General features: G+C 55.4%; 50 protein-coding genes and 1 tRNA gene (1 of these 51 running past the window's edge). 22 read left to right on the forward strand and 29 right to left on the reverse strand.

The genetic code is table 11. From position 1 onward, the window contains the following. Positions 1–218 (forward strand): hypothetical protein (locus BQ7486_RS12105; RefSeq protein WP_204206997.1); only part of this gene is annotated, 218 nt, incomplete at its 5' end. A 55-nt stretch (positions 219–273) separates the two neighbouring features. Here BQ7486_RS12105 and BQ7486_RS05580 read toward each other — a convergent pair. Beyond that, entirely contained in the window at positions 274–582 is a 309-nt protein-coding gene (locus BQ7486_RS05580) for a site-specific integrase (RefSeq protein WP_074009284.1), read from the reverse strand. Between the two features lie 92 nt (positions 583–674). On the opposite strand from BQ7486_RS05580, the gene BQ7486_RS05585 reads away from it, so the two are divergent. Then, a complete protein-coding gene (locus BQ7486_RS05585; RefSeq protein ID WP_074009285.1) occupies positions 675–1,124 on the forward strand; it encodes a hypothetical protein in 450 nt (149 codons plus the stop codon). Between the two features lie 32 nt (positions 1,125–1,156). Here the strand turns inward: BQ7486_RS05585 and BQ7486_RS05590 are convergent, their stop codons facing one another. Next, complete coding sequence (locus BQ7486_RS05590; protein ID WP_235836740.1) at positions 1,157–2,593, reverse strand: tyrosine-type recombinase/integrase; 1,437 nt, start codon at positions 2,591–2,593, stop codon at positions 1,157–1,159. A 142-nt stretch (positions 2,594–2,735) separates the two neighbouring features. After that, a tRNA-Ile gene (locus tag BQ7486_RS05595) sits at positions 2,736–2,812 on the reverse strand. 210 nt (positions 2,813–3,022) lie between these two features. Between BQ7486_RS05595 and BQ7486_RS12110 the strand changes: the two genes are divergently transcribed. After that, the gene (locus BQ7486_RS12110) at positions 3,023–4,066 is read left to right on the forward strand and encodes a hypothetical protein (protein ID WP_204206998.1); all 1,044 of its coding nucleotides are present in this window, start codon (positions 3,023–3,025) and stop codon (positions 4,064–4,066) included. A gap of 85 nt (positions 4,067–4,151) precedes the next feature. Here the strand turns inward: BQ7486_RS12110 and BQ7486_RS05605 are convergent, their stop codons facing one another. The 3 genes from BQ7486_RS05605 to BQ7486_RS05615 form a co-directional block, all read right to left on the reverse strand. Beyond that, on the reverse strand, positions 4,152–4,424 hold the full coding sequence (locus BQ7486_RS05605; RefSeq protein WP_074009287.1) for a heavy-metal-associated domain-containing protein: 273 nt from the start codon (positions 4,422–4,424) through the stop codon (positions 4,152–4,154). 88 nt (positions 4,425–4,512) lie between these two features. After that, entirely contained in the window at positions 4,513–5,118 is a 606-nt protein-coding gene (locus tag BQ7486_RS05610; RefSeq protein ID WP_074009288.1) for a hypothetical protein, read from the reverse strand. A gap of 26 nt (positions 5,119–5,144) precedes the next feature. Next, positions 5,145–5,645 carry a Cd(II)/Pb(II)-responsive transcriptional regulator gene (locus tag BQ7486_RS05615; RefSeq protein WP_022373761.1) on the reverse strand — a complete coding sequence of 167 codons (501 nt, stop codon included), beginning with the start codon at positions 5,643–5,645 and terminating at the stop codon, positions 5,145–5,147. Between the two features lie 134 nt (positions 5,646–5,779). On the opposite strand from BQ7486_RS05615, the gene BQ7486_RS05620 reads away from it, so the two are divergent. Next, on the forward strand, positions 5,780–8,836 hold the full coding sequence (locus tag BQ7486_RS05620; RefSeq protein ID WP_084765712.1) for a heavy metal translocating P-type ATPase: 3,057 nt from the start codon (positions 5,780–5,782) through the stop codon (positions 8,834–8,836). A gap of 71 nt (positions 8,837–8,907) precedes the next feature. Here the strand turns inward: BQ7486_RS05620 and BQ7486_RS05625 are convergent, their stop codons facing one another. Continuing rightward, positions 8,908–9,714, reverse strand: a complete 807-nt coding sequence (locus tag BQ7486_RS05625; protein ID WP_074009289.1) for an aldo/keto reductase — start codon at positions 9,712–9,714, stop codon at positions 8,908–8,910. A 352-nt stretch (positions 9,715–10,066) separates the two neighbouring features. Between BQ7486_RS05625 and BQ7486_RS05630 the strand changes: the two genes are divergently transcribed. Next, entirely contained in the window at positions 10,067–11,446 is a 1,380-nt protein-coding gene (locus BQ7486_RS05630) for a hypothetical protein (protein ID WP_074009290.1), read from the forward strand. 244 nt (positions 11,447–11,690) lie between these two features. Continuing rightward, positions 11,691–12,818 carry an IS630 family transposase gene (locus tag BQ7486_RS05635; protein WP_204206999.1) on the forward strand — a complete coding sequence of 376 codons (1,128 nt, stop codon included), beginning with the start codon at positions 11,691–11,693 and terminating at the stop codon, positions 12,816–12,818. A 108-nt stretch (positions 12,819–12,926) separates the two neighbouring features. Here the strand turns inward: BQ7486_RS05635 and BQ7486_RS05640 are convergent, their stop codons facing one another. After that, on the reverse strand, positions 12,927–13,985 hold the full coding sequence (locus tag BQ7486_RS05640; protein ID WP_074009292.1) for an IS3 family transposase: 1,059 nt from the start codon (positions 13,983–13,985) through the stop codon (positions 12,927–12,929). Continuing rightward, complete coding sequence (locus tag BQ7486_RS12115) at positions 13,982–14,509, reverse strand: hypothetical protein (protein WP_204207000.1); 528 nt, start codon at positions 14,507–14,509, stop codon at positions 13,982–13,984. Before BQ7486_RS12115 ends, BQ7486_RS05640 begins: the two co-directional genes overlap by 4 nt. A gap of 42 nt (positions 14,510–14,551) precedes the next feature. On the opposite strand from BQ7486_RS12115, the gene BQ7486_RS05650 reads away from it, so the two are divergent. Both BQ7486_RS05650 and BQ7486_RS11910 read left to right on the forward strand, forming a co-directional pair. Next, positions 14,552–14,992 carry a 4Fe-4S dicluster domain-containing protein gene (locus tag BQ7486_RS05650; protein WP_235836741.1) on the forward strand — a complete coding sequence of 147 codons (441 nt, stop codon included), beginning with the start codon at positions 14,552–14,554 and terminating at the stop codon, positions 14,990–14,992. Positions 14,993–15,154: 162 nt separating this feature from the next. After that, positions 15,155–15,307: a hypothetical protein gene (locus BQ7486_RS11910; RefSeq protein ID WP_154666310.1), complete on the forward strand. Its 153-nt coding sequence runs from the start codon at positions 15,155–15,157 to the stop codon at positions 15,305–15,307. On the opposite strand, the gene BQ7486_RS05660 is transcribed toward BQ7486_RS11910, so the two are convergent. From BQ7486_RS05660 to BQ7486_RS05685, 6 genes are all read right to left on the reverse strand, one after another. Beyond that, the gene (locus tag BQ7486_RS05660; protein ID WP_074009294.1) at positions 15,308–20,575 is read right to left on the reverse strand and encodes an AAA domain-containing protein; all 5,268 of its coding nucleotides are present in this window, start codon (positions 20,573–20,575) and stop codon (positions 15,308–15,310) included. A 517-nt stretch (positions 20,576–21,092) separates the two neighbouring features. Then, positions 21,093–22,232, reverse strand: a complete 1,140-nt coding sequence (locus BQ7486_RS05665; RefSeq protein ID WP_084765716.1) for an IS3 family transposase — start codon at positions 22,230–22,232, stop codon at positions 21,093–21,095. Between the two features lie 128 nt (positions 22,233–22,360). Further along, on the reverse strand, positions 22,361–22,681 hold the full coding sequence (locus tag BQ7486_RS05670) for a transposase (protein WP_074009296.1): 321 nt from the start codon (positions 22,679–22,681) through the stop codon (positions 22,361–22,363). Continuing rightward, positions 22,645–23,622, reverse strand: a complete 978-nt coding sequence (locus tag BQ7486_RS05675) for a hypothetical protein (RefSeq protein WP_143183069.1) — start codon at positions 23,620–23,622, stop codon at positions 22,645–22,647. Before BQ7486_RS05675 ends, BQ7486_RS05670 begins: the two co-directional genes overlap by 37 nt. Continuing rightward, positions 23,549–24,307, reverse strand: coding sequence for a transposase (locus tag BQ7486_RS05680; RefSeq protein ID WP_074009298.1), 759 nt, complete (start codon positions 24,305–24,307; stop codon positions 23,549–23,551). The genes BQ7486_RS05675 and BQ7486_RS05680 overlap by 74 nt, the downstream gene beginning before the upstream one ends. A gap of 112 nt (positions 24,308–24,419) precedes the next feature. Continuing rightward, a complete protein-coding gene (locus BQ7486_RS05685; protein WP_074009299.1) occupies positions 24,420–25,592 on the reverse strand; it encodes an ATP-binding protein in 1,173 nt (390 codons plus the stop codon). Positions 25,593–26,083: 491 nt separating this feature from the next. On the opposite strand from BQ7486_RS05685, the gene BQ7486_RS05690 reads away from it, so the two are divergent. Beyond that, the gene (locus BQ7486_RS05690; protein ID WP_084765719.1) at positions 26,084–27,409 is read left to right on the forward strand and encodes an ATP-binding protein; all 1,326 of its coding nucleotides are present in this window, start codon (positions 26,084–26,086) and stop codon (positions 27,407–27,409) included. Positions 27,410–27,711: 302 nt separating this feature from the next. Here the strand turns inward: BQ7486_RS05690 and BQ7486_RS05695 are convergent, their stop codons facing one another. Further along, a complete protein-coding gene (locus tag BQ7486_RS05695; RefSeq protein WP_074009300.1) occupies positions 27,712–28,020 on the reverse strand; it encodes a hypothetical protein in 309 nt (102 codons plus the stop codon). Between the two features lie 90 nt (positions 28,021–28,110). Beyond that, the gene (locus BQ7486_RS05700) at positions 28,111–28,500 is read right to left on the reverse strand and encodes a hypothetical protein (protein ID WP_074009301.1); all 390 of its coding nucleotides are present in this window, start codon (positions 28,498–28,500) and stop codon (positions 28,111–28,113) included. A gap of 147 nt (positions 28,501–28,647) precedes the next feature. Here BQ7486_RS05700 and BQ7486_RS05705 point away from each other — a divergent pair, with 147 nt between their 5' ends. Together BQ7486_RS05705 and BQ7486_RS05710 are read left to right on the forward strand one after the other, a co-directional pair. Further along, positions 28,648–29,856: a hypothetical protein gene (locus tag BQ7486_RS05705; protein WP_074009302.1), complete on the forward strand. Its 1,209-nt coding sequence runs from the start codon at positions 28,648–28,650 to the stop codon at positions 29,854–29,856. Positions 29,857–29,884: 28 nt separating this feature from the next. Further along, positions 29,885–30,250: a hypothetical protein gene (locus BQ7486_RS05710; protein WP_074009303.1), complete on the forward strand. Its 366-nt coding sequence runs from the start codon at positions 29,885–29,887 to the stop codon at positions 30,248–30,250. A 57-nt stretch (positions 30,251–30,307) separates the two neighbouring features. Here BQ7486_RS05710 and BQ7486_RS05715 read toward each other — a convergent pair whose 3' ends face one another. After that, the gene (locus BQ7486_RS05715) at positions 30,308–31,807 is read right to left on the reverse strand and encodes a bifunctional ADP-dependent NAD(P)H-hydrate dehydratase/NAD(P)H-hydrate epimerase (RefSeq protein ID WP_022373496.1); all 1,500 of its coding nucleotides are present in this window, start codon (positions 31,805–31,807) and stop codon (positions 30,308–30,310) included. Positions 31,808–32,549: 742 nt separating this feature from the next. On the opposite strand from BQ7486_RS05715, the gene purL reads away from it, so the two are divergent. The 6 genes from purL to BQ7486_RS11650 all read left to right on the forward strand — a co-directional run bounded on the left by purL (position 32,550) and on the right by BQ7486_RS11650 (position 38,135). Beyond that, positions 32,550–36,494: a phosphoribosylformylglycinamidine synthase gene (gene purL, locus BQ7486_RS05725; RefSeq protein ID WP_074009305.1), complete on the forward strand. Its 3,945-nt coding sequence runs from the start codon at positions 32,550–32,552 to the stop codon at positions 36,492–36,494. Positions 36,495–36,570: 76 nt separating this feature from the next. Beyond that, positions 36,571–36,834 carry a LysE family transporter gene (locus BQ7486_RS12225; protein ID WP_074009306.1) on the forward strand — a complete coding sequence of 88 codons (264 nt, stop codon included), beginning with the start codon at positions 36,571–36,573 and terminating at the stop codon, positions 36,832–36,834. A 273-nt stretch (positions 36,835–37,107) separates the two neighbouring features. Next, on the forward strand, positions 37,108–37,272 hold the full coding sequence (locus BQ7486_RS11915) for a hypothetical protein (protein WP_154666311.1): 165 nt from the start codon (positions 37,108–37,110) through the stop codon (positions 37,270–37,272). Positions 37,273–37,287: 15 nt separating this feature from the next. Next, on the forward strand, positions 37,288–37,410 hold the full coding sequence (locus BQ7486_RS12370; RefSeq protein ID WP_268874079.1) for a hypothetical protein: 123 nt from the start codon (positions 37,288–37,290) through the stop codon (positions 37,408–37,410). A gap of 4 nt (positions 37,411–37,414) precedes the next feature. Then, positions 37,415–37,630: a hypothetical protein gene (locus tag BQ7486_RS11645; protein WP_143183070.1), complete on the forward strand. Its 216-nt coding sequence runs from the start codon at positions 37,415–37,417 to the stop codon at positions 37,628–37,630. A gap of 28 nt (positions 37,631–37,658) precedes the next feature. Then, complete coding sequence (locus BQ7486_RS11650; RefSeq protein WP_143183071.1) at positions 37,659–38,135, forward strand: hypothetical protein; 477 nt, start codon at positions 37,659–37,661, stop codon at positions 38,133–38,135. Between the two features lie 237 nt (positions 38,136–38,372). On the opposite strand, the gene iscB is transcribed toward BQ7486_RS11650, so the two are convergent. After that, positions 38,373–39,431, reverse strand: a complete 1,059-nt coding sequence (gene iscB / locus BQ7486_RS05735) for an RNA-guided endonuclease IscB (protein WP_074009307.1) — start codon at positions 39,429–39,431, stop codon at positions 38,373–38,375. A gap of 278 nt (positions 39,432–39,709) precedes the next feature. On the opposite strand from iscB, the gene BQ7486_RS11920 reads away from it, so the two are divergent. Continuing rightward, on the forward strand, positions 39,710–39,865 hold the full coding sequence (locus tag BQ7486_RS11920) for a hypothetical protein (RefSeq protein ID WP_154666312.1): 156 nt from the start codon (positions 39,710–39,712) through the stop codon (positions 39,863–39,865). Between the two features lie 192 nt (positions 39,866–40,057). Here BQ7486_RS11920 and BQ7486_RS05740 read toward each other — a convergent pair whose 3' ends face one another. After that, positions 40,058–41,197: a porin gene (locus BQ7486_RS05740; RefSeq protein ID WP_022372416.1), complete on the reverse strand. Its 1,140-nt coding sequence runs from the start codon at positions 41,195–41,197 to the stop codon at positions 40,058–40,060. 144 nt (positions 41,198–41,341) lie between these two features. Continuing rightward, complete coding sequence (locus BQ7486_RS05745) at positions 41,342–42,859, reverse strand: flavocytochrome c (protein WP_022372417.1); 1,518 nt, start codon at positions 42,857–42,859, stop codon at positions 41,342–41,344. A gap of 344 nt (positions 42,860–43,203) precedes the next feature. Between BQ7486_RS05745 and BQ7486_RS05750 the strand changes: the two genes are divergently transcribed. Beyond that, positions 43,204–43,719, forward strand: coding sequence for a hypothetical protein (locus BQ7486_RS05750; RefSeq protein ID WP_074009308.1), 516 nt, complete (start codon positions 43,204–43,206; stop codon positions 43,717–43,719). 239 nt (positions 43,720–43,958) lie between these two features. After that, a complete protein-coding gene (locus tag BQ7486_RS05755; RefSeq protein WP_074009309.1) occupies positions 43,959–44,648 on the forward strand; it encodes a phosphoribosylanthranilate isomerase in 690 nt (229 codons plus the stop codon). 612 nt (positions 44,649–45,260) lie between these two features. Here the strand turns inward: BQ7486_RS05755 and BQ7486_RS05760 are convergent. From BQ7486_RS05760 to BQ7486_RS05790, 7 genes are all read right to left on the reverse strand, one after another. Then, a complete protein-coding gene (locus BQ7486_RS05760; RefSeq protein ID WP_022373952.1) occupies positions 45,261–46,484 on the reverse strand; it encodes a DUF401 family protein in 1,224 nt (407 codons plus the stop codon). A gap of 127 nt (positions 46,485–46,611) precedes the next feature. Further along, complete coding sequence (locus BQ7486_RS05765; protein ID WP_074009311.1) at positions 46,612–47,556, reverse strand: hypothetical protein; 945 nt, start codon at positions 47,554–47,556, stop codon at positions 46,612–46,614. Beyond that, positions 47,553–48,992, reverse strand: a complete 1,440-nt coding sequence (locus BQ7486_RS05770; protein ID WP_074009312.1) for a hypothetical protein — start codon at positions 48,990–48,992, stop codon at positions 47,553–47,555. Before BQ7486_RS05770 ends, BQ7486_RS05765 begins: the two co-directional genes overlap by 4 nt. Positions 48,993–48,996: 4 nt before the next feature. Beyond that, on the reverse strand, positions 48,997–49,893 hold the full coding sequence (serB, locus tag BQ7486_RS05775) for a phosphoserine phosphatase SerB (RefSeq protein WP_074009313.1): 897 nt from the start codon (positions 49,891–49,893) through the stop codon (positions 48,997–48,999). A gap of 25 nt (positions 49,894–49,918) precedes the next feature. Then, positions 49,919–50,449, reverse strand: a complete 531-nt coding sequence (locus BQ7486_RS05780) for a pyridoxamine 5'-phosphate oxidase family protein (RefSeq protein ID WP_074009314.1) — start codon at positions 50,447–50,449, stop codon at positions 49,919–49,921. Then, positions 50,450–53,947, reverse strand: coding sequence for a transcription-repair coupling factor (mfd, locus tag BQ7486_RS05785; RefSeq protein WP_074009315.1), 3,498 nt, complete (start codon positions 53,945–53,947; stop codon positions 50,450–50,452). Positions 53,948–54,045: 98 nt separating this feature from the next. After that, the gene (locus tag BQ7486_RS05790) at positions 54,046–54,621 is read right to left on the reverse strand and encodes a chalcone isomerase family protein (protein WP_074009316.1); all 576 of its coding nucleotides are present in this window, start codon (positions 54,619–54,621) and stop codon (positions 54,046–54,048) included. A 201-nt stretch (positions 54,622–54,822) separates the two neighbouring features. Here BQ7486_RS05790 and dba point away from each other — a divergent pair, with 201 nt between their 5' ends. Then, positions 54,823–54,990, forward strand: a complete 168-nt coding sequence (gene dba, locus BQ7486_RS05795; RefSeq protein WP_074009317.1) for a disulfide bond formation protein Dba — start codon at positions 54,823–54,825, stop codon at positions 54,988–54,990. Between the two features lie 12 nt (positions 54,991–55,002). Further along, positions 55,003–56,541 carry a disulfide bond formation protein DsbI gene (gene dsbI / locus BQ7486_RS05800; protein WP_074009318.1) on the forward strand — a complete coding sequence of 513 codons (1,539 nt, stop codon included), beginning with the start codon at positions 55,003–55,005 and terminating at the stop codon, positions 56,539–56,541. 271 nt (positions 56,542–56,812) lie between these two features. On the opposite strand, the gene BQ7486_RS05805 is transcribed toward dsbI, so the two are convergent. Continuing rightward, on the reverse strand, positions 56,813–57,671 hold the 3' portion of the coding sequence (locus BQ7486_RS05805; protein WP_022373961.1) for a Fic family protein. The gene runs 614 nt beyond the window's last position; the window shows 859 of its 1,473 coding nt (coding positions 615–1,473); its start codon lies beyond the right edge, outside the window — the gene reads right to left on this strand; its stop codon occupies positions 56,813–56,815.

Raw genomic sequence — 57,671 nt, forward strand, 5'->3', positions numbered from 1 at the left:
TGCGCTTGACTCTCAGCTTGCTGGTATGCGGCGGGATGTTGAGCGCCTGCGCGGCGCGGCCGCCGGCGGTGGTCGAGTGCCCGCCGGCACCTGCGATTCCGGAAAGCTTTGTGAGCGACGAATCGCAGAATGTAGACGCCTTCTTGTTGAGAGTGCGGAATCTCTTGAAGAGGGCAGCCGATTGGTCATCCGGTTATCATCAGATCGATCAGCAGTAAAGGAAATACTTCATCGTCCATGACGTCATGGGGCTGCGCCCCTATGGCGCCTTTTTTAGTTGAAGTCATCCATTTCCTGTGTCAGGAATTGTCCCCAGGCCTCAAAGACATCGCGCATTTCTCCAGTGGCTTGGTCGCGGTCATAGGCACACTGGTAAGACTCATTTCTGTGGTCGAGGCAGCTCTCCCGGATATCCTTTGGAAAGAAGGGATGTCCAAATCGTTTCCCGTCCTTGGCCCAGGTATTGAAGCTTGCTCTGGCGCAGCCATGCAGCGTCACAATGCGGGGTGTCTGCGTTGCTCCGTGGATTTGTTCCGGATCAACCCAGCCGATACCGTCAATTTTGCGCTGGCGGTCGTGCATTCTNCGCGCCGCAAGTGCCGTCTCTTCTGGGCGCCTGTCTGTGTCGGCTTCGGCATGATCTGCTTCTTTGCCGGCGGTTGGCTGATTTAAAGATGGCCAAGTGGCTCTACCTCGCTGCGGCCGTGGTCGTCTTCAGCGCCGGATACGCCTTTGCGGACGCCCTGCGCACTGCAGACATCGCGCGCCTTAAAGCCGGCTACGCGGCCGCGGCTCAGAAGTACCAGGCCGAACTCACGAAAAGGGAGACAGACAATGCGAAGAAGCTCGCCGACGCGGTTGACAAGAAGCAGGCTGAAATCAATGCGCTTGACTCTCAGCTTGCTGGTATGCGGCGGGATGTTGAGCGCCTGCGCGGCGCGGCCGCCGGCGGTGGTCGAGTGCCCGCCGGCACCTGCGATTCCGGAAAGCTTTGTGAGCGACGAATCGCAGAATGTAGACGCCTTCTTGTTGAGAGTGCGGAATCTCCTGAAGAGGGCAGCCGATTGGTCATCCGGTTATCATCAGATCGATCAGCAGTAAAGGAAATACTTCATCGTCCATGACGTCATGGGGCTGCGCCCCTATGGCGCCTTTTTTAGTTGAAGTCATCCATTTCCTGTGTCAGGAATTGTCCCCAGGCCTCAAAGACATCGCGCATTTCTCCAGTGGCTTGGTCGCGGTCATAGGCACACTGGTAAGACTCATTTCTGTGGTCGAGGCAGCTCTCCCGGATATCCTTTGGAAAGAAGGGATGTCCAAATCGTTTCCCGTCCTTGGCCCAGGTATTGAAGCTTGCTCTGGCGCAGCCATGCAGCGTCACAATGCGGGGTGTCTGCGTTGCTCCGTGGATTTGTTCCGGATCAACCCAGCCGATACCGTCAATTTTGCGCTGGCGGTCGTGCATTCTTTTCAAGAGGCGCGAGAAGGCTTCCGGAGACATCGGCTTGAGGCTGCGCTGAAAGATACTGGGAAAGAGGTAATCCTGTCCTTCATATTTGACTCTCGGCATGGTTTCCAGCAGCCTGACCGCAACGGAACTCAGAGGGGTCTTTCGGTCAAACGGCAAGCCTTCGGCCTTGACCTTCATGCGTGAACGCGGAATCAGGTGGATCCAGTTGCCGTCATCGTCCTTTTGGATTTCACTCCAAGTGGCCTCTCGAGCGGTAGAGTTTCTGGCTGCCGTCAGGATGGCAAAGGCCAAGCATCTGGCGGCAGGGCTCGAAAGGGTGTATTCCATGAGCATTTTGAAGAATGCCGGCATCTTTTGGACGGGGAGAGCCGGTTCGTGGCCGGTTTCCGGTCTGTTCAACGGCAGTAGGTCTCCAAGTTTTCCGCCGTGAATGCGCGCCGGGTTGATCATTGGCGGAATGATTTCTTGTCGGATTGCCCAGTCAATGGCATTCCTGGTGTCAGCAAGAATCTTTTCCGGGGTGTTGGTCATGGTCCGCCATTTTTCCGCCAGCGCGTCAGCAAACATCTCGGGCGTTAATTCAGCGGCCGGACACTGGCGCAGCGAGTCTGGAATGTGGTTTCTGAAATATCCTTGCCACACGCCGAGTCGAGGTTTCTTGTCATCTTTCCACCGGCCGCGTTTATTGTTGAATTCGACCCATTGAAACATGAGATTCTCATACGTCAGTTTTTGGGGAGAGGAGGCCTCTAAGAGTTGTTTGGAAGGGTCATCGCCCTTGAGGATGAGGTCTCGCCATTCTGCTGCCTTGGTGAATGCTTCTGAGAGTGAGATGTCCGGAAATTTTCCGATGGTGTAGGAGCGTTTTTGTTTTCGATCTTTGAGAACAAAATACTTGGCAAACGATCCGTCGGCGAGCTTCCGGACAGTCACGTAAAGCCCCGGCACAACGCCGCAGGCAGTGTCCTTTTCAAGGGTCTTCAGTCGTATCGCTGTGAGGCGTTCAGCTACTCTCATGCCGCTCTCCTGCGGGTTGGAGGCTATGCTCCCAAAAGTTCCGAAGAAAAAATGAAAAATTCCGAAGAAATCATACCCATTGGGAGCATAGTTGGGTGAAATCATTCGCGAGCTGGAGGGAGTTTGATATAGAACGACAGAGAACAACAGAGACTGACGGTAGGCAGTGTTTCCATTTAAATTCATCGTATTAGGTGAACAATGGAGACTGAGGGAGATTATCTGAGAATATCTGAAATTCGAATTATGGTAGGCCCAGTTGGACTCGAACCAACGACCAAGGGATTATGAGTCCCCTGCTCTAACCGACTGAGCTATGGGCCCTTGTTTTCCGGTGCATCTGCCCGAGAAAAAAACGGGCAGAAGGAAAACTTCAAAACCGGCGGCAGGCAGAACCGGCCAAGGTTTTGAGCGGCCGATTTTACATGAGGTGCGGTTTTCGCGCTATTCTTCACGCGTCACCGCATGTCGCACACCACAAACACAGGCGCAGGGCGGGTCAACACAAACTTTTTCTCAAGGATTTTCAGAATCATGGCCAAGAAGACAACCTACCTTATCGGCAAAGGCGGCGTGCTGACTGTCAAAGACTTTGAACCCCGTACCTTCGGTGAGGCGCTTGAAGCCGATCTGAAAAAGGGCTGGAAAAAGGATCCCGCAAAGCTTGTGAAGGCCGTGGAAACCAACCCCGATATTCTGACGGCGGCAATTGGTCTCATGAGTGCTGCGCAGGACGTGATCGGTGGTGAACTCGACAAGCTTTCCTCGGCAATTGACGCGGTTTACGAAAAGGCGATCAACGACGGTGACCGTGACTTCACGGACGATGAAGCAGCGCTTTTGGACGAACTCGAACCCAACGCCGAAGCCTTGGACGATGATCTTGAAGATCTGCAGTTTATGACGCCCGCCGAATGGATCGGGTCAGCTTCCAAAAAGGGCTATGCCGCCATTGTGAATGTCTTTGAAGAGTTCATGAGCCTTCCGGTTACGGACGGCTGGGAGTGCTTCAGCCCGGCTCTTGATACCTCCGAAGGTGCGGCCGCCCACCGTCTGCGCCAGATCGGTGCCGAAACCTCCGACGCGCTCGGCCTTGACTTTGAAATCGGCACGGGCATTGCACCGGTGGAAGTGAAGACCACGTTGTCTGCGACGGAATTTACCGCCAAGGCAAAGGCCTTGAAGATTGCCGTTGAAACGACGCCTGCGGCCAAAAAGGCCGTGAAGACTGAGAAAAAGCCCGCCGCCAAAAAGACGGAAGCAAAGCAAGCAGCCAAACCCGCAAAGGCTGTGAAGAAGACAGCCGCCAAGCCCGCGGCAAAGCCGTCCGCGAAAGCCGCAAAACCCGCGGCAAAGAAGACGACCGTCAAAGCGGCCGCTAAGACCGTAGCAAAGAAGACGGCCGCTAAACCGGCTACGAAGCCCGCGGTGAAGGCGCCTGCCAAGGCCGCCGCCAAGACAGCTGAAAAGAAGGCAGTGAAGGCAGCCCCCAAGAAGGCCCCTGCCAAAAAGGCCGCTGCACCCAAGGCCGCGGCGAAACCCGCTGAGAAACCTGCAGCAGACGCGAAGAAAGCCTAAAGATTCTTTCTGAACGTACAAAAAACGGCCGCCGCGGAAAGTCCCGCGGGCGGCCGTTAACGTATTCCGGGAGAAAGCGCTGTGCTTAGCAGCAGCCGCCTCCGAAGAGCCGGGCAAAAAAGCCCGGCTTTTTCACGTAGTCAGCACAGGCAAAACTTGTGACCTCGTAGCCCGTGGGGTCGATCGCGGCCTTCACCTGCGCCTCACTGAGCGGGACTTTCGAGAGAATCACCGTCTCGTTTTTCTTGTGCGAGGAGGTGACTGTTTCCACGTTGAAATTCTTACGGATGGTCTCGTTGATGTGCGCTTCACACATCTCGCAGGCCATGCCTTTCACACCGACGGTAATCTCGTACATAAAGAACCCTTTACGGTAAATGAGAACTGTTCTCAGATTGTAGTCGCCTGCAAGCGATGCGGCGCAGCCGGCAGACGACGGAAACAGGTCAGTGGTTCTTAAAATCCACAATCCCCGGTGCACCGCGTTTTCCGCGCGGCGTCCCGTAGGTAAGCGCCACGCGGCGGCTTACGGCAAGATAAAGCGTCCAGCCGATCGTCCAGCCGAAAATCTCCACAAGCGAAAACGTGGTGAGTGTGGCCTTAAAGTACCAGCTCTGCAGCATCGCAACGCCCGGCCCCATGATCCAGAGCAGAAGGATCGTGACGGCGACGGTCGAGGGCTTACGTTTGACCGTAATCTGCCAAAGGATGACTGCGCCGAAAACGAGCGCGAAAAAGGAGGGGAGAACCGCGACCATGGCGTCCGTTAATGCTGAGGGCGCTTTTTCCACGACGAAATAAAGCTCGCCGGCGAGGTAAAAGGTCTCCCAGACGCCGCGCATAAACCAGCCGACCTGGCCCGCAAGAAACACAATGAGCCACCCGCCCACGCCGCTTTTAAGGCTGGGGTGAGTGATTGCCGGCGGGAAGTTTCTGGAAAACTTCACCAGTAGCCACGTGGGCACCGCGATGATCAGGGCAACAAGCGCGTAAACGACGAGCATTTTGAGGGAAAACGCCGTCATCAGAAAATTTTCAACGGAGTTGGGCATGGGTGTGAGTGTTTTGAGTGAAAAGGTTACCGGGCAGGCGTATCAAATTTCAGGCCCTTTTGGCTGCCGACGGCATGGATGTCTTCAAGCGCAAGCGTGGTTTCGGGGATGCCGCAGCGGCACTGGCCGTCCTTCGCGTCAGCTTCAAGCCCCTCGAGAATCCCGCAGTGCTCACCGTCCTTATGGCCGTGGCAGCGCAGCGCAAGCGCCAAAAGGTGCTCACGCAAAAGCTGCAGCTCCTTAATGCGGCGGCTGATGGCGTTCACCTGTTCGGCAATCAGTGCGTGAACCGCTTCAGCCTGCGTTTTGTCGGCAGCATCAAAGTTAAGGAGCTTCGCGATGGCTTCGAGGCTGATGTCAAGACTGCGGCAGTGCCGGATAAAGCGCAGGCGCTCAAGGTGCGGCTCGCCGTAGACGCGGTAGTTGTTGTCTGACCGCACCGCGGGCGGCATGAGGCCTTTCGTTTCATACCAGCGGATTGTTTCCACGGGAATGCCGGTCGCTTTGGCAAGTTCTCCGATACGCATGCGGTTAAAAAAGTGTGAGAAAACAATGATAAGCCCGACAAAATTGTAAAAAGTGCGGGCTGGTGCTTGACCCTGTAGTGACTTCAGGGTTTTCAATGGCGATACCTTAACAAAGATTTGCGGAGTCCGTGGTTATGGCTTCGATTCAAACCGTAACAAATCGCACCGTGGTTTTACAGGTCCCCGAGATGGACTGCCCCGTGGAAGTGGGGGAAATTGAAGAAGCGTTTAAGGGTAATGCTGACGTTGTCAAACTCGCGTGTGACGTCATGAGCCGTCAGGTGACGATGACGGTCAAGCCCACCCTTACAACCGACGCGCTTCTTGCGGTATTTAAAAAGATTTCAATGCCCGCAGAGGTTCTCTCTGAAAAAGCCGAAGAAGCAAAAAACCGCACGCTGACGCTCAAAGTCCCGGCGATGGACTGCCCGGTGGAAGTCGGGGAAATTGAGGAAGCGTTTAAGGGTAACGGTGATGTTGTGAAACTTGCCTGTGACGTCATGAACCGTACGGTCACGATGACGGCCACGTCAGCCCTCACAACGGACGCGGTGCTCGCCACCTTTAAGAAACTCAATATGCCGGCCGACGTCGTTAATGAGGTCGCTGCGGCAGCCGCCAGACGCACGGTGAAACTTAAGGTCGAGGCAATGGACTGCCCGGTGGAAGCCGGCGAAATCGAAGAGGCCTTTAAAGGAAACACCGATGTTGAGAAACTCACCTGCGACGTCATGAACCGCGTGGTGACGATGACTGTGACCGAGGGCCTCACGACCGGGCAGATTCTCGCCGCTTTTGAAAAGCTCGGGATGCCCGCGGAGCCCCTTGAAGACAAGCCTCTCGCGGCCGTGGGCGGCAAAGAACTGAAGCTTTACGTTGAAGCGATGGACTGCCCCGTGGAAGTCGGGGAAATCGAAACGGCACTCAAAGACAACCCCCTTATTGCCGACAAACACTTCGATGTCGTCAACCGCACGGTGACGCTTGTGCTGACCGACGTAAATGCCGACACCGCCGGGATCTTTGCGGTCTTTAAGGCAATCGGGATGCCTGCGGTGGAAGTGAAAACCGCCGGGGGGGCTTCCGAAACGGTGCTTGCCGTGGAGAATATGGCAAGCGACGCGGATGTGAAAGCCGTGCTCGATGTGATCGGGCTTGATGCGGCCGTTGACCGCAAGGCGCAGACCGTGCAGTTTGTGACCGATGCCGAGCACGTTCTCGGCATCATCACACGGCTTAACGAAGCCGGCTGGAAGGCGTCCGTCAAATCCACAAAGACCGATACGGGGATTAAAAAGGACGAAAAACTCCCGTACGCGCGTCTTGGAACGGCTCTCGTGCTTGCCTTTGGCGCGGAAGCCCTGGAACTTGCGGGTACATTCCCCGAGTGGGCCGTGATGGTGCCGGCGCTTATTGCGATTGTTTTAGCCGGTTTCGGAACCATCAAAAAGGGTGTGCTCTGCCTCGTGCGGGGCGTCTTTAACATGTCGACACTCATGGCCGTTGCCGTGACCGGCGCGGCGTGCCTCGGTGCCTGGCCTGAAGCCGCGATGGTGATGACGCTTTACGAAATCGGGGAGATGATTGAGTCTTTGAGCATGACCCGGGCCCGTAAGGCGATCCGGACGCTCTTAAGTGTGGCTCCAAATGAAGTTGAAGCCAGAATCAACGGCACGTGGACCAAGATCCCGATTGAAACGGCGCCCGCAGGGATCGTTTACCGGGTGGAGCCTGGGGAGCGCGCCGCTCTGGACGGTGTGGTTGAAGACGGCACGGGTTCGATGGACGAGTCGATGATTACCGGTGAGTCGCTCCCGGTGCAAAAGGCCGCGGGGTCAACGGTGTGGGCTGGAGCCTTGTCGCTTGAAAGTACGATTGTGATCCGCTCAACCGCAGCCGCGAAGGACTCGATGAGCGCGCGCATCATCCGCGCCGTCGAGGAAGCCGAACAAAAGAAAGCGCCGCTGCAGCGCTTTGTGGATAAGTTTGCGGCGCGCTATACGCCGACCGTCTTTGTGATTGCTGTGGCGGTCGCTATTGTGGGACCCTTGGTGACGGAACTTCCCTGGACCACGTGGATTTACCGGGCGCTCGTGCTTCTTGTCATTGCCTGCCCGTGCGCTTTGGTGATTTCGACGCCCGTGACGATTGTCTCGGCGCTCGCCCTTGCTGCCCGCAGAGGGGTGCTTGTGAAGGGCGGGGTGTACTTGGAAGAGGGGCGAAACCTCAAAAACGCGGCGCTTGATAAGACGGGCACGATTACGCGCGGGGAACCGAAGTTTCAGACGTTGACGCTGATCGGGGCAAGTGATGAAACGAAGGTCTGGCAGCAGGCCGCAAGCCTCGCGGACATGAGTTCTCACCCCGTGAGCCGCGCCGTAAGCGACGCGGCAGAAGCAAAGCACGTGGAGACGCGCGTTGTCAAAGACTTTAAGGCGCTGCCTGGCGCCGGGACCGAAGGCCGCATTGACGGGGCCCTGCTGCGCCTCACAAACCTCAAGTGGCTTGAAAGTAAGGGCCTTGCAACACCGGAAGTGAAGGCCGCCTTTGAAGCGGCACACGCCAAAGGGCAGACCGCCGTGGCGTTAAGCGACATGTTCGGCGTCATGGGCGTCTTTGCCGTGGCGGACACGGTGAAAGACGGTGCGGCAGAAGCGATTGCCGCCATGAAGCGTGCGGGGATTACGCCCTACCTTCTCACCGGGGACAACAGCCGTGCGGCGCAGGCGATCGGGACGTCCGTTGGTATTGCCGCAGAAAACATCAAGGCGGAGTTGCTCCCGGAAGAAAAGCTCTCGCACATTGAGGCGTTGGAAGGGAAAGCGGCAACCGCCATGGTGGGTGACGGCATCAACGACGCACCGGCACTTTCACGCGCCCGCATCGGTTTTGCGATGGGCGTGAAAGGTGCCGACAGTGCGATTGAAGCCGCTGACGTTGCCCTCATGGACGATGACGTGGGTAAGATCGCGTGGTTTAAGCGGCTTTCAGAACTCACGCACCGCACGATGGCGCAAAACATCATCTTTGCCTTGGGCGTGAAGGTGTGCTTTGCCGTAGCGGCAATGGCGGGCGTTGCCACGATGTGGATGGCGGTCTTTGCCGATACCGGTGTGACGCTTCTTGTGGTCGCCTGGGGACTGCGGCTCATGCGTGCGGGCGCCAAAGTGGACGCGATGACGCGCGCTTAAAAACTGAGGTTGAAATAAAAACGCCCGGGAGCTTTAAAACTTCAGGGCGTTTTGCGTAACGGACGCAAAAATCAGAACGTCACGTGATCGGGATCAAGTCCCGAGAAGCAGGCCTGCGGGAGGTTGTCCAAACGCTCCATTTCTTCGGGCGTCAGATTGAAACTGAAAAGTTCCGCGTTTTGCTTCTGGCGTTCGGGGTTAAGGGATTTGGGCACCGCCGCCACACCGTGCTGCAGACACCAGCGCAGCGCAATCTGCGCGGTGGTGACGCCGTGCTGTTGCGCGAGTTCAACGAGCACCGGATGGTGAATCAGGGCGCCGCGCCCTAAAGGCGACCAGGCTTCCACCTGAATCCCGTGACTGCGGCAGAAATCAAAAGTGGCTTTCTGCATGTAGCCCGGGTGAAATTCGATTTGGTTCACCATCGGAACAACTTCAGCGCGCGCCAAAAGGGGCACGAGGTGATGCACGAGGAAGTTACTCACCCCGATCGCGCGGACGCGCCCTCTGCGGTAGATTTCTTCCATCGCGCGCCAGGTGCCGGAATTAATGCTCTGCCAGGTCATCGCTTCGCCGCGCGCCGCGGGCCAGTGCATCAAAAAGAGGTCGAGGTAACCGATCTGCAGCGCGTCCATCGTGCGCTCAAAGGCTTCAAGCGTTTCCTTGTAGCCGCGGTCGGTGTTCCAGAGTTTGCTGGTGACAAAGAGTTTGGAGCGGGGCACACCGCACGTTCTCACCGCAACGCCCACGCTTCTTTCATTGCCGTAGATGTGCGCCGTGTCGATGTGACGGTATCCGAGATTCACCGCACTGTGAATGGCTTTGACGAGCACGTCATCGTCGGGAACCTGCCAGGTTCCCAGACCAATGCAGGGCATCGTTACCCCGTTGGACAGTTTGAAGCCGCTGGCAATCGTAGGCAAAGCTCTTCTCCCGATAGTAAGGATTATGTTTATGTTAATCACGGTGGGTTGCGCCTGATTCTAGCAAAAGAGATGAGTATTTCCGCTCAGATGCTGAGTTTAGGTAGAACTGCTCAGGCCGCCCGTAGTGCGGCTTTCGGGCCGATTAATGCTGTGTTGCGGTCTTGTTTTTCGCCTTCTGCCTGATTCTATAATCCGACAAAACGGCTGAAACGGGAAAGGGGAAAGTGCACCTTCAGCGACGCAGTGCGGTTGCGTCAATACCGTTGTCAGCCTGCCGATGAGAACACACAGGGAATCAGTTTCGATGGCTTCACATGAATTATGGGGTGCCGTGGCGCCCGCAATTGCGGTGGCGGCTGTGGCTGCCGGTTTTGCCTGGCAGATGATGCGCCGAAAGACCGTTAAACCGAAGGTGCGGCCTGAGCCCATGTCCTGGAAAAAGGATCCGAAGACGGGGCTGCCGATTCCCAATGACGATCCTGCGAAAGGCGCCGAAAAAACGGACGCCGGGGTGGAACGCTTCCGCGCGGTGGGCGTAAAGCGCCCGACGATGCTCGCGGTGACCGCAATCCGGGGGGAGGCGACCGCAGCTGAACTCTTTATTCAGCGCGCTTTCAAAATTGACCGTCCGTTTTGGCGGCCGCTTGACGTGAGCTTTCACGAAAAGAGGAACCTCGACTGCCTCTTTTCCAACGTCAACAAACTCGCCTGGGTGCCGGGCAGTGCCTTTGAACGTCACTTTTATGCCGTGAGTTTCTCGCCGGTACTGGAAGAAGCCCTGCACCAGGGGTTTCATCCGCGTGTGAACGCCACGGCCGCTGACCTTCAGATCTGCGCAATTGATGAGACGGGCACGCAGCTCGGAGAACCGATGCTCATGCCGGATCACTCCTGGGGCGAGCCCGCCAAAGTCCATGCCCTCTGGTGCGCCCTTAATCCCACCGACAAGCAGCATGATCTTGAACCCGAACTCAAAGAAGAACTGCGTGTTTTGGGTGAGCACGTTGAGTCGATCGTGGAATACGTCTCTGCGCTTTCTGCGCGCAACTGGCAGATCCGCTTTAAGGAACTCACGGACCTTGCGGACGACCTCTGCCGCCTGGGTGCTGAAGCAGGGCCCGCGACGGAGCGCCATAGTCGTACGAACGCTATTGAAAAGGAGGTGGACGCGGATTCTCAGCGCATTGACAAGGCCGTTAAAGACAAGCTCGATGAGATGCGGTCCTTGGAAGAAGCCGACCAGGCACTCGTTTACGCGAAGGCCTGCATCGCTGTGCGGGAGTTGATCGTCCGCTTTAAACGGATCCTTGCGATTTTGCGCGTGATCGGCGGGGATACTTTCGAGCATGAGCTTCAGGGGACCAACAACATGACGCGCGACCTGGAGAATTTCCCGGATGTGCGGCCTTTGATTGAGGCGGCAACGCACATGGCGCATGAGGCTTTAAGCAAAGACTCCAGGAGCATGAACGAGCTTGATTTGAAGCGCGCCGGGGAAATCACGCGGCACGCCAAGGAACTCGTTGAGATGCACGATACGTACTACGACCAACTCAAAAAGGACGTGGACCGCGTGCAGGCGGAGCTTGACCGGTGCCTTGTGCAGCAGACGCATCAGCGCCGCTTTGCGGTGCGCGTGGATGATGCCGGGCACATTGAGGAGATGTATGTCCTTGATGACTGACCGCTGAGCCGTATCGGTCTGCCAGCACTTTGGTTGTTAGTGTTGACCGCAAGCCGGAAGGTGAGGGGCTTTTGCCTTTGTCTCTTCCGGCTTTTTTGTTGCCTGCTTCTAGTACGTCTTTCGTAAAATACGTTGACTAATTGCTGGTAGCCACCATATAATCTTCCCAAAGCTGGTAAAGGGAGGGGATATGGCGGGACGGCCGCGAAAATTTGCAAAGGAGCTCACAACCGACGAGCGAACCATGCTGGAGACGATTGCACATTCTCGCACTGAAGAGAAACGTCGAGTTGAACGCGCAGAAGTAATTTTGGGATGCGCCGCAGGAATGAGCAATGTTGCAATTGCTGAGAAACTTCACATTTCCAAGCCGACGGTGGTGAAGATTCTGAAAAAATGGACAATGTTTGGCGTTAACTCAGCACTCGAAGATTTACAACGGACCGGTCGTCCAGCCAAGATTCGAATTGAAGCAAAAGCGTGGCTCATCTCTTTGGCTTGTACCAAGCCTGAGGATATCCCCGGTGCCCCTATGACGCAGCAATGGACAATCTCGGCTCTTACGAAGTATGTGCGTTCTAATTGTCTCAAACAGCAACTTCCTGAACTTGAAGGTGTGCAGGAGTCTACCGTTTGGAGCATCTTGAATGAACGTGACATAAAGCCGCATCGAATGTCTTACTACTTGGTTCGGAAGGATCCCGAATTCAAGGTCAAGGCGGAGAAGGTACTCCTGTTGTACAAGCGAGTGGAATGGATTCTTCAAATGACACGGCATGAGGTGGCTGCAGAAAGTCGCCCTGATGAATTATGCGGTGAAGTGTTTGTCTCTTACGATGAGAAACCTGGTATTCAGGCCATTGGGAATACCGCCCCTGATAAAGCTCCGACGTTGCAACATGGATACGTATCTCGCGATTATGAGTACCGGCGTTTAGGGACGGTCTCTTTACTGGCCGGCATTGACTTGCTGACCGGCGAAGTTACAGGGTTGGTAAGGGATTCTCATAAAAGTGATGACTTTATTGATTTTTTAAAAGAACTTGATTCAAAATACGATGAACAACTAAAAATCAATATCATATTGGACAATCATTCCGTGCATCGCTCCAAAACGGTGATGGATTATTTGGCTACCAAACGAAAGGATCGTTTTGTATTTACCTTTACGCCCACTCACGCCTCGTGGTTGAACTTGGTTGAAAGTTTCTTCAGTAAGTTAGCAAAGCAGGCCTTACGGGGCTTGCGGGTTAAGTCCAAAGCTGATCTGGTTACCCGAATTGAGGAGTGGCTGAAAAGAACCAACGAAGAGAGGGTGGTTTATCGCTGGAAATGGAAGCTTGAGGATATAGAGTCTGCTTTCACAGGGTAGTCCTCGCTTATTGCAGGCTCACAACGAAGGATAAGAGGATTATTAATTAATGTATTTCGCGAACGATATAATAGGAATGGCTCTGTGCGCTTGCGCGGGGCCATTTCTCTAAGTGGCTGAATTCGTTGCCAACACCTGCCTATCAGGATTCAACCACTGACTGCCTGCGGGCTCATAGTTCCTCATCCGGCCACAAATCCATCGTTCCGGGTGTTGTTGCCGAGCCTTTGCCATCACTTGACGGCGTGCTTTGCAGATAGCTGCATCCGCGCCACTGAAGCGCGCCAAAGGCGTTACGTTGTTGATGCCGCTGTGCACCCATTGTTCGTTGTACTTCCGTGCAAAATCCTCCAAAACTCCCTGGCATTCTTCAAGGCTGTGGTAGTTGCGTTTGCCCATATGCCCCGTGTATTTCATAGTCTTGAACAGTGACTCGCTGTAGGGGTTGTAGTTGCTTACCCGTGGGCGACTGTGAGAAAACTCAACACCGCGTACAGCCAGTAACCCCAAGGTTTCAGCGGCTTTCATTGCAGCGCCATTGTCTGAGTGCAAAACTAGGCAGCGAGGCTGGATGAAGTGCTTGTTCATTGCCTCGCTCAGAAAGCGGACAGCGTTCTGGGACGTTTCGGCATCGAACACGTCGTAGTGCACCAAGTAGCGGCTGTAGATGTCAACCACCGCGAACGCGTAGTAAAAGCGTGTGGCATGCTCTGCATCCCGCAGGTACGTGATATCCCATGACCAGACTTGGTTAGGACCGGTGGCCTCGTAGCTTGTCGGCTTGTGTCGCTTGACTGTGGAGCGAACTCCATCGCGGCGCGTATTGGCTTTATGTTGACGCAGGACACGATACACCGTTGCCTCAGAGGCCAGGTACTCGCCTTTGTCCAATAGGGCGTGAAAGACCTGTCGGACACTCAGGTCGCAAACATCGGGCTGGCAGTAGCGCTCGTACACAGCCTGCCGCTCTTTTTCCGAAAGGGCCCGCGGATTTGGGCCGAATTCACGTTTCGGACGCTGATCCTCGCTCTGAGGGTTCCGACGCCATTTGAGATAACCGCTGAAGGCTATCCCCAAGCATTTACAGGCCTCGACCGCGCGAACCCCTGCCTGTACGGACTCTGTGATCAGCTCGACTGCTTTTTGGCGATCCCGGGTGCTGATCATTTTTCCTTGTCCACCCAGATCGCCTGCGCTTTTTTTGTCAACACCAACAAAGCCGCGGCTTCCGCCAGGGCCTTTTCCTTGCGTTGCAACTCGCGGTTCTGCTGCTTTTGTTCTTCGCTTAGCGCCGTTACCTTGTTGATGAGTTCTTGCTCGCGAGCACGCGCACTGGCCGAGAGTACAACATCATCGTCATGCTGTGCAAGCCAGGTGCTGAAGCGCTTGATTTCGTCCAGGGTGACGCCTTTGGTGCGGCAGAACTTGCCGGCCGCCGGGGACTCAAAGCCGACTTCTTGGCAATACCCTTCGGCGACAAGCGCGGCACGAAAGTTCATGCCTTGAGGCAAGGGGATGGCCTGAGTGCCTTGCCCGCCAGACCGACTATCAACTTTCAGTTGCCGCAACCAACGATACACGCAGCTTGTCGCGATACTATATTCGCGGTGCGCCTGTTCAACCGTAATCTCCTTGGAAAGGATTCTCCCGAGGATTTGATTTTTCTTTTCGAGCGGGTATGGGGTGCCCATTTATCTTCTCCGTGCCCTCCTGATTAGCGATTAGGAAGTATTTTGACAGAGAGGGGGCATCAGGACGTGTCTCACGGCTACGTTTCGGTGTCCTGCAACCACTGCAGCGATCCAGCCTGCGTCAAGGTCTGCCTGACCAAGGCCCATGCCAAGCACGACGACAAGGGCGGACTCGTCCTGATCGATCAGTCGAAGTGCATCGGCTGCGGCATGTGCGCGAAGGCCTGCCCGTACGGCGCGCCGGTTCTTGACGAAAAGGCGCACAAGATGACGAAGTGCGACGCCTGCGTCGACCGCGTAGTGAAGGGCGAGCTCCCCGTGTGCGTCGCGGCCTGCCCGCAGCGCGCGCTTGACTTCGGCTATGTCGATGATCTCAAGGCCAAGTACGGCGAAGGCGCGCACATCGAGCCTCTGCCGTCTCCGGCCGTCACCAAGCCCAACCTTGTCGTCAGGCACGGCAAGGTCGGGAAGGAAGTCCGATAGACGATCGCTCAAGTGAGGCTTCGGCCTGACTGACAGAATAAGACCCGTTCGGCTTGCATTTGCCAGACGGGTCTTTCAATTTCGGTCGCTTATGCGCATGTGAACGCCTCAGAGAGCGGCCCGAAGGTTGATTCCGCATTCGGAACACATCCACTGTGGATCGTGACCGAGATTGGTCAGGCAGCCGCCTATTCCGACAAGGTGGTGAGAAATGGCATTGCCCAGGATGCGGTCGCCGAAGAATCCGAACTCTATGGAGCGGATGCTGTCTCGGCCGCAGAAGGGCTTTACTGGTCGCCTCTCATGCTTTGGTGATTAACACCTTCGCGAAATTTTTATGAACCAGGCCGGGTTATGTTTGGTTGCTCTTCCGCCATTCGGACTCCATTGAAATGACAGCTTGAAGCGTTTGGCCAGAGAAAACATGGTTTTTTTGACAATGCTTTCCCTCCCTTCCGGTGGAACGACCCATAAAGCTCCGCCGTTATCTCGCTTGTCAATCAGGATGCAGCCCAAATCCTTGAGCTCAGACCATATGACGGCTTCCTCTGCCAAAATCCTGTTCTTGTCGCTTTCGGTTAGATCGGGGCAAGTGGAATAGGCTTGGGTCGGTACGGGCGAGCTGCGCATGTCGGGTTGCGCTGCTTTTTTGACAGCGTCCGTTTTCTTACTTCGAGACGACTTCTCAGCAGTTTTAACAGTGGTGCGCGGTTTGGAGACTGCTGCTTTAGTTTTGGGAAGAGAGGGTGGCTCCTCGCTTTTTGGTTTTTCGATGTCGGGGAAAAGCGTGCCGTTGTCCGGTTGTGCGGAGGCCGAATCTGATTTTGGAGCCGTGGCTTCAGCTGAAACAGGATTACCGCCATTCTGCGGACGGGCATCGGTGGTGGCTGCGTTGATCGCCGCCTCTATCGGCTTTTGGGGCGCAACAATGCAGGGGGCTTCGCTCTCGGATTGTTTTTCAAACGGTGCGGTGCTTTCCTCCTTCGGCTGCGGATCAGTTGTCTCTGCAACGGATTCTTCAGCAACGGATTCCGGGGGCGCGTTGTTGTCTGACCGGTCCGCCATGGGCAGGGCGGATTTAACTCGGTCCAAAAGGTTGGTCGGTTCGACCTCAATGCTTTCGAGGTTGGGGAGAACATTTTTCTCGCTCAATTCCCGGCATACGCGCTCAATTGTTTTTTGCGGATCTCTGTAATATTCACCGCCGCGAATGCGGATAAAGCGCCAGCCGTTTCTTTCCAATATGGCCTGGCGTTCCATGTCGCGTCGGATTGCATCGTCGCTCGAGTGGAAGCGTTCGCCGTCACATTCAAGAGCAACAGAGTCATTTTTTCCATGAACGACTATGTCAAGCCTGAAGCTGCCCACTTCATGCTGCTGTTCGATCTTGTAGCCGCGTTCAAGCAATGCTTTTGCAATAGCGATCTCAAATTCAGAGTCGGCCAGATTGCGAATCCTTGCCTCATCGCAATCTGTTGAGGAGGAGATCTTGATCCAATTAAAGAGAAGCGCGCGGATATCGTCATGCTGCAGCTGCGAGGCCGGATCAAAGGAATGCAGCACCCACAGTTGATCCTTGGCACGGCTGACGGCAACGTTGTAGCGTTTCATGACCGCGTCTTCGTTTGCTTCGGGACGCATTAGGCGGACCAATTGCCCCGGAGCAGGCGCATCGCAGAGAAGCATCAGGATCACGTCACGTTCGTCGCCCTGAAATTCAGCCGAGGATCCGCAGATGATGTCATGCGCTTCAATTGCTTGCGGATCAATCCTCTCGGTCACAAGATTGCGCAGACGGTCAATCTCGCCCTTGGAGGAGCGCATGGAGATTAAGCCGAAGGTCTTGTTCTTGTACTCCGGCTGTTTCAGCATTGCGTTAATCAGATTGATCGCAGCGTCGGCTTCGTACTGATTGAAGTCGCCGAACTCATAGTTGGGGATGTCGACGCGCCAGGGGACGATGGCGGGCAATAGGTTCGAATCGGTCTTATCTCGCAGCGGACGGATTTTTCCTTCGTAGCAAAGCTGGTTGCTGAAGCCGATGATCGCCGGCACGCAACGGAAATGTTCGACCAGCATGCGCGTCCTGAAGGCATTGGCTTTGATCAATCCGTACAGAGACATTTTGGTGTCGAAGAGATTTGGGGATTTGACCTTGCCTTTCAGGAATTGATCGATAAGAGCATTCACCTTGTCGATCTTCGTCCCGACGTTGTCAGGCGTGACCTGCTTGTCGTCGCCGACGATCAGAATCTTCTTGGACATGAACAGAATCGGCAGTGCCGTGATGTCGGCTTGACTGGCCTCGTCCACAATGATGATGTCAAAGTAGGCGGCATTGCCAAAGCTGGAAATGGCCTGGTCAAGCGTCATGATCCATGCCGGGATGGCACGGTTGCAGTCAGGCAGCAATTCAATGGCGGCCTGGCGATTTCGCTCGACATTCTTTCCGGTTCCTGCGGCTTTGCTCATAAATGTCGCCATTCTCGAGAGAGCAGACAGCAAATCCCCGCTGCCTTCCAGGCGCAGCTTGACCGCCAGCCATGCCTTGTCGGCAGCCAGCGCTTCGGTACATTTGCGCAGGCGTTGAGCTTGAAGGGCAGCCCGTTTTTGCAAACCCTCGATGGTCTGGTCGGCGAGCTCAAGATAAAGAAGCTCAAGTTGTTTCCAATCCCATGCTTCGGGAATATGCTTCGGCATTTGATTGGTGTCGAAGCCGGTGTGTTTCAGCACAATGGCGTTGGCCCAATCCGGAGCAATGAGTTCGAGCTTCTGCAGAAGTTCGGAACGTTGAAGATATTTCACACGCTCGGATTCGATTGCGACAAGTCTGTTGAAGGCTTGTGCATAACTTGAATGGTCAAGTTGGAGAAGACTATCCTGTAACTTCTCGACGATCGAGGAGTTATGAGAAGAAGCTGCAAGCTTGTCGATGTTTTTCCTGTGCCATGCATCGAACAATTCTTTTCTCTTGGCGAATTCTTCGTGGATGAGGATTCTCGTTAGAGTATTGATAAAAGCTTTTGCTGTGCGGATGCGCTCTTCCGGCTTGAGATCCGCGGTTTCGTGCAACAGGCTGGACGAGATCTTCATGTTGGAAAGCCGTTCCCTGAAAGGTTTGTAAACCTTATTCCACCAATTGATGGCGGCTTCGATTTCATTACGCCCATTCAAAAGCTTTTCAATGAAGATGTCTTTGCGATCTTGCAACGGGTTCAAAGAGTCCGCCTTAACGAAACGATTCCAGATCGCAATCAGACGGTTTAGGTGCTTGATTAGCTCGCAGGTGAGAATGATGGTGTCAAACTCTTCGACCGTATGAGGCAGCTTGGAGTTCGAGAGGGCGCCAATTAAAACTTCCTCCATTTTGACGGAGTCTGTTTTAATGAGTTTCGAACGCATGCGGTCCCAGGCGGAAATTTCGCCCGTGGGGTTGTTTTCTTTGAACCAGGTAGCCGCCTCTTCGACTTGATCGGCGTCGATGGATTCGTTTAATTCGACGCATGCATCCGATACGCGCAAGGCTTTCCTGGCGTCGTTGATTTTGTCGATCAACGGAATCAGTTCGGAGACTTTTTCAACGAATGCAGGATCGTCGGCTCCGATAGCCAGCATGCGTTGATTGACAGGATCCTCATTTGTTACGGCATCCAGTCCCACTCTGTCGATCTCAAGAAGCTTCCCTCTGAGCTCTTTGGGGATGCTCAGAACGTTATCCTGGACTTTGAACTGAACGAGTTGAGTGCCGTCCAGTCCTTGCATGACTGATTCGGAAATATCTTTTTCGTTGTCTGCGTATCTGGCTACTTCCGCGTGAAGAGCGTTGAACATGCGCTCGCATTCTTCCGGAGGGGGAAGATCGCGGGAATGCGGAAGGTCGGCTTGGAGTTCAGTTTCTTCTTCCGGTGACCATCGATTGTTTGTTGAATAGATTTCTTCAACTTCCTCGAGGCTGGGACATGGAGCTCCCTTTGTTACGGCGCCGGGGATTGCCGAGGAGAATTCGGATTCGCCTTCGCGCACGCGTTTTGCCAATTCCACGAACGAGTAGCCCATGCCGTTATAGGTTATGGTTTCGCAGTCCTTCTGCCGGAGAGTGAAAATCTGCTTGCGTGTGGAAGCGAGATCATCGATCAGAAGACTTCGTGTTTGCTCTTGTTCGGAAATGTTCCGGCGCAATTTGGCTGCAGATAATCGGGCTAGCTTGTCCTGAAGATCATTGGCGGTTGATAGAAGATCCTTCTGGCTGCCCAGGCGTGAAACGCACAGCGGCTTGATCTCTTCCGGCAATTTATCCTTGAGAACACTAAGCGCCTTGACCTTTTCGCTCGTGACGAGAATGCGCTTCCCCTGGGCAAGAAAATGCCCCATCAAATTGGCAATGGTATGCGTCTTGCCGGTTCCGGGAGGACCTTGTACGAGAAGCACGTCATTTCGTTCAAGATCGGCTGCAATCGTCAGCTGTTCAGCGTTGGCAACCTTTGTCAGAAGAATATCCGGGTCTTCACCGGCCGTTTGAGCCAATTTCTTTTCAAGGCTCGGTTCCTCATCGCTTTCCGGTGCAATCGTTGGGTATGCATGAGGCGAGGCAATCTCTACCAAATGAGATGGTATTTCACCGGTTTCCTGAATTTTGTCGATGATGCTTCCGACAGCTTCTTTTAAGCCGGTGGGCTTTGTTTGGACGAAAAAACAGGGAAGCGGATAAATTTCGAAGGAAACGCCTTCTTCCTTTCGCTTTTCCTTGACGGAGGAACGCCAGCGGCACTTTGTCGAAAGAAGCACGGATCTTGTGGAGAAGATTTTTTCAAAGTCGTCCGTATTGACGATGTTGCAGTTGCTGCCGTTGATAACGGTCTTGAGTGAATCAAATTCCTGACTGTTGAGATTTTCGTTGTCAAAGGCAACGAATATTTCGTTATGGACGACAGTCTTCTCTTCAGGGTTGAGGCGTACGGCCAGCTTGAGGCTTTTGTCCGCAAGGATTTCAACGGTTACCGGCGAGGAGAGAATGGGGAATTTGATGTTGTTTCTCTCCTGATAATTTGAGGAGTCAAAAAGGAAGTTGCCCAGTGCCATTTCCTTTTTCAAGTTGGACGCCTCAACTTCAGCCCAGTACGTATGGAGTTGATCAAAGATGTCGTTGTTGCGTTTGATGATCCGGACTTGTTCGTGCCAGGCATCCAGCTCATATTGGTAGACGGAGGCGAGTCTGACTCGGTTGGGATCATCGGAAAACTGTTCGACGGTCAGAACTTCATTCCCATCCTGATCGACTTCCTTGAATTCAAGGGATTCGCGAAAGGAAATTTGATCGCCATTGCGGTGAAGCATCCATTCAGATAGTTCGGGTGCAGGCACCGGGCGTGCCGGATGCGGCAAACGTTCAACAATGCACAGCAGGTTGGGGTCTGAATTCAAATCAGGCCACTTCGTGACCCCGGGGAGATTGGGGTCAATAGCGTCCCAGGAGACGTACCGATTCTCGATGTTTCCGTTGAAAGGGCGCTTGATGTCGTAGATCTCTCTGACGAAATTGAAGAGATTGATGACGGAAGTTTGATCTTCAAGACTAACGGTCATGGCTCGGATTTCTAGATTCTTCTATGAGTTATGGCGTGGCAGGAGGTGACTGGTCATGAAAATCAACCAACTTTGATGCACAATTCGTTACATTATGGCAGAAGGGGAGTAATGATGAATCAGGGCTGACGATTACTCATCCTTATCGTTTGACGTGCCGGTATAGTTTTGCAAAAAGCTCCATGGCAGAGGCAGGCGTTGAAAGCCTGACTTTCCAGGACGGTTTGTGTGCGGCCTGGCGTCCGGTTTCGGTGAATGTCAAGTGATCTTTCGCCGATTTTGTTCTTAAAAAGTAGGTTGTAGTCTGAGCGCAGTGAGGGCTTTGCCCTCTCCGCCTTCGGCGGATTCACCCAGAGTTTTTTGGCCCGTAGGAAACCTTTGATGCAGCTGCGCAGCACCGTTCGCGCGGAGAGGTCGGCAGGCCGGTAGAATGAGCCTCCTCAGGCAGGAGGAGTCCGAGCCTGAGGCCCGCGGAAAACCGCCGAACGCCTTGTTGCAGCAGCTGCGGGGCGTTTGTTCAAGCTGCCTTGGCATGCTTTTCCTCCAACTGCCCATTTTCGGGGTTAAGCCACACCTCTTTGATCGGCGTACAGTTCAGCACTCTCCCGGTGATCCAGCGCTCCGGATGGCGTCTGCGAGCCTCCAGCATCGTCTCCCTGCGTCGGCGCAGCACCTCTGCGTCCTCGCCGCGATAGCGCTGGCCCGGCGTTACCATGCGGATGCCGCGGTGTCTGTGGTGCTCGTTGTAGTGGTCTACAAAGCCCTGCACCCATTGCTCAGCTTCCTCAGCATTGTCGAAGCCGTCACGGGGGTACAGGTAATCGCCGCGGTACTTGAGCGTACGGAAGAAGGACTCCGAATACGGATTGTCGTTGCTGACTCGCGGACGACTGTGCGAGAAGGTAATTCCGTTCTTCTCAAGCAAAGCCAAAGTGGGAGCGGCCTTCATGCTCGCACCATTGTCTGAGTGCACGACAAGCTGTCCGGGCTTGATTCCGTATCGCCTGAAGGCATCCCCGAGAAAGCGCGCGGCGAAGTCGGCATTATCAGCCTCGAATACCCTGGCACTCACAACCATGCGGCTGTAGACGTCGACAATGACATACGCGTAGTAGAACCTGCCCGTGTACTTGCTCGAGCGCAGATAGGTGATGTCCCAGGTCCACACCTCGTTTGGCTTCTGTGCGCTGTAGGCAGTCGGCTTGCTGCGCCGGCGGGCTTCCCGGGTAGGCGCACGGCGTGCGTTCAATCCCCGTGCCCTGAAGAGACGGTAAAGCGTTGAGAGAGAGCACCAGTACTCCTTGTTTTCATCGAGCAGCTTGTAGAAGGCCTGCGTCAGACTAAGATCCCGCACATCGGCTTTGCAGAAGCGATCTACGATCTGCTCACGCAGGTCCTCAGGGATTTGCCGCGGGCTCGTAAAGTTGCTGCGGTCTAGCCGGCCATCACCATCCGGTGCATGCCGCCAGTTCTGCAGCGTCCGTGGGGTAATGCCGACTGCCTCGCAGGATTGCCTCTGCGACAGTCCTTTCGATTGACCGAGTTCGACCAGCGAAACGATTTCCTGGCGATCATGGGCACTGATCAGCTTTCCTTTACCCCCCAGATCGCCTCGGCTTTTTTTGACAACATCAGCATCGTTGCAGCATCGGCTAATGCTTTGTCTTTTCTGGCGATTTCTCGGTCCTTCCTGGCATTTTCCTTCTTGAGTTCAGACATGGCCGACATCTGAGCATCATGGAGCTTCTTGTCAACCGCATCCGGATGATTGTTAAACCATTCGGCCTAGGCATCGACTGTGGAGGCGAGGTAGCCATGCTTGCGGCAGAACTGGCCGAAGGCAGTCTCGCTCATGATTTCTCTGGCAACGACTGCGGTGTGGGCTTGAAGGTAGGTCACTCCTTTAGGGAGCTTGAGGTTGGTCATGAGCTTGGGATTTCCTTTGTTGGGAAGCGTGCCGCAGACTGCTTGCTCTCTGGCAATCTTGAGCCAGTACGAGATCGTTGATTTGCCGATCGAGTACCGCTCCACGGCTTCAGAGATGCTGAGCTCCTTGCTCAGCAGGCGCGCTACGACGTTGTCTTTGAACTCCTGCGAATATCGCATGTTTTGCCACTCCATGAAAAGTTGAAGGGGTGGCGAAAGGTAGTATGACATCTAATGGACTCCATCGAGGCGCGTATTGGCTTTATGTTGACGCAAGACACGATACACCGTTGCCTCAGAGGCCAGGTACTCGCCTTTGTCCAATAGGGCAAGGCCTGTCGGACACTCAGGTCGCAAACATCGGGCTGGCAGTAGCGCTCATACACAGCCTGCCGCTCTTTTTCCGAAAGGGCCCGAGGATTTGGGCCGAATTCACGTTTCGGACGCTGATCCTCGCTCTGAGGGTTCCGACGCCATTTGAGATAACTGCTGAAGGCTATCCCCAAGCATTTACAGGCCTTGACTGCGCGAGCCCCTGCCTGTACGGACTCAGTGATCAGCTCGACTGCTTTTTGGCGATCCCGGGTGCTGATCATTTTTCCTTGTCCCCCCAGACCGCCTGCGCTTTTTTTTGTCAACACCAACAAAGCCGCGGCTTCCGCCAGGGCCTTTTCCTTGCGTTGCAACTCGCGGTTCTGCTGCTTTTGTTCTTCGTTTAGCGCCGTTACCTTGTTGATGAGTTCTTGCTCGCGAGCACGCGCACTGGCCGAGAGTACAACATCATCGTCATGCTGTGCAAGCCAGGTGCTGAAGCGCTTGATTTCGTCCAGGGTGACGCCTTTGGTGCGGCAGAACTTGCCGGCCGCCGGGGACGCAAAGCCGACTTCTTGGCAATACCCTTCGGCGACAAGCGCGGCACGAAAGTTCATGCCTTGAGGCAAGGGGATGGCCTGAGTGCCTTGCCCGCCAGACCGGCTATCAACTTTCAGTTGCCGCAACCAACGATACACGCAGCTTGTCGCGATACTATATTCGCGGTGCGCCTGTTCAACCGTAATCTCCTTGGAAAGGATTCTCCCGAGGATTTGATTTTTCTTTTCGAGCGGGTATGGGGTGCCCATTTATCTTCTCCGTGCCCTCCTGATTAGCGATTAGGAAGTATTTTGACAGAGAGGGAAACTCTCGGCGCGCATCTGTTGTACCGCCGGCATTGAACACCGCCAGCGGCCAGCCGTTGAGAAAGCACACAACCGGAGCAAGGCAATTGCACTGGTAATGGGCGTTGTAAGACTTTCCTTCCTGATTACCGTAAAGATCAACATGCGTGGAGTCGACATCAATGATCAGTATCGGAGTCTTCCTGGCCCCGGCCCTGGGAAAGATGCGATGCTTTCGGTTGGCCCGAAGCAGTGCGTCCAAAAAACAGCAGTTGAGGCGATCAAGATCGTGTCGGGTTATTGAGTTTTCAAATCTGCAGAGGGTTGAGCTGCCTGCAGCATCATTAACCCCGAGTGCGGAAAGAAAGCCTTCGTCTTCTGTGATGACGTCGTGGTCAGTCAAATCCTCAAATCCGCAGATATGTGCGAAAACACGCTGCCGAAACATGGCTCCGGCGGAATACAGACTGCGGTCTTTCGGCTTGTGTGTCTGCTCCAACGCCTGCTCAAAGGGGGCCAAAAGTTGAAGCCGGGAGCCCCTATCGGCGACGGGCAGCAGCCCCGTCATCATGGTGGCGACAAACCGCCCGTTGGTGATCTGCACGCTGCGGCCGAACCCATCAGTTGTTGCTGTTTGAGTAGAAGTCATGGAAAGGTCTTTTGTTTTGTTTTTTGTGGTAGAAAAATATTAACAAAAAGACATTTTTTCTTTATTAAAAGCAGAATTTAAGCAACAAAAGGAGTGCTGTTTTTTTCAGCGCTCATGCAAAATTCAGGTTAGAGCACGGCTGGATAATGATTTCATCAGCCCACAACTTTCTGAGGAACTCTCTTGCAGGCCAAATCTCAATATCTTTATGCCGACGAGGTCTCTGTTCCATGCTAACAATGATCAGACGAGCGCTGGGATGCTCCTCAGAAAAGGCACGCAGTCCCCGTGTTTCTGAAGAATCGACAGTCTCAGAGGACTTCACTTCAATAGCGACTTCCGCATCGCCGATGATGAAATCTACTTCATAACGATGGTCGGATGTTCGCCAGTACGAAAGGATCTTGTCAATGCCTCGATACGACAGATATGCCTTAAGTTCTTGGCAAATGAGGTGCTCCAACGCATGCCCGTACTCGCTAGAACCTGGTTTGAGAGGTATGCGTTTCATCAAATAGTTCGGGATACTGACGTCGAAAAAGTAGAATTTCGGAGTAGCGACGAGCTTTCTTCGCATGACTTTCGAGTAGGCAGGTATGTGGTATCCGAGCATCGTTTCTTCAAGGATCGAAAAATATTCCTTGACCGACTTTGCACTGACGCCGCAGTCGGATGCGATTTTTGTGTAATTCAGAATTTCCGCATCGCTTAAGGCCGCTACTTGGAGAAACCTGGTAAATGAATCGATCCGTCTGACAACAGCCTCAGCCACGATTTCCTGTTGCAGATAGTCGCCAACGTACGCTTCAAGCCGCTGACGGGGATCTTTGATGAGATAGTGCCTCGGCAGCATGCCATTGTTGAGCGCAACTTCTATATCGAAGTCTGGAATTTCAGCGCTGACCAAAGGGAATAGGGTTTTTCGGATAGCTCTCCCTCCAAGCAGATTAGCACCGCATCGGCGCAGTTTCCTTGCGCTGGAACCGCAGAGGATAAAGCGAAGATTACGTTCCGTTATGAGCCAATGAACTTCATCAAGCAAGGCTGGAATTTTCTGAACTTCATCAATAATGACGAGTTCTCCTTCCTCGAGCATTTCGCATTCTTCTCTCAGCAGAGCCGGCCGGAACCTGAGGCGAGAATATTCGTCACTCAAAAGCAAATCGTAGTAATGCGCATCAGGGAAAAGCTGTTTGAGCAGTGTACTTTTCCCAGTCTGGCGAGCTCCCCAAAAAAAGATGCTTTCCGTACTAGCTTCGTTAAGCGAGAGGATTCGACTGAACATGGCGAGAACCGTAAATAGAAGAATAGATAAGGAATTCTTTGCGAACAATGCAAGAATATTTGAAGTAAGACTTCCGAATTTCCCATAAATACGGAAGTTGTACTTCAGATTATCTCATAAAATCCGAAGTAATGATTCAGATTTTATGATTTGGACATGTCAAGCGACATAAGAATTGACCCTCAAAACGACATAAAAATTGACCCACCTCCAAAAGGGATAAAAGAACGGCATTTGACGTGCCGACCCGGAACGGCCGGTAGCCATGGCAGGGGATTGATGAGACAGTTGTGGAACAGGCTATCCACGGAAACTTGAAGGGTTTTGATGTGAATTTTCTATTTGTTTCGCTGTTTTCTAATATGTATTTTCGTTTGATATGGTTGGCTTTAGATCTACATAGGTTTTAAAAATATGATTTTTTCGATGTATATTTTTTAACTTTTGTAGGATAATTCAGTACGTAATTTCTATTTTGAGAGAGCTTTCCGGTGGCTTATATCAAGCGTTCGATAGATGACGAGTTGCTTTCCTGGATGAAAGATCCTTCCAGAAAACCACTGTTGCTTCGCGGTGCAAGGCAGGTCGGGAAAACAACGGCGGTCAGGGCACTGGCCAAGCGTTTCAAATACTTCATTGAGATTGATTTCAATCAGTCTGAGGCTGATCGCGAGCTTTTCGGGTCAGATGTTTCAACGCCAAAGCTGTGGGAAAACCTTGCTGCTATTCATGGTGTGACCTCAAAGCCAGGCAAAACACTCTTGTTTTTGGACGAGATTCAGGCCTGTCCCGCAGCTGTTAACCGGCTGAGATACTTCTATGAGCAGATTCCCGAACTTCATGTCATAGCGGCAGGATCTCTTCTTGAGTTTGTGCTTGAAGATTTGCCGAGTTTCGGTGTCGGTCGCGTACGGTCGCTCTTTGTTTATCCGCTGAGCTTTCAGGAGTTTCTTGCAGCTCTGGGCAAAGAAACTTTAGGAGATTTGGTGCGTAAGGCAAGCCCTGAGAACCCCTTGTTACCTGCTGTCCATGAGACGCTCACAGAAATGTTGCGAACGTTTTTGGTGATCGGAGGTATGCCGGAAGTTGTTCAGGAATACGTAGAAAATCACGATCTGATGAAGTGCCAGCTGATCCTTGATGAATTGATTACTTCGTTTCAAGACGACTTTCGTAAGTACAGTAAAAGAATTCCCGAGGCGCGTATCAACGAAGTTTTTAATGCAGTAGCCAAGCAGGGACACGGCAAGTTTGTTTACACCAAGGTGGGTGAGGGGCTCAAGCTCACTCAGGTCAAGGCGGCGCTGAACCTTCTGATACTGGCTGGACTTGTTTATCCTGTAACTCACACAGCTGCCAATGGTTTGCCATTGGGAAGTGAAATTAACGAGCGCTACAGGCGAATGATTCTTTTGGATACCGGATTTATGCAGCGCATGCAAAGCCTGGATCTCAGAGCTTTGTTGCAGTCTACGGATTTCAGCGCAGTTAATCGCGGTGCAGTGGCAGAAGTGTTCGTTGGAACGGAGCTTATCAAGGCGCAGAGTGCGTTTACGCGTTCGGCGCTTTGGTGTTGGCACAAAGAGGACTCCCGCAGTCAGGCAGAAGTTGATTATGTAGTTCAATCCGGCGACAACATTGTTCCCGTTGAAGTTAAGTCGGGTGGTAAAGGGGCCATGCAAAGCATGAGGGTGTTTTTAGAACAGAAACACAGACCTTATGGAGTGCGGACGTCACTTGAAAACTTTTCCACTTACGACAATATCCGGGTTTATCCGCTTTATGCTATCGGAAACTTGGTCCGTTCGATGTTCTGAACTTTTCCCCCCTTCTTTCCACTTCGCAGAGGATAAGTCCTGTGGAAAAGCTGTGGAAAGTCTGAGTTTGTGCGGCTTGGCAAGGTGTGCTTAATTTTTAAGCACGCGAATAACCCGGAGGAAAGTTACTCAGGTCAGGCAAGCTTGAGCTTTCTTTTCAGGCTTTCGGGTGTCTCGTACCGGCAGGGCGCTTTAAGTCCAAAGACCCGGAGCATGTCATCGAAGCGGTTCTCGACCGGATAAAACCGCAGACAGATCGGGACCTGCGGATTGCCGTCATCGAAAGCAACGGATGACTCCTGCTACGCCTTTTTGATGTCTTGGGGCGTGATGTCCTTGAGTTTGATTTTGAGGACTTCAAAGAGGTAGGTTTCAAGAGCGCGGCAGATAAAAGTCATCACGGAAGAACCTTCGTCCTGCGCCTGACCTGCGGCAGCTGTTGCCTCTGTGACAGTACCGCAGGCGGGGGTTCTCGGAGCGCTCTTACGGGAGGCGTCTTTGTCGGCGCGTGTGAGTTTTCCTGAAATTTGCCGGTTGATGTGGCGCGTGATGGCTTCTTTGTTGCTGCCGAGCCGCGCGAAGACTTCGGTAACCACCTTGGGGGACGTCAATGCGGCTCCCGACGATGTTGCGGGCGGGAAACGTTGTCGCTTTATCCGGGTTGAGGATCTGCTCGGCGCACAAGAGAAATGCGGCTGTTTCTAGGGGAAGGCCGGCGTTTGTCGGGGCGGCTGAGCGTTAAACATCTGGGGCAGTTTCAGATCTTGCGTCCAGACTCGTCTCAGAAGCGCTGAGCCGATATTGACGGTCTCTGCAAAGCCGTAATCGTTCCCGGGTTTCTTTTCTTTCTCGAGCCGGCGCAGCCTGACTTGCGCGGTGTTTTCCAGGTATTCGGCGTGAGCAATCCGCGCCGCCTCATTATCTTTCTTTACCCGGTCTCTGAGCTTACGGACGTAGTCAGGGGCTTTTGCTTCCAGGACATCAAGCCGCCCGTGGTTTTCGATGACGCGGGAGCGGGGCTTGCCGCCAGCGTTGCGGTAGCTCTCGCACACACGGACGTACTTGTAGCCCTTGGTGCTCATGATCGTCACGTTTCTTGACGCGGATCACAGAATTTTCCGCAGGAAGCCAGGGGCTTGAGCCCCGGGAGGAATGCGGGCTTTCGAAATTTTTTTAATCTTGGCCCAAATGCAGCCAAACCATGCACATAGTTTTCGCTTAAGGTATATTCAGCCGCTATGAAATCGCGCACACCGTCCTTTGTCATCGAGCTGGGCCTGAAAATCGGAGAGGATCAGGAAAGTGCACTGGAGACCTACTTCTCCGATGCACGCCAGCTCTTCAATGCTGTTCTTGGAACAGCAAAGAAACGCGTGCGCGCCATGAAAAGCACTGAAGCATGGAAGCTGACGGCCGCGATGCCCAAGGGCAAAGACCGTAACAACCGGTTTAAGGAAATTCAGAAGTCCGCCCTCCTTTCCGAATATGCCCTGCATGATGTCGTGAAAGAGCACCGTGCCAAGGGCGGCTTTACAAAGCGCATCGGCATCAACGAAGCGCAGAAAATTGCCACACGTGTCTGGCAGGGCATTGAGCGCTGGCTGCTTCATCAGGGAGGTGAGCCGCGGTTTAAGAGTGCTAAACGGGGCTTGCACAGCGTTGAGGGAAAATCAAACAAAACAGGGTTGCGTTGGAAGGCTAAGACGTGGACGCTCGAGGTTCTGGATCTGGTGATAAAGGCTGAAGCGCCGGATGCTTGGCAGAAAGAAGCGCTTCTTTCAGCAACAGATCCGTCCGGCTTTAAGCGTGTCAAATACTGCCGTCTTGTCCGGCGGATGATCCGCGGCCGTATGCGCTACTTTGTTCAGCTCATTGTCGAAGGCGTACCGCCCGTCAAGCACGTTTATGCTCCCAAGGATCTCAAGGTGGCTGTTGACCCGGGCCTGAGGACCATGACTTTTTATAGCCCCGAGTGGCAGCAGAAGATTTTGGTGAGCGCGGGCACTGTCTCTCAGGAAAAGGAGATTGCGCGTCTTTTACGTGCCATGGACCGCTCCCGCAGAGACACGAATCGGGAGTGCTACAACGCGGACGGCACCGTTAAAGCCGGCGGAAAAAAGATTGTCTGGAAGGAATCCAAGACCTATAAGGCAACAAAGGCAAAACTTGCGGATCTGTACCGCCGCCAGGCGGAAACCCGCCGTTGCCTGCACGGCGAAGTGATTAACCAGGTGTTCGGCAGGGCCGGCACCGTCATTGTGGAGAAGAACTCATACAAAGCATTTCAGAGAGCCGGATACGGCAAGAGTTTGGGCAAAAGCGGTATTGCAGGATTGATAACCCGGATGACAAGTAAGGCTGAAAGCGCCGGCTGTTGTGTGGTGAAAGTCAGTCCCCGCAAAACTGCGCCCGAGTCAGCACGATCCCGAAACGGGAACGTACCGTAAGAAAGCTCTTTGGGAGAGAAGTCATCAGTTGGGAGATACGGGCTGGTACATGGACCGCGATGTCGCGGCCGCCATGAACCTGTATTTTGCGGATCCCTCCACTGACAGCTACGATCTGAAGGCTGAGCAATCAGCGCTTGCGAGGCTCAAACAAGTCTCAGGGAACGCCGGATCGATAGTGCAGTACAAACCAGCGAATCGGCAAGACGAAGCAGTCCTTCGCCGGAACCGACGGATCGAGCTGATGAAGCCCGTACCCGTAGAGCGGTTGCGTTTTAAATGTTCCTGTGGTGCAGGGGACGCCCGGGCAGACAAGGCCTCAAAAACCTTGGCTGTTACGGGAAAGCCTGCACCGTGTCAGGAAACCCCGCGCTTTCAAGCGCGGGTTGTTTAGTCCACGGAAAAAAGAGCCTTGCAGTCAAACGAAAGCAGGGCAGGAAACGAATGCGGATTACCGCGCCTTGGCGCCGGGCGCCCGCATCGATTCGCTGACATACGTCTTCTGCCGCATGGCTTCAAGAATCTGAGCCGCACGCGGCGCAATTTCACCGGCCGTAACGCCCGCGGCACGGCCCTTGACCGCTTCACCATGAAGCCACACGGCGCCGATCGTCGCAGAGACCAGGTCAAACTTCTGCGCAAAGAATGCGGCGAGCATGCCGCTTAAAACGTCGCCCGTGCCCGCCGTGGCAAGCATCGCGTTACCCGTGGGGTTAATCCAGGTGCGCGAGCTTCTCAGGGTAATGACGCTGCCGATTCCTTTGAGGATGCTGATGCAGCCCGTCTGCACGGCGAGTTCGCGAGCCGCGGTAATGCGGTCGGCGTTCACCTTTTCAATGGTGGAATGAATGATGTCGGCGGCTTCACCCGGATGCGGCGTAATGACGGTGTGCGCCTTCCTGGCGAGCACCGCGTCCTGCAGATCCTGATGTTTGGCCATCAGGCGCAGAGCATCGGCATCGATAATGAGCGGGACCGGTGCGGCAATGGCTTCCTTAAAGCGCGCAAGGGCCTTCTCTGAAAACCCCATGCCGCAGCCCACGACGACCGCATCGGCTTTTGTAAGATCCAGCGGTTTAGCCGCAAACATGAGTTCAGGCTGCATGACGTCGTAAAGCGGCGCGTTTTCGCACATCAGTTCCACCGTCACGCGGCCGGCTCCGAGTTTAAGTGCCGCGCGGGCTGCAAGAAGCGCAGCGCCCACAGTGCCTTTGTCGCCCCCGATCACCACCACGTGGCCGTAGGTGCCTTTGTGCGAATTCTTGTCACGCATTTCGGCGATGTGCCGGAAGTCGTCGGTGTCCGAGAGCGAAACGTTTGTTAAGGGCACCGAGACGTCCAGTTCGTCAAGAAGCACGGTTCCTGCGGCGTCTGCGCCGTCATTCATGTAGCAGCCGGCCTTGGGTGCGAGCATCGAAACCGTAACGTCAGCCATGCAGCCGCGGGCATTACCCACCCAGCGGCCCGTCATCATGTCGATGCCGCTCGGAATGTCAATGGAAACGTGCAGGGCCTGACGTTCGTTAAACCACATGGCGGCGTCCTGCCAGTCGCCCGACAAGGGCTTTTTAAGACCCGTGCCGAAAAGCGCATCCACGACCGCGTCGGCTTTCCCTGCACTGTAGGGATCCGCCACGGTTTCGCCGCCCGTTTTCACCCAGGCTTCGTACATTGCCTTGGCGTCATCTGTTTTGGGGGCGTCCCCGGTGACGGTCGCGCAGGTCACGCGGTAGCCCTTAGCCTGAAGCGCAAGCGCCGCAGCGTAGCCGTCACCGCCGTTATTGCCCGGACCGCAGACAATGACGACGTGAGCGGGTTTGGCGATGCGGCTTTCAATCACGCGGGCAACGGCGTCGCCTGCGCGGCGCATCAGTTCTCCGGCGCCTAGAATGCCGGCATAACGGTGTTCAAGGGTGCTCAGTTCGTCAAGGTTAAGGATCTGCTGACTCATGGCTTTCGGGATCAAATAAGTAACGTCAGAAAAGAAAAGCGGCAGCAGACTTCTTTGAAAGTCTGTTGCGGCGGATGCGGTATTTTAGACGGGTGGAAGCACCGTCAGAGTCCTTGCGCCTTCATGAGTTCCATGAGCTTGCGTTTTCGTTTGAGTGTCACCCGCCAGCGTTTGGCTGCTTCTTCACAGAGGGGTGCAGCACCATCAATCTGTCGTAAAGCGATTAACGCATCCGGTATTTGTCAAGACAAATTTCCAGCAGTTTGCGCATTTGCTCGGCACAGAGCTTGGCGATGATGTCTGTGACTGAAGGCATGGCGGTGAGTCCGGATGAAGGGTAGGAAAAGGTCGGCGGCAGGTCCGCCTCAACCGAGTATAAGGTTGCAGGACAGTAGGACAACATTACTCCGCATAAATCCGGAGTAGGGCTCCGTTCTTTAGCACGGCCGTGTGCTGCAGGTCCTTATCTTCGTCTGTCTGTGGTAATGAGCGGGCTTGCCGACGAGATGGCAGTGATCCCCGGCAAACGAAGCAAATAGACTGAATATTCGGTCAACCGGAAGTACCCCGCCGCGGGGTTTTCCGACCGTCCGAAAAAACCCCGTTTTTGTGGCAGTACGGGCTCCCTGAAATCTATAATTAACTGCTTAACTCAGGTGAGAGTGTCAGCGGGCGTTTCACCCCTCTGACGGGCAGTACCTCACACACAATTTTCCATTTCTTTGCGAGCCGAAGACCATCCATGTCCAGCGCATCCGTCATTTTTAAGCTCACGGGCAGCAACGCCCTGTCTGCCTTCCGTGCCAATCGTCTTTTGACAGCCCTTAAAGGTGTCGAAGCCGGTGTCACCGCCGTGAGCGCCTGCTATGTGCACTTCGTGTCGGCCACCCGTGAACTGACGCAGACCGAAAAAGAGCGCTTAAATGCGCTTCTTGACTACGGTGATCCGGCCGCAGCTCCGAAGGCCGGCCTTCAGTTTCTGACGGTGCCGCGTCTGGGAACGATCAGCCCCTGGGCGAGTAAAGCTACCGACATCGTGCATAACTGCGGCATTGACTGCGTGGAGCGCGTCGAGCGCGGCATTCTTTATACGCTTGAAGGCGATATTGCAGCCGGCAAAGCCGAGATGCTCACCAAGCTTTGCTTTGACCGGATGACGGAAACGGCACTAGCCGCTGACGCTGATATCTCCTGCCTTTTTGCGGACGTTCCGGGTAAGCCGATGGCAACGGTGGACGTCGTCGCGGGCGGTCGCACGGCGCTTGAAAAGGCCAACCAGGAAATGGGCCTTGCGCTCGCGCCGGATGAAATCGCGTATCTCGTTGAAGCTTTCACCAAGCAGGGCCGTAACCCCACCGACGTCGAACTCATGATGTTTGCGCAGGCAAACAGCGAACACTGCCGTCACAAGATCTTTAACGCCGAATTCACGATTGACGGCGTAAAGCAGGATAAAACCCTTTTCGGCATGATCCGCGAGACGCACAAAAAGAGCCCGCGCGGCACGATCATCGCTTACAGCGACAATGCGGCCGTGTTTGAAGGTCCTACGGTGCCGCGCCTTTATCCGCGTCCCACAAAGGACGACACCTTCGGCTCAGTCTTCACGGAGCGCCTTGAGCCTACGCACACCGTTTTTAAGGTTGAAACGCATAACCATCCCACAGCGATCTGTCCGTTCCCCGGCGCTTCCACCGGTTCAGGCGGCGAAATCCGCGACGAAGGTGCAACGGGCCGCGGCGCGCGCCCGAAGGCGGGCCTCTGCGGCTTCTCGGTCTCGGCGCTTCATCTCCCGGACGCCCCGCAGGCCTGGGAAAACGACAAGGACACAAACGGCGGGAAAGAAACGTCTGAAGGCGTCTACGGGGCACCGGGCCGTATTGCAACGCCCTTGTCCATCATGACCGAAGGCCCGATCGGTGCCGCGGCTTTTAATAACGAATTCGGCCGCCCCAACATCCTCGGCTACTTCCGTGCGTTTGAAGCGCACATCGGCGCGGTGCGCTACGGTTACCACAAGCCCATCATGCTTGCGGGCGGTATCGGCAACATCCGTGACGACCAGACAGCGAAGCAGACGCTCCCGCCGGGAACCCTCATGATTGTGCTCGGGGGCCCCGGGATGCGCATCGGCCTCGGGGGCGGCGCGGCAAGCTCCATGACCACGGGTTCCAACGCCGAAAGTCTAGACTTTGATTCCGTGCAGCGCGGCAACCCCGAAATGCAGCGCCGTGCGCAGGAAGTGATCGACCGCTGCTGGGCAAGCGGCGCAGACAACCCGATTCTTGCGATTCACGATATCGGCGCGGGCGGGCTTTCCAACGCCATGCCCGAACTCGCGGACCTCTCGGGGCACGGTGCGACGTTGTCCCTGGAAAAAGTGCCTGTTGAAGAAAAGGGCATGAGTCCCCTCGAAGTCTGGTGTAACGAAAGCCAGGAGCGCTACGCCATTGCCGTGGCGCCCGAATCCTTAAAGACCTTTGACGCTTTCTGCCGCCGTGAGCGCTGCCCCTATGCGGTGCTCGGGGAAATCAGTAACGACGGGGAACTCATCGTTGAAGGCCGCACGGGTGAAAAGCGGGCAGTGGATATGCCCATGGAAGTGCTCCTCGGGAAACCCCCGCGCATGCACCGTGATGTAAAGACCGTGGTGCGCGAACACGCCCCGTTTGATATCGGCCGCATGACGGTCCCTGAAGCCCTTAAGGCCGTGCTCCGGCACCCGACGGTCGCTTCCAAGTCCTTTTTGATTTCTATCGGTGACCGCTCGGTCGGGGGCCTCGTTTCCCGCGATCAGTTTGTCGGCCCCTGGCAGGTGCCGGTGGCTGACTGCGCCGTCACAACCGTGAACTTCACGGGTTATAAGGGTGAAGTGATGGCCGTGGGTGAACGTACGCCCGTCGCGGTTCTGGATTCTGCTGCGGCCAGCCGCATGGCGGTCGCGGAAGCGATGACCAACATCACCGCCGCTGACATTGATCCGGCCCTTGTGAAGTTGTCCGCGAACTGGATGGCGGCCTGCGGCGCCGAAGGCGAAGACGCCAAACTCTTTGCGGCGGTGAAGGCTGCAAGCGAATACTGCCAGGCGCTTAACGTTTCGATCCCCGTGGGCAAGGACTCCTGCTCGATGCGCACGGCCTGGGACGATAAGGATGAAAAGAAGTGTGTCACAAGCCCCGTGTCCCTCATTGTTTCGGCGGCAGCCCCCGTGGGCAACGTGAGACTCACTCTGACGCCCCTTCTTCGCACCGATAAGCCGAGCGTTCTTGCGCTCTTTGATCTCTCCGGCGGCCGCGCCCGTATGGGAGCATCGATCCTTGCGCAGGTTGCGCAGAGTTTCGGTGATACGGCGCCCGATGCTCCGGACGCACAAAAGCTCGTGCGCTTTGTGAAGCTCATCCGTAAGTTGACGCTTGCGGGCTGCGTCACCGCTTATCACGACAGAAGCGACGGCGGCTTGGCGGCAACGCTCTCTGAAATGATGTTTGCCTCGCACGTGGGCCTTGACGTCACGCTTGACGGCTTGATTGACGGCGCCAAGGACGTCGAAGCCGCAACCGCCGCGCTCTTTAACGAAGAAATCGGCGCTGTGGTGCAGATTCCGGCTGACCGCCTCGAAGACGTGAAGTCGCAGGCCGCAGCGGCGGGGCTGTCTGACTGCCTCTTTGTGGTTGCCCGCATCAACACCACGGATACCTTTAAGGTGACGTGCGGCGAGAATGTCCTGGTTGACGAAAAGCGCACGGATCTGATGCGCGTTTGGAGCGAGGTTTCGCACGAAATCGCGCGCGGCCGCGACAATCCGGCGTGCGCCGACAGCGAACTGGAAGTCGCCTGCGGCACCGACCATCAGGGGTTGTTTGTCAAAACCACCTTTGATCCGGAAGAGCATCCGAGCGGACCGTACATTCATTCCGGTGACGTGCGTCCGAAGATTGCGGTGTTGCGTGAACAGGGCGTGAATTCCCAGACCGAAATGGCCGCGGCCTTCACAAAGGCCGGTTTTGAAGCCTGGGACGTGCATATGACGGACCTCCTCTCGGGCCGCATTACGCTTGAGGGCTTCAAGGGCCTTGCGGCTGTCGGGGGCTTCTCCTACGGTGACGTCCTCGGGGCTGGCGGCGGCTGGGCAAAGACCATTCTCTTTAACGACCGTTTAAGCGACATGTTTGCGGCGTTTTTTGCACGGCCCGACACCTTTACGCTCGGGATCTGCAACGGCTGCCAGATGGTAAGCCGCCTCAAATCCCTCATTCCGGGGGCAGAGGCCTGGCCGCAGTTTGTCAGGAACCGCTCTGAACAGTTTGAAGCGCGTCTCGTGCAGGTGCGCATTGAAGAGTCGCCCTCGATTCTTTTCCGCGGAATGGCCGGCAGCACCATGCCGATCGTGAACTCCCACGGTGAGGGGCGCGTCCTTTGGTATAAGCCTGAAGACGCCGCGAAGGCCTTTGTGGCCGCGCGCTATGTGGATTCCCACGGTAATCCCACCGAGGTGTATCCCTTAAACCCGAACGGCTCTGAGGGCGGTGTGACAAGTCTGACGACCGCAGACGGCCGTGCGACCATCATCATGCCGCACCCGGAACGCAGCCACCGTGCGGTGCAGCTCTCCTGGCATCCGAGGAACATGGGTGAAGATTCGCCCTGGATGCGGATGTTTGAAAACGCCCGCGTCTGGGTGGGTTAAGAGGGTAATAGCCTGAGTGCAACCCCTGCATTGTGCAAATCGTGCGGTGCAGGGGTATTTTTTTGGAAACCGATTTATGACTTGGGAAGTCTTCGGGGCGTTTGTGGTGACAAGTCTCATTCTTGCCGTAGCGCCCGGCCCGGACAATCTCTTTGTGCTCGTGCAGTCGGCGGTGTATGGCGCGAGATCTGGCCTCGCGGCAGTGGCGGGGCTTGTGACCGGAGCGGCGCTTCAGACCGTGGCAGCGGCGGCGGGCGTTGCGGCAGTTGTTGCCGCTTCCGACGTGCTTTTCTGGGGCATCCGGATTCTCGGGGCGCTCTACCTTTTGTACCTTGCCTAGGGCGCCTGGCACGCGCCGCACGATACGGGGAATGCCCGAGGGGTTGCTTTAAGTTACGGTGCGCTTTACCGCCGCGGGATTGTGATGAATATTACGAACCCCAAGGTACAGATTTTCTTTCTCGCGTTTTTCCCGCAGTTTGTCACAGAATTTCCCGCATTCCTCCCGGGGCTTGAGCCCCGGGAGGAATGCGGGCTTTCGAAATTTTTTAATCTTGGCCCAAACGCAGCCAAACCATGCACATAGTTTTCGCTTAAGGTATATTCAGCCGCCATGAAATCGCGCACACCGTCCTTTGTCATCGAGCTGGGCCTGAAAACCGGAGAGGATCAGGAAAGTGCACTGGAGACCTACTTCTCCGATGCACGCCAGCTCTTCAATGCTGTTCTCGGAACGGCAAAGAAACGCGTGCGCGCCATGAAAAGCACTGAAGCATGAAAGCTCACGGCCTCGATGCCCAAGGGCAAAGACCGTAACAAGCGGTTTAAGGAAATTCAGAAGTCCGCCCGCCTTTCCGAATATGCCCTGCATGATGTCGTGAAAGAGCACCGTGCCAAGGGCGGCTTTACAAAGTAACCAGGTGTTCGGCAGGGCCGGCACCGTCATTGTGGAGAAGAACTCATACAAAGCATTTCAGAGAGCCGGATACGGCAAGAGTTTGGGCAAAAGCGGTATTGCAGGATTGATAACCCGGATGACAAGTAAGGCTGAAAGCGCCGGCTGTTGTGTGGTGAAAGTCGGTCCCCGCAAAACTGCGCCCGAGTCAGCACGATCCCGAAACGGGAACGTACCGTAAGAAGGCTCTTTGGGAGAGAAGTCATCAGTTGGGAGACACGGACTGGTACATGGACCGCGACCTTGCGGCCGTCATGAACCTGTATTTTGCGGATCCCGCTACTGACAGCTACGATCTGAAGGCTGAGCAATCAGCGCTTGCGAGGCTCAAACAAGTCTCAGGGAACGCCGGATCAGTAGTGCAGTACAAACCAGCGAATCGGCAAGACGAAGCAGACCTTCGCCGGAACCGACGGATCGAGCTGATGAAGCCCGTACCCGTAGAGCGGTTGCGTTTTAAATGTTCCTGTGGTGCAGGGGACGCCCGGGCAGACAAGGCCTCAAAAACCTTGACTGTTACGGGAAAGCCTGCACCGTGTCAGGAAACGGGGGTGTTGATAAAGTCGCCCCCGAGAAACTCGCCGCAACGCATTGATTATTCGTGCAGCGGCGGTTTTTTTTCGCGAAAAAGCTTCCAGCGGGTGCAAGAACTCCCGAACCTATGTGTAGCAAGATGCCTATCATGACAAGCTTGGGGTTCCGGGAATTCATAAATGTGCCAGACGTACCCCAAAACTTCGCTCGTTTAGCGATACGTCGTTCGAGACTTTCTAGAAAAAAACAAGGGGTGTTGTCTCATCGTCAACTGACGACTTTATCAACACCCCCTTGTTTAGCAAAGGCGCCGGGTTTTATCAGACCGCGCTTGAGATGGTGATTCTCGGGATTGCTTTCATAGAAATTCCGCGAGGAAACCCGCGTCTTCAGACGCGGGAGAAATCGCGGTCCTCCTTTCTCAGTTCGGTTAAAAACGTCTTTCGCTTCTCAAGAAGCGAAAGTTTCTTGTACGAAATACCGGCAGAAATCTTTGTACCGTTCAGACGGCGCACATCGAATGCACCCGAGGAGCGTCTGCCAAAAATAAAGCCGACTTCCCCTTTGCACAGCACCTTGTCAAAGAGCCTGAAGCCGTGCACTAGGTACGGAGCCTGATGGCGCTTGCGCACACCGCCTTTGAGAATCGTCAGCTTGTGGATCTGGCGATTGTGGCGGCGCGTCTGTTTCTGAAACAGGTATTCGCCCCGACGTTTTGCGTCGAGGACGTCAGCAATGCAGAAAGCGTCCGCGCAATGCGTCTTTGGCAAGCCCGCGACGATGCGCTTGTGTTTGGTCAGATACCCGTAGGTATTCGTGACAGGCAATTCGGGATGGCGCTCGCGCAGGCGGTTGAGCACCGTCCAACNAAGAACGTACTCGCGCACGTTCCAGAATCCGAGCTGGTCGCCCTGCTGATAGTCCGTGCCTTCGACTTCGGGATTCTTGATCTTCTGAATGTCGAAGGATGCGGTTTCAATCACGATTTTGGTGATCGGAAGCACTCGGCAAACCGCTTCAATGCGCGATATGTGCGCCTGAATGCGGTTTTCAACGGACGGCGCAAGCCAGCCCTTGTGCTTTGATCGAACGCGATTGTCAAAACGCGGCGCACGGTAGCGGGTCTTGTGGTTGCGTCGGGAGCGGCGAAGTGCCAAGCGATCCGAGAGCAAGCCCGTCACGTCCTGCCGCAGTTCGACCTCGGAAGCCAACAACTCTTCCTTGGCGGTCGTTGCGCTCAGGCCGACGTGCTTGTAGCCCGCATCCACACCCAAGCTGATCGGCTGCTTGGTTTCGCCCGTCGGCACCGTCAGTTGAATCACAAAGGGCGTTCGGCGCACAGGCACGGCCTTCCCGGCCCGAAGGAGCTTACGCGCCTTGGGCGGGGAGCACGGCATGAGCGGTTGCCCGCGCATATTCAACACAAAAACTTTCAAAGTGTTCTCCATTGACGGATACCTCACGGGCTCCGTCTGCTCGACCTTGCGGTCGGTGGTGATCCTTCGCCAATGTTGGAAGGGGTTTGTTGTCTGAAGCACCGCTCCTACCTCTCAGAGCTTTTAACCGCAGACCGCAGAGCGCGGGACTAGGATCGACATCCCGCGGTGCCTGTTTGCGTCCCGTCTTGCGACGGAACGGATTCCCAACCAACGGAGTCCGTCCGAAAACGGACTGAGGCTAGTCAACCAAGACTTGTTGCCAAGCCTCTGACTTCAGTCAGGGGTAGTTGACTGCATGTACGCTCATTGTCTTTTCAGCCGTTGCCGTGACAGCGGGGAGCCTTGCCGATCTCCTGAGAACCCCTGCGGTGCAGTATTGGCTCAACAAGACTGCCGCCGTCATTTTTACGGTGCTTGCGGCTTGTACGCTGCTTCTTGAATAGCCCACAGGACTTCGGAATTTTTCTGACATGGTGGTTGGAAAAAATCCGAAGTCATCAATGCTTAGTGCGTTGATTATTAAGGATTCACAAAAAAAATATTTTTCCGGATTTCTTTAAGCGGCATTGCGAAAAAACGGGAACCTGCCTTAAAGAGCAGACTCCCGTCAATTCAACCGATCTGATCAGTCAGAATCAGAAGCGGTGCACGATACCGGCCGTGAGTTCATAGCCGTTCGGGGTGGCATCGGTCTTAGCCTTGTTGTCTTCCACCTTTTCCTGAGAGTAGCCGGCCATCACGTAGAGGGCAGTACGCTTGGAAACGGGGTAGTCGTAACCGGCTGCGACAGACAGGCGCGTGAAGTCAACGTCAGCGTCGTTATCCATGTCGCGGTAACTCAGCTGGCCCTTGATGACGCCGCCCGCCAAGGGATAGTTCACGCCGAGGCTTGCACCCCAGCCGTCCACGAAGCCGTAGCCATGGACAAGATTAATGATGCCGCTCTTGGCAACACCGCCGCGGGCGTTGACGTTCAATTCCTGGTCCTTGAAGTACTGGCCGAAAACGATCACCTTAAAGCCGTTGTCAAAGGTGTAGTTGCCGCCCAGGGTCACGGTCATGCCGTCATCTTCGTGAGCGTTAGCGCCGGTACGGGCATTACCGTAAAGGGTGGTGTCGGCGACCAAAACGGCTTCAAGACCGGCGTTCACATAGCGGGCAGCCAAAGAGGCATAGCGGTCAGCATCAGCCTTACCTTCTTCGCCGGCACTGGTGTTCATCTTCAGAGAGTACATGGCGTAGCCGGTGAGGCCGCCGAAGGTGGGCGTACGGTAGGCAAACGCATTGTCAACGCGTGTCCAAATCGAAGCCGAAGCAAAACCGGAGCTCAAGCCCTGCGTGTAGTTGGCAAAGAGGGGATCGATCGCGCGGAAGAGACCGTTTTCACCGAGCACGCTGCCGAAGACGGGCATCAGACCCATCCAGACCTTACCGAAGGGGCCGGAAATATTGAGGTGCGCTTCGCGGCCGAAGAGCTTGCCACCCTGTTTCGTATCCAGAGCACCCGTATCGGATTCAATGCCGGACTCCAGGGTAAAGCCCACCTTGTAGCCGTTACCGAGATCTTCAACGCCGCGAAGACCCCAGCGGGAGCCGAATTCCTGGGCGTTGGTCATGGAGAACGTGTCGGTATCGGCAACGCCTGCGATGTCGGCGTCGGTGTGCACGTAGCTCACGCCGGTATCAAGGAGCCCGTAAACCTCAACCTGAGGGGCAGCGCCTGCGGCGCTCACCAGAGCGCCCGTCACGGAGAGCGCCAGAAGAGTCTTTTTCATTTAAAAACATCCTTTTTTTGTTTTGCTGCAACCAAGTCCGCCTTCAATCGGAGGACTTGGCGCTGTTGTGTCTGAGAAAACGCCGAAAGCGCTGTGTCCCCGCAGGACTTTCCGGCGGGGATGCAGCGCTTACAGGTTCACGAATTACTTCTTCGAGAGCTTCACAGCCGTACGGGCTGCGGTGCGGCCGAAGATCGTGCAGTCGGCAACGGCAACGGTGCCGAGACGGACCATGCCGTGCACACCGCCCGTGGCTTCACCGGCAGCGTAGAGGTTCGGGATCACCTTGCCGCGGGCGTCGATTACCTGGGCTTCGTTGTTGATCTCGAGACCACCCATGCAGTGGTGCACGCGCGGCCACAGACGGCAGGCGTAGAAGGGACCGACTTCGTTGGGCACGCCGTCATTGAAGAACATGCAGTCGAAGTCCGGGTCTTTCTTCGCCTTCATGTAGCCGTTGAACTTCGCGTTTTCCTTCTCGAGAACGTCGTAGGGGATCTTGTAGAAGTCAGCGAGTTCCTTCAGGGTATTGAACTTGCGGATCGTGCCGCGCTCCTGAACCTTCTTGAACATTTCAGGCGTCATATTGTGGCCGACGACCTTGTTCATGACGTTCTTTTCGCAGGCGTAGATGAGAACCGGGTGGCCGAGCGCAACAATGGCGTCAGCGCGGACCTTACGGTTGCCGGTTTCCTTAATGAAGCGCTTGCCGGTGGCGGGGTCAACCATCGGGCCGTAACCCACCGTGGATTCCACAAAGAGAGGAGCCAGACCGAAGCCCTTTTCGTCGGGGCTTGTCCAGGGACCGAGCTGAATCCAGTCCATCTGAATGGTGTTGGCGCCGATCATCTGGGCGCTCTGAATTACTTCGCCGGTGGCACCGGGGTGGTTGGTGGAGGTAAACGCAGCGGTCAGACGCGGATCGTGGTCGGTACGCATACGCACGTTCTGCGCGAAGCCGCCCGAGGCAATCAGCACGCCGTTTACGGCACGGATGTACTGCACGCGGCCGGAATCTTCCTTACCGAAGCGGTAGCGGGTGCGGACCTTGACGCCCAGGACCTCGCCGTTCTTGCCGACAACGAAATCGTCAACGATCGTGCGCAGTTCAACGGGGATACCGTATTCCTGGCACTTCTTGTACATCGGGTTAATGAAACCGGCGCCGGTGTTTTCCACCACAGCGTGGCTGCGGGGTACGGAGTGACCGCCGTGGTAGGTGACGGCCTTAAATTTCACGCCGATCTTGTCGCGCAGCCATTCGTAGTTCGCAACGGATTCATCCGCAATGTGGCGCGCAAGCTGCGGGTGCGCAAGACCGCCGCCCGCCTTCATGATGTCGCTGTAAAGGAGGTCGGCGTTATCCTTGATGCCGGCTTTTTTCTGCATGTCGGTGCCGGCTGCGGCAATGGCGCCGCCGTTAATGATGGAGTTGCCGCCGTAGGTGGGCATCTTGTCTACAACGAGCACGCTTTTCATGCCCTGTTCATGGGCTTCAAGAGCCGCGGCAAGGCCTGCAAAGCCCGTACCGATGATGAGGAAATTGACGGTGCGGTCCCACTTTTGCGGTGCAGAAACACCGGCCATGGCGGCAGAAGCCACAGGACCCAGCCCCAGGGCAGCGGCGGTACCCAAAAGTGAGCGGCGGGAAATATCGGTCATAAGTAACACTCCTTCCTTTTCGTTCTTGTTGAAAGACAGTCGTTTTGCTCCCTGGGCAGAGGCTGTGTCGACCCAGAAATCCGCGACTTTGTCTTATAGCAGAGATTAGGCCTTGTTTACCTCTATCGGTATACCCAAAGTACTCATCCCGACCGACGACAATCCCTCGGGGCTAACACCTCAAAATGATGGACTTGAGATAGGTAAAACCACGTAAAATGCCGATCAATCCCAAAAATTTCGAAATTCGGCATCGATATCCGTAAAAACCCTTTGTCAGCGCGCGGGTGTTTCGGCAATAATCTGCGCCTGCGGCAGACGCATCGGTAAGGATTCAAAGAGTTATGAGCGAAGAAAGTCTTCAGTTTGTGGGCTCGGCAGCCCTTTTGTTTTTCTGCATTCTGATCGTGCATTCGCTCTGGATGACTGCGCGCAAAATCCCGGCCGCCCGAAACGTACGCCCCAACGGCGTCAAGGGGGGACTGCTTCTGACCGTCATCTTTTGTTTTGCAATGGTCGTCATTGATGCGGCAAGTGCCGCCAACATCCTGATTTTCGTTAACGGCCAGAGCCCCGCGGGCGCCACGGCCGCCGACGTCGTGCGCCACGGCACTCCGGGCATTGCCGGCAGCATCCTTTTTATGGCCGCCATTCACCGCTTTGTCACGGGGCGCACCAGGCGCGCGTTTTGGTTCGGGGTGATTCTCATGTGGTGCGCCGGCCCTTTAAACGAGTGGCTCGCGGTATTTTCGCAGAGGGCAACGGAGCTCATGAGCGCTGAAATCGTCACAGGCTGCACGGTTTTGGCAACGCTTTATCTTTTGGTATCCAAACGTTCCCGCAACACCTACGGTCTCTGAGACAGAAATTTTCCTGACAGGGCTGCGAAAACCGCGCCGTTACGGCCTTTGGCCGCAATTTGTCTAGGTTGTTCACGGTATTTACCTTTGCTTCGGACTCTCGTAGCATTCGCCCGTAATCCAAAAAGTTCGAAACCGACCCCTCACATGATTACCAAAACGTGGGGGTTTCCCCGCAGTTTTTTTCTGGGTCGACACAATCAGCCCGGGTGAAAACTGTGCGGCGTGTAGAGGTCTGTATGCTTTTTTCCAAATCTGCGGCTGATGATACCCAGCGTGTGCGCGTCAAGATCTGCGGCATTACCCGGGAAGACGATGTGGTGGCGGCGGTGGATGCCGGCGCCGATGCCGTGGGCTTTATCTGTTATGCGGGCAGTCCCCGCTTTGTGTCGCCCTCAAGGCTGATGAGCCTTGCAAGCCTCGTGCCCCCGTCGGTCACTAAGGTTCTTCTCTTTGTGAACCCCAAGGCCGAGGAGGTGCGTGAGTACCTCTCGTTTGTGCCGGATGCGACGCTGCAGTTTCACGGCAACGAATCCCGCGCCTTCTGCGATCAGTTTCATGTCCGTTACATCAAGGCTGTGAGTATCGATAAGCCTGAGCGCCTCACCGAGGCGCAAAACGACTACCCGATGGCAGCGGCTCTCTTGGCGGACGCCGCAGGCGTCACCCGCGGCGGCACGGGTATGTCCTTTGACTGGCAGGCGGTCGCATCCGTGCGAAGCCGTATCACCAAGCCCCTCATTGTCGCGGGCGGCTTAACCGCAGAGAACGTCTGCGAGGCGATCCGCACGCTTTCGCCCTGGGCCGTGGATGTGGCCAGCGGTGTTGAATCTGCTGTGGGCGTGAAGGACCCCGCCAAGATCACTGCCTTTATGGAAGCCGTGAATAACGCGGGCGACGTCGCCGCCTGCGAAGAAGCCCGCGATTAAGCCAAGATAAGGTATTGCATCGTTTGTCAATTGATACTTGATTTGTCGAGAAACGACCTAAATGGGAATGGCGGACTACCATTCCCTTTTTGTTATCAGACTTCTGTTTCAACAAAGATGCAAAAAGACAAACAAAGTATCGGTCGGTGTGGTGAGTATTTCGTTGCTGGTGAGCTCGAGCGACATGGCTTCATGATAGCCCCGAAGTACCTGGGGTTAAATACCCCTGTTAGCGAGCCAACAAGCTCAACCGTAAACCCGCGCTAGACACAAAAATCTAAACACACCCGTGGAAGAAGGTAAGGACGAGAAGGAGGGCGTTACTCCAGCTTGGGTGCGATGAAGAGACGGCTCATAAATGGGCCAATACCCGAAAAGGCGCCTGGCGGGTTGCACACAGCCAAATTCTCTCGACCAAGCTGACCAATGGTATTCTGAAGAAGAATGGGTGGAGTTGGCTCGGTATGCACCGAGTTAACGGTATGGGAAGGTAAAACTATGAAAACCGCCGTAAAACACTGCGTGAGCAGTGCCTACCAGATCGGTACGGGCGGTGGTGTGGAAGGACGGCGGGGCCTAGCCCCGCCTCCTATCCGATACTTTAAAAACAGGCTATGCGGCCGGGAAAAGCCACACCGAGAGCCCGAAGAGAATAAAGAGCGCCGTCTGGCAGATAAAGCACGGCCACAGTGTCTTAAAGAAGTCCGCCTTAAAGTAGTTAAGCGTAATGATGAGACACATGTGCGTGGGGGTGAGCATCTGGCCGCCCACGCCGCAGACAAGGGCAATGCTCAATAGATCGAGGTTTCCCGGCGCGATTGCGGCGACAATGGGCATCACGATCGCGACGTGCCCTTGGGAAAGCCCCGTTAAAACGCCCACGATAAAGCTCAGAATCGCAATGATCCAGTAGGTGGAAAGGGGAGCCCCGGTCACGGCCTTCACAATCTGCGGCATCACGCCCGTGACGTCAAGCAGCGCAATGAAAAGGAAGATGCAGAAGACGTCGCGGAAAAGGCGCTTTTCAATTGCGCCGATGAAGACTTCGGTCACAGGCACCGGGCGCTTGCAGATGTAAAGCACCGCGAGCGTAATGACCGAGGTAATCCCCATCGCAACACCTGCGTTAAGGCCGAAGGCGAGCATCAGAATGAGCGCAAAGATAATGGGCGAAAAAGAAAGCGCAAAGTCGTGACGTTCTTTACTTAATTCCTGTTTTGAAATTTCCGGGCGCGCTTCGGGTTTAAGTTTCACGCCCGCAAGAAGCACGAGCCAGCCGAGAATAAACGCGGCGGCCGTGAGCCACGCCAGATGCATGATGACGGTGCCGACCGGCACCTGCGCAATCGCGCACGCGAGAATCATGCCCGGGACAATGGGGCTTGAGAATTCAAAAATGTGCCGGAACCAAAAGTTAATGGCTGCCAGGCGGTTTTCGCTGATCGTTTCGCCCTGCGCGACTTTTTCCACGATGGGCGCGGAAAACCGCGCGCCGCCGATCGAAGGCAAAAGCCCCAGAAACGCGGGCATCACTGCAAGCGAAATCTTTTTGTTCGGGGTGAGCTGTTTGAGGTACTCCACCATACCGGCGAGGCACCCGCTTTTTCTCAATTCAATCTCAAGGCACACCACAAAGTAAAGGGCTGCCAGCAGGTCCCAGGTGCGCGACTGCGTCACCATCTGCACCGCGGCGTCCCAGATAAGGTGCGGCGCGGGGTTTGTGAAGACCCAGAGGATGAGGCCGCTACCCAAAATCGCGGGGCCGAGCGGTACTTTAAACCGGAGCATCACCACAAGCGCGATGATGGCAACGGCAATGATCACAAAAACAGACATAATGTAAAATGGGCGGAGGTGCCGCCCATAGGTAACAACACGTAAAAGAATGTTCTGATTTTACGCGTGGATTAAGCCCGTTTTCGGTTACCTGATGCGCCCTTTTTGGACGTGCGTCAAAAAGTAATCACAGGCTGCGGCGTGATTTCACGGGCACGCCGTCGCTTCGGATGGTGTCAAGCAGAAAACCCCGCGGCAAAACGGGGCCGGCCTTTAAAAATTCCGGATCGCGCTCTGCGCGCCCCGCGGGCTCAAACATCCCGTCAACGCTGGAGGGGGAGAGCCCCGACATCAATCCTTCAGGCACGTATTTCACGGGCGTGTGCTTAAAGGTTTCGGTAAACCATCCGCCTTTGGCTGTGCCCTGAAAGAGGTTTTCAGGCAGTTCCGCGAGTCCTGTTTCGGCAAAGGTCCTCGTAAAAACGAGTGCATCGGGGTTGGCGGAAAAAAGCCGTCCGGGGAGTTTTGTGAGTTTTCCGCACCCCCTGAAGCTTTCGGTGAAGTCCGCTGCCCTGGGGTTACCGTGAAAAAGCTGCTCGGGGACTTCCGTGAGGCCCGCGCCCGCAAAAACGCGCGTGAAGTTTTCCGCGTAAATGAGCGGGAAAAAGAGTGACTCGGGAACTGTCGTAAGGGAGTTGGTCCCGGCAAAAAAGCCTGTGAGGTCTTTAAGCTGCGCGTTGTGGGCAAAAAAGCTCGCGTAAATTGTGGTGAGGTTTGTGAGCGGCGTCTCCGGCGTCGTGAGACTTCCGGCCGCAAGCGGCTCAAGCGTCGCGCAGTCAGCAATCACCGGGAGAATCTCCGTGAGCGCCGTGGTTTCTTCGGGTAACGTCACAAGCCCTGCGGGCCAGACGCCCCCGAAGTCAAGGGTCATCGTATGTTCGCCCTTTAAAAAGGTCTTCACATACGCAAACTCGTCGTCTTCACGAAGCTGCAGGCGGCGTTTTTCCCCGTCAATCGTCAGAGTCACCCAGCTTAATTCGGGCGAGAGGTGCGCCACGCGGTTAAACCGCACGGCAACGTCTTTTTTGCGCTCGTGCACCGTCAAGGCAAGTGTCAGTACGTCGTTACTCACAGCGTTTCTCCTTCGGTGTCGCTTCTCTCAGACAAGGGCGAGGCCCAGGCGTCCAGGCGCTTATTGCGGCTGCGCTCGGCGTAGGAGCGAGGCAGCCGCATCAGGCGTTTACAGAAAGCAAAGGCACCGGTGACGGAAACGTCCGGGGCAATGCCTTCCAAGAGCCGGTCAGGGGCTTCTTCAAGGCGGATGCACCCCGCAAAGGCTTCATCAAAAACGCGGATGTCGCCCGCAATCGCACGGAAGAGGTGCTCCGGAACGGAAATGAGTTCCCGGCAGTCCGCGGCCCACCCTGTGAAGTCTCCGCAGTTCGCGGCGTCTCGGGGATAAAAATCCGGCAGGGCCGAATAGATGCGCCGCACGCAGGCCGTAAGCCTGAAGGGCCGCACGGGTTCGGCAATCGTGCTCATCAGCCGCACGCGGTAGTGCCCGGTTTTTTCCCACGTGTGCCGGATTTCAGGCGCCGCCTCAAAAGCGATGCGCTCTGACGTGCCGTCGCCCCAGTCAATGAGAAAGTCCCCGGGCGCGGCGGTATCCATGGGGTAAAAACGGACGACGGGTGTGTCAACGCCCGCCTTCACCGTTACCTCAAACTCAAAGGCAGGGTCGGTTTCGTTGGCGTCAGGCCTTACCCACCCCAAGTCCGGCCTGTCTTCGCGCTTAAAGGGCGCAAAAAACTGCGGAGCAGCGCCTGCCATCAGCTCCTCGGAACAGTAGGGTACCGCCTCGCCAGCAAAGGGATTGGCCATGCGCGAGATGGGGCACCCCGCAAAGGCGCGGCGCACGTAGGAGTCTGCATCACAGGCTGAAAGAAGCCCCGCGGGAATTTCGGTAAGAAGCGAATTTTCAAAAACGGACGCGGCCGACGCGATGTATTTGAGCGGCGAAAAAAGGCCCGGCGCGACGTGCGTCACCGACACCGCTTCAAATGCGTGATCAAGCACTGAAATCTCGGGGTTGGCGGCCAAAAGGTCGGGTACGACGGACGCGAGTTTCGCATGCGCCGCACCCGCCGCGGGTTTTACAAGCTGCGGCAGGGTGTCAGAGGGCAAAACGCGGCCTCGGGCATCCGTTTCGCCGCGCGTGAGTTTGGGTAAAGCGGCGTCAATGGAAACCGTTTCGTCCGGCAGTTGCGCAAGCGGCAGAAACCCGCCCGCGCAGCCGATTCTCACCTGGTAGCGCCCGGGCGTTTTGTAGCTGTGGGTAAAGTGCGCAAGAGCCGTGAAGTTGTCGTCTTCGGCCATCGCCTCAATATCGGCAATGCCCGCAACGCAGGTTAAAGCCTCATCGGTGCCGTCGCCCCAGTTCACCATGAGGCTTCCCAGAGCTTTGGCCGCGGGCCCGGGAACTTTATAAAGCGTGAGCCCGACCGGGGCATCCGCGGTGACTTCCACCGTAAAGACGCAGGCCGCAGGAAAGTAGGAGAGCACCGCCATGGCGTTATTCCGTGTAGGCTTCAAGTCGCGGAGCCGTTTCGGCAAAAAGTTTTAAGAGCGCGTCAAACCCGCAGTTATCAAGCGTAATGCCGCAGTAGGGGCGGAGCACCTTCTTGGGCCGAAACCCCACACCCAGGCCCGCGGCCGAAACCATCAGAATGTCGTTGCTGCCGTCCCCGCAGCAGACAGCTTCGCGCGGCGTCGCCCCCAGTGCCTTCATCGTTTTTTCCACAAAGGCGAGTTTCCCTGCGGCGTTGATAATGGGGCCGTTATCCGGGCCCGTGACCTCTCCGGTAAAGAGTCCGTTTTCAATGCCGATGACGTTACTGTGGTAACCCGTCATGCCGAGCGATTCGGCCAAGGGCTTTGTCATCGCGGTAAAGCCGGAACTTAAGACATAGGTTTTAACGCCGTGCGCGTGAAGGGCTTTCAATAGTTCGGGCACACCCGGATTGATTTTTGTGTGTGCCCGTACGGTCTCAAGCGCCTGCGCGTCGTGGCCTTTGAGAAGCGCCACGCGTGCCCTGAGGCTTTCGGCGTAATTTTTGATGGTCCCTTGCATTGTGCCCGCGGTGATTCTCGCGCACTCTTCGCCGGTGCCGCAGATTTCCGCCATTTCGTCCAAGGTTTCCGTTGTGACGAGCGTTGAATCCATGTCAAAGAAAAAGGCCTTAAAGGACGCGAGCATCAGTTCGCCCGGCGTAAAGACTGAGTCGCAGTGCGCTTCAGCCGCTTTTGCCTTCGCAGCGTCGCGCACGCTCTCCTCGGGCGTCACGTCCGTAAAGCGCACAACGCCCGGCCCCGTGAGAACGGCGTGCGCCGTCAAGAGTTCCCGTGTTTCCCGGATAAAGGCGTCGTCAAAAAAGGGCGCGAGACAGACAAAATTGCTTTGAGCCGGCATGGATGGTTTCCTTTTTCTTTTGGGATTACGAACGGGTCAGCAGCGGTTTAATTTTGTCCCAGCCGCGGGACTTACCGGAAATGCGTGTCACGGTCATTTTCCAGACCTCAACCGTGTCGCCCTCGCGGTCGTAGTAGGCAGAATTTTGTTCAGCCGACTGTCCGGGCACGTGCTGCGCACAAATCAGTAACGCAGCCTCTTTACGCTCCCGGGCATCGGTGATGCGGCTTGCGGTGCCTTCTAAAACGGCACTGGCGTAATTCACCGAATAAGCCGGGACGTCCACCGCTTCGTACGCAACAAAGCAAAGCGAAACCTTGGGATTCGCGTCAATGTTGTCGCCCTTGCGGCTTTTCATGAATGTCCCGTGCCAGTAAACGTTGCCTTCGGCGTAAACGGCGTTTACCGGTACTCCGTAGGGAACGCCCGCGGCGTCAGCCGTACTTAAAACGGCATGCGGGGCGTGACGGACAATCTGAAGCGCCTCATCTTCGGTAAGCTGACGGTCCCTGCGCCGCAAGGGGCGCTGCGCCGTGGTTTTGATGGTTTCTGTCATTTATTCTGTCTCCGGACTTGCTGCCAGCAGGGGATTTGTGATCGTGCGGATCGCTCTGAGCCTTGTTTCCAGATCCGTGGTTGCTGCGGTCATGCGCATCTTTTGGGGGCCGAGCATTTTGAGATCCCTGCGGCTTTGTAAGAGTTTAATGAGTGCGATCGGTTCAAACCGCGGCTTTTCCTTAAACGTAAAGACGATTGCCGTGTCGGCGGCGTCAATCTTGCTGATCCCGATGCGCGTCGCGGCAATTCTCAAACGGTGCACGGCAATGAGGGCCTTGGCGGCATCGGGGAGCCTGCCGAACCGGTCGTTGATGTCGTCAATCGTGCGCTCCAAATCGGTGAGGTTGTCGGCCGCTGCAAGTTCTTTGTAGAGCCCCAGACGCACGGCCACATCGGGCACATAGTCCGCGGGAAGGACCGCCGGCATATGAAGGTTGATTTCGCTCATCGAGGCAAAGGGCGCTTCAAAGTCTGGCGTTTCGCCGCGCTTAAGAGCCTTTACGGCGCTTTTCAACATCTGGCTGTAAAGGTCAAAGCCCACCTGCGCCATTTCGCCGCTTTGTTCGTCCCCGAGCACTTCACCCGCACCGCGGATTTCAAGGTCGTGCATGGAAAGGTAAAAGCCGCTTCCCAAATCTTCGAGGTTTTGAATGGCGTCCAGGCGCTTCTGGGCATTTTTGGTAATCGCTTCTTCGCCCGGAGTCATCAGATACGCATAGGCCTGATGGTGGCTGCGGCCCACGCGTCCGCGCAACTGGTGCAGCTGCGCGAGGCCAAACATATCCGCCCGGTGAATGAGGATGGTGTTGGCGTTAGCAACATCAATCCCCGTTTCAATGATCGTGGTACACAGAAGCACGTTGTAGCGCTGCTGATAAAAGTCGCGCATGATGTGCTCGAGTTCTCTTTCGCCCATCTGGCCGTGCGCGACCGCAATGCGCGCTTCAGGCAGAAGCTTTGAGAGCCTTTCAAAGCGGGCCTGAATCGTGTCCACTTCGTTATGCAGAAAATAGACCTGACCGCCGCGCTTAAGTTCACGGATCACGGCTTCGCGGATCAATTCATCGCTTTCGCGCCGCACAAAGGTTTTAATCGCAAGGCGCTTTTGCGGGGCTGTGGCAATCACGGAAAAGTCGCGGATTCCCTCAAGGCTCATCGCAAGCGTTCTCGGAATGGGCGTTGCCGTGAGCGTCAAGACGTCCACTTCGGCTCTCAGAGCCTTCAGCCGCTCTTTCTGCCTGACGCCGAACCGGTGTTCTTCGTCGATTACGACGAGCCCTAAGCGTGCAAATTCTACTTTTTCACTTAAAAGCTTGTGGGTGCCGACGGCAATATCAATGGTGCCCGCTTTTAAGCCTTCAATCGCCTGCGTGGTTTCTTTGCCGGACCTAAAACGCGAGAGCTCGGCAATCTTTACGGGCCAGGCGGCAAAGCGGTCGCGGAAGGTCTGCGCGTGCTGTTCCGCCAGAAGCGTCGTGGGGCAGAGAACCGCCACCTGTTTGCCGTTCATTGCAGCCACAAACGCGGCGCGCAGCGCGACTTCGGTTTTCCCGAACCCCACGTCCCCGCACACCAGCCGGTCCATGGGTTTGGCGGCGAGCATGTCCCCGATCACGGCGTCAATGGCAGCAGCCTGATCCGGGGTTTCCTCAAAGGCAAAACCCTCGCAGAAGGCTTCATAGTCTTTGGCGTGCTTTTCAAAGGCAAAGCCTTTTCGTGATTCACGTACGGCGTAGAGGTTCAAGAGTTCCGCTGCCGTATCGCGCACCTTCTGCGCGGCTTTTTTCTTTGCTTTTTCCCAGTCGCCGCGCCCGAGCGAATGCATGGGGGCGTGTTCGGCGTCTGCGCCCGTGTAGCGGCTGATTAAATGCAGCTGCGACACGGGAACGTAGAGTTTGGCGTCGTTGGCGTAGTCAATACGCACGAATTCCGACGGACCTTCGTCGCTAGTGAGCGACTCAAGCCCTACATAGCGCCCCACGCCGTGATCAAGATGCACGACGGGGTCGCCGGGTTTAAGTTCCGAAATATCACGGATCACCGCCTCAACGCGCGTCGTGGAATCCTTGATGCGCGAGCGGCGCTTGACGGCTCTGATGTCGTAAAGTTCGTTTTCGGTGATAAGCGCAAGGGCGGGGGCTTCGGCTTCAAAGCCTTCGGCCGCAGGCCCCACGGACATCATCAAAGGCGCCGTACTTTCCAAAAACGCCGTGAAGTTGCCGGCACAAGCCATCTTGAAGTCGTTTTGCGCGAGCATTTCCTCAATGCGCGCAGTGCGGCCCGTGCTCGTCGTGCAGATTAAAACGCGGCGCTTCTGGAGGCGGGCCTTCGTGAGGTAGGTCTTGAGCCCCGCAAAGGGGTCGGCCGCGTTGCGGTTCACGGTCACCGAAAGTGCTGCGGCTGCGGGCTGCGTTTTAAGCGCGAGCCTGGCAAAGCGCGCAAGATGCGTGAAAAACGCGTCCGGCGCATCGGCAATCCGTTCGGGCGCAAGTGCCGGGCGCTCTTCATCGTGCGAGAGGAAACGCCAGCGGTCGGTGATTTCCGTGTGAAAGCGGGTTAAGGCCTGATTGACGTCACCGGACAAGACAATGAGGGTGTCGGCGGGAAGGTAGTCCGCCAGCGTTGCCGTTTCTTTGAAAAAAAGCGGCAGATAGTATTCGATGCCGGCGGCGGCAATGCCTTGTCCCATGTCCTTATACACAACGGACTTATTGGGGTCACCCGGGAAGGTTTCGCGCCAGGCTGAGCGAAAGGCGTTGCGTGCGGCTTCATCCATCGGAAATTCGTGTCCGGGGAGGATGCGGATTTCGTCGATATCGTCGCCCGAGCGCTGCGTTTCCGTGTCAAACGTGCGGATCGTTTCAATCTCGTCGTCAAAAAGGTCGAGCCGGAAGGGGGCTTGCGACCCCATCGGAAAGACGTCGACGATCCCGCCGCGCACACAGAATTCGCCCGGAGCCATGACCTGCTCGACGCTCCCGTACCCGGCCTGCACGAGGTTGGTGCGCAAGACCCCGACGTCAAGTTGCTGCCCCTTTTTGTAGAAAAAAGACGACCCCAAAATAAAAGAGGGGGGCGCAAGCCGCTGCGAAGCGGTTGCGGCCGACGTGAGAATCACGTCGCAGTGGGCTTTGCTTTCGGCGCCCTTTTCCCGCGCCTGGGCGTTGACGACAAGTTTCCAAAGCGTCTCAAGCCGTTCGCTTACCAGGTCCTCGTGCGGACTCATCGTGTCGTAGGGAAGCGTCTCCCAGTCGGGGAGCACGGAGACTCTCAGCGTCGGATCAAACCAGGTGAGTTCGTCGGCAAGCTTAATCATGTCGCCCGCGTCGGCGCAGACGATGACCGCAAGGCGTTTTTCAGCGCGCGCACTGCGAACGATTTCGGCGGCAGAAAGCCCGAGACTGATGCCCGCGTCGGCCGTAAGGTCGGTCTTTTGTGCGGGCGCCGGCAAACGAAAGCCGTCCGGAAAAACGTGTGGAAATTTGGGTTCCGGCATGTTGCAAGAATGAGCCCGCTGCGGGCGGGCTTACGGACAAAAATGTGTGGTGCCCGTATTGTAGACGGCCACCGGCGGCTTTCTTTGTTTGGAAAATGTTACTTCTGCCCGAGAAGTCCCGCCTTTAACGTATCGTCAATGGCGTCAGCGCCGATCCAGATTCTCAGCACCGCGTTAAAAAGTGCCCGGCCGCCGATGCCGTTACCCACAAGATTTCCGTTAAGCGTCACGGACGTGTCCTTTCCGTCAAAGGAAAAGTCCACGGCATCACCGGTTTTAACGTCACCGATTTTGTCCATGACGGCAATAAGCCGCGTGACTTCTGCGTCAATGGAGGCAAGTTCCTTTTCGGGCGTGTTGTCTTTAAGCCCGTCCTTGAGTGCATCCACAAAACTTTTGGCGGAAACGTTACGCATGAGAATGAGGCGCACGCGTACGGCACCGGTCTGCGAGAGAACGGCCTCTAGCGTCTGAGCTTTCGCAGGGAGGTAGAGACCCGCCGTGTAAACGCGGAAAAAGAGTTTCTTTCTGAGTCCTGCGCCGTTAAGAACCAGGTTTTGGCCGGCAACGGCAGAGGTGTCATCAAACGTTGTGCCTTCGACGGTGACGGAGGCCTGAGCAGAGCCCGCGATCAGTGCCGAGCACACAAGCGCGGCAAGTGTGGTTTTTGTCATGACAGTTCCTTTGCGTGAAGTTCGGATTTTGACGCGTTGCGGCTGTTTCTGGCTTCGGCTGTTTGGCTGACTCCATGGCGCTGGAAAGGCGTTTGAAAATGATTCGAACTTGCCATACACTCGCGCTCCCTGTACGTCATTTGTCCTGCGGTTTTTGCCGTAGGTACTGACGAAAATTGAATCCCATCAAAGGAAATCATCATGGAATTTTTAGAGTTCGTGATGCTTTTTATTGCCGTGCTTTTGATTCTCTTTAAGCCGGAAAAAGAAAAGCTCGCGTGGTGGCTGACCGTTGTCAGCTGGTTTGCCGTGGTCTTTATGTATGTGGGCCACGTTTCGACCGCCATTTTCGGCATGCCCAACGTTTAAGGAGGAGTGCAAATGACAGATTATTCTCTTCCTGTGAACGGTCAGGACATCAAAAAGGCGAAGACCTTCTACGACATCATCTGCTGGGGCGGACTTCTGATTGTCCTGCTGCCGGTGGGTATTGCCAACGTCATCCTCGGTTACTTCCTCGGTGACAGCCCCTGCACACTCTGCTGGGGGCAGCGTCAGCAGATGGCCTACATCGGCGTTGTGGCGCTCTTCATGGTCCGCTACGGCTTTAAACCCAAGTATCTCGCGATGATGCTTGTGATGGCGGCCCTTGGCCTGTATTCGAGCTTCCGTCATTTCGGCAACCACGCTGCGCGCGACATCGGTCAGGGCTTTGGTCTGGATATCTTCGGTGTCCACACGCAGTTCTGGGCGGAAATCGTCTTCTGGTGCGTGGTGATGCTCTTTGGCCTCGCGGTCTTCCTCGCGCCCCGCTTTGATGCGTTGATCGAAGAATTCAAAGGTAAGCCCTTCCGTCCGCTTTCTGGTTTTAACAAGATTGCCTTCATCGTTGTGGCGGCGATTATCGGCTCCAACGCCTTCCAGGCCTTGTGGTCCACAGGCGTGCCTCCGTTCTGGGGTCAGGGCTCTCCGGTGCGCTTCTCCTTTAACCCGAAGTATGTGACATGGTCTGCGGACGGCTGGCACGGCATGTGGGGCGGGATTAACTTCCTCGGTAAGCGCGACGTGAAGGATCCGGACTTTGCCTATGCCCCCAATACCGCCAAACTCGGCCTCACGTGGGACCACAATGCGGATAACGCGCCCGTGGCGCTCACCGGCAAGCTCGTTCAGAAGGACGTGCGTGCGGTTTCCGGCATCAAGCGGCCGATCAATACGCTTTCGATGATTGACGGCAAGTACTATGCAGCTTCGAAGTACGATTTCTGGGTGCTCGATGAGTCTTTGAAGCCCGTTGTTTCCGCTCAGATGGATCCGTGGTTTGACACGAATGTTCTCGATATCGTCGGCATCACCGCCTATAAGGACGGCTTTGTCCTCATGGGTATGAATAAGTCGATCCTGCGCGCACGGCTTAACGATAAGGCCGACGACGTCAAGGGGTGGGCGAACTTCACGGCCGGCCGCAATCAGGTGGAAGCCCTCGGCGGCTACGGCCGCGCCCGTATCGACACGGAACGCGCGAAGTTCTCCTACGTGCATTCTTCCGCCACGGACGGCCGTTACGTCTTCACCGCCACGGTGCCTGACAATAAGAACAAGAAGAAGTTAGTCATTTCCAAGGCTCTGATGAGCGACTGGATGCTTTCCGGCGAATTCATCCCGGCAGCCGACCTTAAGAAGGACCGCAACCTGGGTGAACTCTATGTGACCGGCATGGTCTACGAAAACGGCAAGCTCTGGGCGGTTTCGAAGAACTTCAACGTGCTTCTCTGTATTGACGTTCTTGGTGAAAAGGTGGAAGCTGTTTACGGCCTTCCGGCTGAATTCACGGATATCCGAGGTCTTGTGAAGCGCGGCAACCTTTTTGACGTTGTTGACAAGAACCGCATCGTGACTTTTGAACTCACGCAGCAGTAATCCGTGATTCAGGCAGCCTGGGGCTACCTGAATTGAACGGTCTGAGCCCGATGTTTCCTGATTGGAGATGTCGGGCTTTTTGCTGGGTGATTATTGGGCGGAAAGCCCATCGAGCGGCAAAAAGCGCGGTTTGTGGAGGGAAAAAATGAAAAAGTTGCAATTTTTACCTCCATAAGTGATTAAATGCACTTATTTAAGATCTGTTTTGAACAGCATCTTTTCGGCTCGACACACTTTTTTGAAGAACAGGTGTCAAACGATGCCTGAAGAATTAATCCTCGGACAGAACAGCGGCCAGCTCGGCTTCGAGGTCGTTAAAAAATCCATCCGGGACTTTGTACTGGTATTTCTTCTGAATGTTCTTTGAAACTCTGCCTGCGCTGACGGCAGAAGCAACCAACACATCAAGGTCTTTCTGGATGACGTTGAAGCGACTGTTCATTACACGGTAAAGCTTGTCGTAGCGCTGCAGGAACTGAATTTCCTCCGGGAAAAACTTATCCACAATTTCTCTGATCATTGCAAGCAGAAATTCGCATTGCACCGTCGCATCCCAATACCTGTATGCCGAGAGAGAGCCGTTGAAACGGAAGTCATAGTTGTCATCGTCTATCTTAGTAACATTCCAAAGCTCACGGCAGGGGGCAGAGAACGCTTCCAAGGCATGGAGATATTGTCTCTCGTGCTGCAGCAATGCAGCCGAAACAGGCACAACCTTGTCAGAGGCTACGGCATTGTGGTGAAGCAGCTGCTGATGAATGAGAAAACGACTCAGGCGACCGTTACCGTCCAAAAACGGATGAAGAAATACGAATCCGAATGAGACAACCGAAGCAGCGATTAAAGGGTTAATACTCTCCGGTTCTTCATTGGCGACCTTAAGAAGCCCTGTCATCAAATCATCCAGATTCTCGGGAGCAGGGGGAACGTAAGTAACCTGTGTTGCGGAAAAGGGGCCGAAGCGTGATCCGAGCCAATTTTGGATGTTCCGGTAGCATGCTACCTGGTTATGAAATTCAGGGACAATTTTGTTCTGGATGTCGCAAAGTATGTCTTCGTTTAACGCATCAAATGATGCGGCCGCTTTCAGAAGTGTCATAAATTGCGCAGCTTTGTTTCCCGACGGTAGC

It is taken from the genome of Duodenibacillus massiliensis, assembly GCF_900128485.1.
GTDB classification, from domain to species: Bacteria; Pseudomonadota; Gammaproteobacteria; order Burkholderiales; family Burkholderiaceae_F; genus Duodenibacillus; species Duodenibacillus massiliensis.

Excerpts from the sequence above, each read along its gene's own strand:
- BQ7486_RS05685 (WP_074009299.1), bottom strand. The coding sequence starts at position 25,592 with ATGTTCAGTCGAATCCTCTCGCTTAACGAAGCTAGTACGGAAAGCATC.
- BQ7486_RS05605 (WP_074009287.1), bottom strand. The coding sequence starts at position 4,424 with ATGTACGAGATTACCGTCGGTGTGAAAGGCATGGCCTGCGAGATGTGT.
- BQ7486_RS05680 (WP_074009298.1), bottom strand. The coding sequence starts at position 24,307 with ATGACTTCTACTCAAACAGCAACAACTGATGGGTTCGGCCGCAGCGTG.
- BQ7486_RS05760 (WP_022373952.1), bottom strand. The coding sequence starts at position 46,484 with ATGTCTGTTTTTGTGATCATTGCCGTTGCCATCATCGCGCTTGTGGTG.
- BQ7486_RS05740 (WP_022372416.1), bottom strand. The coding sequence starts at position 41,197 with ATGAAAAAGACTCTTCTGGCGCTCTCCGTGACGGGCGCTCTGGTGAGC.
- BQ7486_RS05790 (WP_074009316.1), bottom strand. The coding sequence starts at position 54,621 with ATGACAAAAACCACACTTGCCGCGCTTGTGTGCTCGGCACTGATCGCG.
- BQ7486_RS05780 (WP_074009314.1), bottom strand. The coding sequence starts at position 50,449 with ATGACAGAAACCATCAAAACCACGGCGCAGCGCCCCTTGCGGCGCAGG.
- dsbI (WP_074009318.1), top strand. The coding sequence starts at position 55,003 with ATGACAGATTATTCTCTTCCTGTGAACGGTCAGGACATCAAAAAGGCG.
- BQ7486_RS12370 (WP_268874079.1), top strand. The coding sequence starts at position 37,288 with ATGCCCAAGGGCAAAGACCGTAACAAGCGGTTTAAGGAAATTCAGAAG.
- BQ7486_RS05635 (WP_204206999.1), top strand. The coding sequence starts at position 11,691 with ATGCTGGAGACGATTGCACATTCTCGCACTGAAGAGAAACGTCGAGTT.
- BQ7486_RS05585 (WP_074009285.1), top strand. The coding sequence starts at position 675 with ATGGCCAAGTGGCTCTACCTCGCTGCGGCCGTGGTCGTCTTCAGCGCC.
- BQ7486_RS12110 (WP_204206998.1), top strand. The coding sequence starts at position 3,023 with ATGGCCAAGAAGACAACCTACCTTATCGGCAAAGGCGGCGTGCTGACT.
- BQ7486_RS05770 (WP_074009312.1), bottom strand. The coding sequence starts at position 48,992 with ATGGCGGTGCTCTCCTACTTTCCTGCGGCCTGCGTCTTTACGGTGGAA.
- BQ7486_RS05640 (WP_074009292.1), bottom strand. The coding sequence starts at position 13,985 with ATGATCAGCACCCGGGATCGCCAAAAAGCAGTCGAGCTGATCACAGAG.
- BQ7486_RS05615 (WP_022373761.1), bottom strand. The coding sequence starts at position 5,645 with ATGCGTATCGGAGAACTTGCCAAAGCGACCGGCATTCCCGTGGAAACA.
- serB (WP_074009313.1), bottom strand. The coding sequence starts at position 49,893 with ATGCCGGCTCAAAGCAATTTTGTCTGTCTCGCGCCCTTTTTTGACGAC.
- BQ7486_RS05625 (WP_074009289.1), bottom strand. The coding sequence starts at position 9,714 with ATGCCCTGCATTGGTCTGGGAACCTGGCAGGTTCCCGACGATGACGTG.
- BQ7486_RS12225 (WP_074009306.1), top strand. The coding sequence starts at position 36,571 with ATGACTTGGGAAGTCTTCGGGGCGTTTGTGGTGACAAGTCTCATTCTT.
- BQ7486_RS05755 (WP_074009309.1), top strand. The coding sequence starts at position 43,959 with ATGCTTTTTTCCAAATCTGCGGCTGATGATACCCAGCGTGTGCGCGTC.
- BQ7486_RS05610 (WP_074009288.1), bottom strand. The coding sequence starts at position 5,118 with ATGCCCAACTCCGTTGAAAATTTTCTGATGACGGCGTTTTCCCTCAAA.
- BQ7486_RS05750 (WP_074009308.1), top strand. The coding sequence starts at position 43,204 with ATGAGCGAAGAAAGTCTTCAGTTTGTGGGCTCGGCAGCCCTTTTGTTT.
- mfd (WP_074009315.1), bottom strand. The coding sequence starts at position 53,947 with ATGCCGGAACCCAAATTTCCACACGTTTTTCCGGACGGCTTTCGTTTG.
- BQ7486_RS05590 (WP_235836740.1), bottom strand. The coding sequence starts at position 2,593 with ATGATTTCACCCAACTATGCTCCCAATGGGTATGATTTCTTCGGAATT.
- dba (WP_074009317.1), top strand. The coding sequence starts at position 54,823 with ATGGAATTTTTAGAGTTCGTGATGCTTTTTATTGCCGTGCTTTTGATT.
- BQ7486_RS05580 (WP_074009284.1), bottom strand. The coding sequence starts at position 582 with ATGCACGACCGCCAGCGCAAAATTGACGGTATCGGCTGGGTTGATCCG.
- BQ7486_RS12115 (WP_204207000.1), bottom strand. The coding sequence starts at position 14,509 with ATGGGCACCCCATACCCGCTCGAAAAGAAAAATCAAATCCTCGGGAGA.
- BQ7486_RS05630 (WP_074009290.1), top strand. The coding sequence starts at position 10,067 with ATGGCTTCACATGAATTATGGGGTGCCGTGGCGCCCGCAATTGCGGTG.
- BQ7486_RS05705 (WP_074009302.1), top strand. The coding sequence starts at position 28,648 with ATGAAATCGCGCACACCGTCCTTTGTCATCGAGCTGGGCCTGAAAATC.
- BQ7486_RS05715 (WP_022373496.1), bottom strand. The coding sequence starts at position 31,807 with ATGAGTCAGCAGATCCTTAACCTTGACGAACTGAGCACCCTTGAACAC.
- purL (WP_074009305.1), top strand. The coding sequence starts at position 32,550 with ATGTCCAGCGCATCCGTCATTTTTAAGCTCACGGGCAGCAACGCCCTG.
- BQ7486_RS11915 (WP_154666311.1), top strand. The coding sequence starts at position 37,108 with ATGAAATCGCGCACACCGTCCTTTGTCATCGAGCTGGGCCTGAAAACC.
- BQ7486_RS05675 (WP_143183069.1), bottom strand. The coding sequence starts at position 23,622 with ATGGGCACCCCATACCCGCTCGAAAAGAAAAATCAAATCCTCGGGAGA.
- BQ7486_RS05620 (WP_084765712.1), top strand. The coding sequence starts at position 5,780 with ATGGCTTCGATTCAAACCGTAACAAATCGCACCGTGGTTTTACAGGTC.
- BQ7486_RS05745 (WP_022372417.1), bottom strand. The coding sequence starts at position 42,859 with ATGACCGATATTTCCCGCCGCTCACTTTTGGGTACCGCCGCTGCCCTG.
- BQ7486_RS05670 (WP_074009296.1), bottom strand. The coding sequence starts at position 22,681 with ATGCGATATTCGCAGGAGTTCAAAGACAACGTCGTAGCGCGCCTGCTG.
- BQ7486_RS05660 (WP_074009294.1), bottom strand. The coding sequence starts at position 20,575 with ATGACCGTTAGTCTTGAAGATCAAACTTCCGTCATCAATCTCTTCAAT.